This is a genomic window from Natronomonas amylolytica, from assembly GCF_037031205.1.
Lineage (GTDB): Archaea > Halobacteriota > Halobacteria > Halobacteriales > Haloarculaceae > Natronomonas > Natronomonas amylolytica.
Genome location: NZ_JAYEZM010000010.1, coordinates 1 through 54,616, shown reverse-complemented (window position 1 = coordinate 54,616; position 54,616 = coordinate 1). Strand labels below are relative to the sequence as shown.

Below are 54,616 nucleotides of genomic sequence, written 5' to 3'. Positions count from 1 at the left end.
CGACATCTGGAGCGGCGTCTTCCTCAAGCGGGCCTGCGACGTCCTCGGCAAGCAGATCTACAACGGCTTCCCGCTCTGTGAGCACAACAAGGCGCCGCGGTCGACCTTCGACGACCTCCACAACGAGGTCGCCGGCCTCGAACTGAACGAACACGTCTGGGAACTGGTCGACGACGTCGAACCGACGGTTCGACGGGACGGTCGAGCGGCGGAGCCGCGAGACGGTGTCGGCGACGACGCGGATTCCTACGCTGGCGTCTTCGAGGCGATGGGCCAGCGACTCGCCGACGGCGACTTCGAGGAGTACCAGAACGGCGCGTTCTTCAACCACGTCGGCGAGTACATGCTCGACTGGCTGGAGTGCCTCGACCAACTGGAATCGACCCGCGTCCCCACGGCGGCCGACGACTGAAACGACGCTTACAAACACGTTACAATCGACCTACACAACAATGACCCAACGACGATTCATCAATGACGCACAGAGCCGCCGTCGGTTCCTCGTGACCGCCGGCGCAGTCGGCGCGACCGGCCTCGCTGGCTGTTCGAACGTCCTCCCCGGCGGAAACGGCAACGGCAACGGCGATTCGCCCGTCGGCCAGATTGGGTCCGGCCGCGAGGGCCGCTCGCCCGGCGGCGTCTCGATGGAGGAGATGCCCGACCTCGAAGGCGAATTGACCGTCTACTCCGGGCGCGGCGAGTTCCTCGTCGGCGCTCTCGTCGAATACATCGAGGACCTCTACGACGACTTCACGCTCAACGTCCGCTACGGCGGCTCGACGGACCTCGTCAACCAGATAATCAACGAGGGCGAGGGGACACCCGCCGACGTCTTCTACTCGGTCAACGCCGGCTCGCTCGGCGCGCTCGTCGACGAGGGCCGGACCCAGTCGCTTCCCGACGAGGTGCTGGAGTTCGTCCGCGAGGAGTTCCGGACCGACGACTGGGTCGGCACTTCCGGCCGCGCGCGGTCGATTCCCTTCAACACGAACGAACTCTCGGAGGGCGACCTCCCCAGCGACATCATGGAATACCCCGACGTCGACGCCGACCTCGGGTGGGCACCCTCCTACGGCTCCTGTCAGGCCTTCGTGACCGCGATGCGGCTCATCGAAGGCGAGGACGCGACCCGCGAGTGGCTCGAAGGAATCGTCGATTCGGGCATCGCGAGCTATCCCGACGAGTTCGCCGCCTGTCAGGCCATCGCCGACGGCGAGATCGACGCCGCGTTCACGAACCACTACTACATCCAGCGCGTCCTCGATGGCTCGCCCGACGCCCCCATCGCCACCACGTTCACCGAGGGCGATGCCGGCGCGATGTTCAACGTCGCCGGCGCGACCGTCGTCGACGCCGCATCCGACGCCGACCTCGCCGCGAACTTCATCCGCCACCTGCTGTCCGGCGAGGCACAGGACTACTTCGCCCGCACCACCTTCGAGTACCCGCTCATCCCCGATGTCGAGCCCATCGGCGACCTGCCGACCATCGACGAACTCGACGTGCCGGACATCGACCTCACCAAACTATCCGACCTCGAACCGACCATCGACTTGATGCGCGAGGCCGGCGTCGACATCTGACGTGATGGACGCGGTTCGGGACCGATTGCAGGCGTTCGTTCGCGGACAGGGTGCCCGCGAGCGCGTTCTCGCTGTCGCCATCGCCGGAGCCGCCGCTGTCCTCACCTTTCTCATCGCTGCGGTCGTCTTCCCCCATCACTCCGCCAACCACGACGAGGCCGTCTACCTCCAGCAGGCGTCGATGCTTCTCGCCGGCCAACTCGAACTCCACGCCGGCGCCCTCGCCGACGCCTTCCACCCGTGGTTCTTCATCGAGGACGGCGGCCGCCTCTACCCGAAATACCAGCCCTATCCCGCGGTGCTCTACGCCGCCACGATGGGCCTGTTCGGCGAACCGCGCGTCGCGCTGGCTGCCATCGCGGCCGCCAACGCCGCCCTCGTCTATCTGCTCGGTGCCGGGGCCGTGAACCGACGCGTCGGCGTCGTCGCCGCCGCCGTCTTCGCCGCCGCCCCGCTTTCGGTCGTCACCACCTCCGTCTTCCTGCCGTACGCCCCGACGACCACGCTCAACCTGACGTTCGCGGTGCTGTACCTCCGGGGCGTTCGCCGGGGCCACCTCCCGAGCGCCGCCGGTGCCGGCCTCGCCATCGGCCTCGCCTTCTTCGGCCGGCCCCTCACGGCGGTTCTCTTCGCGCTTCCCTTCATCGTCCATGCGCTGGTCGGCGCCGCTCGGTCCCTCGGAACGGCGGGAATCGGCCCGATTCCCGAACCCCTCCGCCGGAACGCGCTCACCGCGGCCGGGGGACTCGTCGGTGTCGGCCTGACGCTCGCCTACAACGCCCGGGTGACGGGGTCGCCGTTGCTCTTTCCGTACGAGGCGTTCGCCCCACAGGACGGCCCCGGGTTCGGCCACCGGGAGATACTCGGCCACTCGCTGGAGTACACGCCCGCGCTGGCCGTCGAGACGAACGCCCACGTCCTCTGGTATTTCGCCACCCGCTGGTTCACGCTGGGACTTCTCGGCACCGCCTGTGCGCTGGCCGGCGTCGGCCTCGTCGCCTACCGCCTGCGGACCGGGGACGAGTCGTTCGTCCCCGAAATCGAATCGCCCGCCGCGTGGACCCTCGGCGGTCTCCTCGTTTCGGTCCCCCTCGGCAACGTCGCCTTCTGGGGCAACTACAACATCCTCGCGACGATGGCCGACCCCACCGACGGCCTCATCTCGCAGTTCGGGCCGTTCTACCACTTCGACCTGCTCGTTCCGCTGTCGCTTTTCGCCGCCGTCGCCCTCGTTTCGGCCACCCGCCTCGCCCGGACCCGCCTTGCCGACGGCTACTCGCCCGAGAAGGCACGCGTCGCGGTCGCTATCGCCCTCGTCGTCACCCTGCCGCTGGTCGGGGTCGCCAACGCCGGCCTCGCCGCCCAACCGCTGGAGCGCAACGCCGCCTACACCGAGAAGTACGAGACGGCCTATGCGCCCTTCGAGAACGAATCGCTCGACGACGCCCTCGTCTTCGTCCCGACGCCCTACGGCGAGTGGAACAACCACCCCTTCCAGTCGCTCCGCAACGACCCCGGCTTCGACGGCCCGGCCGTCTACGCGCTCGACCGGGACCCCGGTGAGGACTTCGCGGTACTGGACGCCTATCCCGACCGCGAGCACTACCGCTACACCTACCGCGGCGAGTGGACGCCGAGCACCGAGCGCCACGTCACGCCGAAACTCGAACCCCTCGAGGTCCGCGAGGGTGAGCGACTGGCCGCGAGTACGACCGTCGGCGTCCCCGACCGCGTCGCCCGTGCCAGCGTCCGGCTTGCGACCGACGCGGGCAGCCACGAGTACTCCGTCGCGGACCCGGCGGACGGCCTGACCGTCGAGTGGGAACTGGCCGGCGACGGCGCGCGACTCGCCGACGGCGACCGCGAGCGACTGGCCATCGACGGCGCCGAGGACGTCGTCCTGACGGTTACGCTCGTGGCCACCGGAGGGTCGACGTTCACCTACCGGCAGGAGGCGACCGTCCGCGCGGACGGCGACCGAATCGAGGTCGTCTGGCCGCCCGACCGGACCGTCTGTCCGCTCGTCACCGACTGCGGCCGCGAGGGGACCTACCTCCCCGACCGCCCCGCCGAACACCGCGAGTGGGTCGTCTTCGAGACCCACCTAGAGACAGAGACGGCCTGATATTCGGCCGATTACGCCGTGCTCCAGCGCAGGTAGACCATCAGCGCGATGATGGCCAACTGGAAGAAGCCCTGCACGCCGCTGAGTTTCGCGTTTCGCATCCCGAGACGGCTGATGCGCTCCTTGTCGGGATTCGACGAGAGCAGTTCCCGATAGACCAGCACCTCGTTCGGGAGCAGGAAGCCGAACCCCTGCACGGTCAGGACGAACATCACCGCGAGGATGAGCAGGATGAGCGTCGACGTGTCGGGCATCGTCATCCCCGCCGCCGCGAGTTCGGTGGCGAAGTACACGCCGTTGCCGAGAACGACGAGTGCGAAGAACGCCTGCCAGCGCCGGTCGCCGAAGGCGTCGAAGACCTTTCCCAACACCAGCGTCGCGAGGCCGAAGGTGACCAGCGTGAACAGGCCGATCCACGGCCCGGCGTTCGGGAAGACGCCGATGCGGACCGCGAGCGTGATGCCGGCGAATATCGTCACGCCGGCCAGCGTCGGCATCAGAAACGCCATCTTCGGCGTGAACTTCTCGAACCAGTCCGCACGCGCCGACAGCCCCAGCGACCCCAACACGGGCCCCATCACCATCGCCATGAACAGGTCGATGCCCGTCCACAACACCCCCGCCATCACGTGGACGTAGATATGCGTCTGAATCGTTCCGACCGTCGACGCCACGGCGAACGCCACGAGCGGGATTCCGACCGCCCCCGCGGCAAACGCCGGATTCGCTCGCTCCGCCATCCCCCGTATCGTGCTTCGAACCGTCATACGAGTCCGTCGTCTGGTGGTTGATACTTATAACATCGTGTGGGCCCGCTTTTTGCGTCGGCCTCGGATGCCTTCTTTATCCGAGTCGCGACCTTCCCAGCCACGAACCAGCAGAGGGACGCCCCGACCCGGGGCTTTACACGCCGCACCTGCGATTCGAACGCCTATGCGCCTGCACTGGCACCGGCGGGACCTTCGCGTGACGGACAACCGCGGCCTCGCCGACCCCTCCGAGCCGGCCGCCGGAGTCTTCGTCTTCGACGGGACCGTCCTCGAACACGCGGGAGTGCCGCGCGTGGCGTTCATGCTGGACGCGCTCGACGCCCTGCGGGCCGCCTATCGCGAACGGGGCTCGGACCTCTTTATCCGGCACGGCGACCCGGCGGACGTGCTGTTGGACCTCGCGGACGAACACGACGCCGAGGCGGTCTCGTGGAATCGGGATTACTCGGGGCTGGCCCAGCGCCGGGACGAACTGGTCGCCGAGGAACTGAGAGAATGGGACGTCCCTCCCCAGCAGTTCCACGACGCCATCTGCCACGAACCGGGCTCTATCACGACCAACGAGGGCGAGCCGTATTCGGTCTACACCTACTTCTGGAAGAAGTGGCGCGACCGCGAGAAGGACGACCCCTACGCGGTGCCCGCGCTGGCCGAGGCCTCCGACGACGAACCGATGCCGACGCTCTCGGACCTCGGCTTCGAGGAACCGGAGGCATCCATCCCCGAGGCAAGCACCGAGGCGGCCCGAGCGTTGCTCGATGCGTTCCTCGCGACCGATGTCTTCCGGTACGAAGACGCCCGCGATTACCCCGCCGAGGAAGCCACCTCGCGGCTCTCACCGCACCTGAAGTTCGGCACCATCGGCATCCGGGAGGTCGACGCCGCGGTTCGAGACGTGCTGGCTGGAGCGGACGACGACGATGCCGAATCCGTCGCGGAGTTCCGCTCGCAGTTGGCGTGGCGGGAATTCTACACCCACGTCCTCCATTTCAACCCGGGCGTGGTCACGGAGAATTACAAGGAGTACGACCACGAAATCGAATGGGAAAACGACGAGGACCTGCTGGCGGCGTGGAAAGCGGGGGAGACGGGCTATCCCATCGTCGACGCGGGGATGCGGCAACTCCGCGAGGAGGCGTACATGCACAACCGAGTGCGGATGATCGTCGCCTCCTTCCTGACGAAGGACCTGCTGGTCGACTGGCGCGAGGGGTACGACCACTTCCGGGAGCGTCTGGTCGACCACGACACGGCCAACGACAACGGCGGCTGGCAGTGGGCGGCCTCGACGGGTACCGACGCCCAGCCGTATTTCCGCATCTTCAACCCGATGACGCAAGGCGAACGCTACGACCCCGAGGCGGCCTATATAACGGAGTACGTTCCCGAACTCCGCGAGGCTGACCCCGAGACGATTCACTCGTGGCACGAACTGTCCGCGGCGGAACGCGACGACGCGGCGCCCGAGTATCCCGCCCCCGTCGTCGACCACGGCGAGCGCCGCGAGGAGGCGCTGGCGATGTTCAAGCGGGCACGTGGCGAGGACCCGACGGAGTGAGTCATGACGGCGGCCCGCCCTTCCGAGGTATCCCTTCGCCATCCGGCGATATCTCCACGGCGTGTGCTATCTTCTCACAACAAAGTTTTAACAGTATTCCCGGAGAGTACTAGAGATGGAGGACGATATAAATGCCTGAACATTCCAACCCCGAACTACCGCCGCTCCCGTACGACTACGACGCCCTCGAACCGTCCATCTCCGAGCAGGTTCTGACGTGGCATCACGACACCCACCATCAGGGCTACGTCAACGGCCTCGAAAGCGCCGAGGAGACCCTCGCGGAGAACCGCGCCGAGGGCGACTTCGGTGGCTCCGCTTCGGCCATCCGCAACGTGACCCACAACGGTAGCGGTCACTATCTCCACACGCTGTTCTGGGAGAACATGGCCCCGAACGGCGGTGGCGAACCCTCCGGTGACCTCGCCGACCGCATCGAGGAGGACTTCGGCTCCTACGAGGGCTGGAAGGGCGAGTTCAAGGCCGCCGCGGGCGCCGCCGGTGGCTGGGCGCTGCTGGTCTACGACCCCGTCGCCGACCAACTGCGCAACCTCGTCGTCGACAAGCACGACCAGGGCGCGCTGTGGGGCAGCCACCCCATCCTGGCGCTCGACGTCTGGGAGCACTCCTACTACTACGACTACGGTCCGGACCGCGGTTCCTTCATCGACAACTTCTTCGACGTCGTCGACTGGGACAACGTCGCAGAGCAGTACGAGAAGGCGACCCAGCAGTAAGGTACCGTAGTCACACCATCGATTTTCTTTCGTGCGCCACGCCGGATAGCCGCAGGTCGCGACAGTCTTACCAGTGCTTGCGGCTGATTTTCTTCGTCGCCTTCGCCCGGAAGCCGTCCTCGTCGATGATGGAGTCGAATACCGTCTGCCGTTTCGTGTCGAGGGCGCCGCCGAAAGAGCCGACACGGACCGTCCGGTAGGTCGTATAGCCCTCGTCGTTCGAGTAGAAGTAGACGTGGCCGTGCAGGAGGCCGTGGATGGTGTCGTTCTGTCGGACCTCGGCGGCCCGGCTGTCGTACTTGACGAAGGCGACGGTGCCCCAGTTGACGACCGCCTCGCGAAGCCCGATAAGGAAGGCGAGTTCGTGGTTCCGGGGCAGGCCGAACTCCGTCGCGCGTTCGAGGTCAGACAGCGAATCGACGACGATGAGGTCGTCGCTCGCCTCGGCGAGGCGGTCGCCGATGTCCTCCAGCAGGTCGCCGAACGTCTCCACGTCGGGGTCGGGGTCGGACGGTTCGTCCTCCCCTTCGGCGGCTTCGAGCGAGGACGCTCCCCCGGGTTCGTCCGGCGGCTTTCGGCGCGCCTCGAACAGCGCCGACGGGACCGGGAGCAGGTCCATGAACCGCTGTGAGTAGTCGGCGACGGTCATGTGGTCGGCCAGCACGTCGAAGCTCTCGTCGTCGAGGACGGCGTCCAGTTCGCTGTAGACGTGTTCGCGGTCGTTACTCAGGGTCAGGTAGGTCACCGATTCGGGGACGTCTTCGGCCCGACTGGCGAGTTCGCTGCGGACCGTCTCGGGGCGGTGTTTCGCGGCCATCAGGCGTGCGAGAATCGTATACGTGAACGCGTCGCCACCGGCGTCGGGTGCGCCGGCCAACAGGACGCAACTGCCCGTCGGGATGCCGCGAACGTCGCCGTCCAGTCCGCGGATTCCGAAGGGGATATAATCGACCGAGTCGCTGAGGTCGTGTGCCGCCGAGGCGGAGCCGGGTGCCATACCTTCGGAACGGCCCGCGAGGAGTATACGTGTTGGGGCGACCGCCCTCGCTACTGCTCGCCGTCGGCGTCTTCCGTGCTGTCCTCGTCGGGCAGCGCCAGCACGTTCTCCCGGCCGAGTCGGAAGCCTTCGAGGTCGCCCTCCTCGCGAAGGCCCTTGGTGACCTGACTGGTCTTGGCGTCGGTCCAGCCCAACTCCTCGGCGACGGCCTGCTGTTTCATGCGGCCGCCGCGTTGCTCGATGAGTTGGAGCACCTGCTCCTCGTTGCTCAGGAGGTCCGAATCGATAGGGGCGGCGGCTCCCGCCTCGGCGTCGGCAGCGTCCGCCTCGGTTGCGGCGTCCGGACCCGCACCGCCGTCCGGTGGGCCGTCGGCGCCGCTCTCGTCGTCCGCCGCTCCCTCCCGCCGCCGGGCGACCAGCACGACACCGATAGCGAGGAGGCCGAGGACCACGACCGCGGCCACCACGAGCGGGACGACCGGCAGTCCGTCGGCGCCCCCAACGGCGCCTTCGGGCGCGAGTTCGATTCGCGGTTCGCCGGACGCGAAGTTCGTCGGGCCGTCGTAACTGACGGCGCCGTCCCTCGTGTCGGTCGCCGAGGGAGATGCGTCGACGAGGGCGTACTCGTCGGGCCACGAAATCAGCAGCGAACTGTTCTCGTCCAGAAAGAGCCCGTCGATGGCGTCACCGACGACCAGTCGGTCGCCGTCGGTGGCCGCGAAGTTCGACCACCGGAACGTGAAGGTGACGACGCCGCGTTCCTGCGGCAACTCCTCGCGAGTGGCGGAGACGAAGACGTCCGTGACCGCCATCTCGCGGCCGGTCGCGTTGGCGGCGCTGTCGGCGGTCGCGTTCATCCGGTTGTGGAACCGGTCGACGTAGGGGTCGGGGTCGGACTCGATATCGCTCTGGAGGTCCTCGAAGGCCTGTTCGTCCTCGGCGGTGTCGAGTTCCATCCGGTACTCGATGCGCCACGCCGCATCGCCGTCCTCCTCGACGGCGACCTCCATCAGGACGTCGTCGGGGTTGATGTCCTCCTGTAGCGCCGGCGCCGAGGACGACTCGACGGTCGACCCGGCCGTAACCCCCGTTCCAGCGACGGTGGCGACGAGTACGACGAACGCGACCAATGCGGCGACGGATCCCCGGTTCACGGGCGTGAGGAGGGAGCGCGGTTATAAAGGCGTTGTTGCCGATGCAACCGATGGTCGGTGGTGACGGCCCGCCGCTATCGGCTCGAATCGCGGGCGACTATCCCCCGGCTATCGACCGTCTCGGTCGGTGGAACGGTCCTCCGTTCCGTTCGTCCGGCTCTCGGTCCCGTTCGGGGAAGCGTCCCGCTCTCCCCCGGACCGGTCGTTGGGGTCGACCGGCGCGCCCACGTTCGGGCCGGCGATGTCCCGAGCGATGTCGGCGACGTCGGGGCCGGTCAGTTCGGCGGCGTCGGCCCGGAGGCCGCGGAGTCGTTCATCGTCGATACGGTGGTCAGAGCGGACGCTTTCGGGCAGTCCAGCGGCCACTCCCGCGGCCGCGTTCGTCGTTCGGTTCGCGGCGCTCGTCTCCGCGACCGCTATCGCGACCTTCGCGCGGTAGGTTCCCTCACTGATGTTGCCGGCATCGCGCTGTTCGCGGAGGGTTTGCTGACGCGCCTCGATTTCGGCGAGTCGGTCGTCGTTTCGGTCGAGTCGGTCGGCGACGAGTTCGGCGCGTTCCGTATCCGAATCGGCGTTCGCGACCGCGATACCGAACGCGCGTGTCTCCAGTTCACCGTCGAGTTCGGCCTCCTGTGTGCCGACGACGCCCGCGAACCGTTCGCCGGGCAGCGTCTCGGTCCCGTTGCGCTGGGCGGTGGCGTCGAGGGGCACCGCCACGAACACGCTCCCGACGAGTAACGCCGCCAACAGTAGCGGGAGTGTTCGTTTCATCGTACACGTCATTGGGTCTCACGCGATATATACGGTCGAGATACTGTGGACGGATTTCGGCGAATCAACTCGGTTTATCGTGTGGCGGGGGTGTCAAGCGTCGATTACCGCCCGGCAAACGGGTCTCCGAGGCGTCGCGGATGGGTTCGGGACGGTCGTCTCGGTCGCGCATCGGAAGCGGGATTCTCGGTGGTAACTGCTCGTCGGCCAACAGGGTTATATACCGAATCCGAACCGGTGTTTCGGCCGCTCGAAACGCGGTTTCAGCCGATTTAATTCGGCTTAATTCGGCTTTAGAAGCGTCCAAACCGGTTAAATCCGGCTTCGGGGTCTCCCCCCGTTAAGTGGCTCTCGCTCCGAGAGGTGATTGCAATGAGAGCGAAACAACTGATGACGGTCGCGGTCGCAACGATGCTGCTGATCGGTGGCGCGGCGGCGCTCGGTGCCGCCAGCCCCAACGCAGCGGCAAACGACAACGCCACGGACGCGCCCGACGATAACATGTCGGACGCTGCCGGGGCTGCTGACGACGCCGCCAACGCGAGCGAGGACCGGAAGGGCAACGCCGACGGTGTCGGCCCGAGCGACGGCCTCCCTGAGCAGGTCCCGGACCACGTGAGCGAGATTCACGACACCATCGATTCGTTCCTGAGCGGTGAGGTCGACAACCTCGGCCAGTCGCTGAACGACCTCCTCTCGGACGGCGAGGCGGCCGACGACGAGGCCGCTGACGGCAACGAAACCGCCGATGAGAACGCTGACGGCGACGACGCTGGCTCCGAGGACGACGCCGACAGCGAGGATTCGGATGACGGCGACGAGACGACCGCCACGGACGCGTAACTAACAGCTGGCAGATAGTATTCGACTACTAACGGATTTTTGTGATATCACAATGAAACTCGACAGACGTACGTATCTGATGACGACGGGCGCAGCGACGGCGAGTATGGTCGGTCTCGCGGGCTGTCTCGGTGGGTCGACCGGGACGCTGGCCACGCGGGTCACCGACCAGCCCGGTGACATCGCCGACTTCGAGGAGTGCATCGTCACCGTCGTCGGCATGTGGCTCGGCCCGGAGGGTGCTGACTCCGGCACCGAAGACGGCGGAACGCCGTCCGACCGGGAGTACTACGAGTACGACGAGCCACAGGAGGCCGACCTCGTCCAGTTGCAGGACGGCGAGACCCAACTGGTCGACGAGCGAGACCTCGAAGCGGGCTCCTACGAGTTCCTGCAACTGGATACCGACGGCGTCGACGCGACGCTGAACGACGGCAGCGAGGCGACCGTCGAGGTGCCGGGCGAGGCGCCGCTGACGTTCAACGAGCCCTTCGAGGTCCGCGAGGACACCCGGACGACCTTTACGGCCGACTTCACGCCGGTCAAGCGCGGCGAAACCGGCAGCTACGTCCTCCAGCCGGTGCCCGACGGCATCACCGTCGACTACGAGGACGGCGGCGGCACCGAAGCCGAGGAGTAGCGCGGCGCTGCTTTTTCGCCGATATCCGCTCCGATGGGCGCGTCGGTAATCAACGCCTAAAAGGCGTGGCCGCCTATCGGCAGCCATGCCACGACCGCGCGAGGAGTTCGACGACCTCCGGGACTTCGAGTTCCGCGAACCCGACGAGGTCCTCGACGACGAGCAGATGTACACCGTCTACGAGATCGCCCGCCTCCTGCAGGGCGTCGACCCCGACCGGGAACTCGACGTCGAAACCGAGAACATCCTGCTGGACTGGGCGATTCCGTGGATGCTCGACCACAGCGAGGCGTTCGTCTTCGCCGAACCGGACGACGAGAACGAACCGGGCTACTACGGTCTCGAATAGCGATGCAACTGCTGGTCGCAGGCGCGAGCGAGGTCGACGCCGGCAAGACGACCTTCACGACCGGCCTCATCGAACGGACTGGCGTTCGCGGCTACAAGCCACGCGCCGGAAACGACTACTGGTACGACCAGGACGACTACCGCGATGCGGTCGACCGCGGCCGCCTCTACGGCAAGGACGCCAAACGGCTCGCCGCGGCCGCGCCGGGCGACGTTCGGCCGGAGGCCATCAACCCGATACACCGGCTGTGGCTGCCGACTCCCGGCAAGGGGAAAGGACTGCTCGGACGCGAAGGCCGGGCCTTCGTCGTCGACCGCGTGACACGCCTTGGCGATGATACAATGGACAACGGTGGGGCGAGCACGCCGCGCGACGAGTACGTCGTCAACGGCACCGTCACGGTGCCGCCGGCCGCCGAACGGGCGTTCCCGCTGGATTCGGCACCGACCGTCGACTCGTTGCCGGCGCTGAACGATTTGATGGCCGAGATACACAAGCCAGCGCTGGCGGCACTCGGCGAGGAAATCGACGCTCGGGAGGACGCCATCGTCGAGTCCTACTCCGATATCGCCCGTCCGTTGGCTGGTTTCGAGCCCGATGCCGTCGCGGTGGTCGAACCGCGGCGCTGTCGAATCTATTCCGGCGACCGCTACGCGAAAGCCTGCGAGGTCGCCAGCGGAAGCGCCCACGAGGGTCGCCTCGAAGAGCGAGTCGACCACGTCATCGAGTTGCTCGACCCGGTGGCGTCGGTGACGCTGCCGGCGCTATCGAGCAAAGAGCGGACCGATGTGCCGGTCGTCGCCGACGCCTATTCAGAGGCCTACGACGCGCTTCTTGCGGCGGTCTAAGTTACTGGCCCATCCGGGCGGTCTGTCCGGCGAGTTCGATGTGGTGGGTCGGGTTCGTCTCGACGGCCGGACCGTGACCGACGTACATCGCCGAAAGGGCGTCGTCGACCGATTCGAGCAGGTAGTCGATGCTCTCGACGAGCGTCGGGCGGTCGCCCTCCGGGAGGTCCGTCCGGCCGAAGCCGCCGTTGGCGAAGACGAGGTCGCCCGCAAAGAGCAGGCCGTCGTCGGCCGAATAGAAGCAGAGGTGGTCGTTCTTATGGCCCGGCGTGTGGAGCGCCCGGTAGTCGCCGTCTCCGATAGCGACCGTCTCGCCGTCGACGATGGCGTGGTCGACGAGTTCGTGGTCGGAATCGAAGCCCCACACCTCGACGTCGAAGGCGTCGACGACGCTGGCGACGTTGCCGACGTGGTCCGGGTGGGTGTGGGTCAACACGAGTGCGTCGAGGCCGGTCTCGGCCGACTCGATGCGGTCGACGGCGTCGAAATCGTTGCCCGCGTCGACGAGGACGGTCCGGTCTCCGTCGACGAGGAAGGCGTTGCTCGTAAAGGAGCGAACGCCCTGTGCGATGTTGCGAACGGTGGTCATCGGGCGTCGGTTGGTTGCCGGCCCGTTTGTGCCTTTCCACGGCGCGGCGTTCCGGCGGGGCGTTGTCGACTCCGAAACGGTCAAACGGTGAGGTGGCGTACCACGAGACGACTAAATGACGCTCACGAAGCGCATCATCCCCTGCATCGACGTCGACGTCGACGAGGAGGGCGAGGCCGCGGTCTACACGGGGGTCAACTTCGAGAACCTCGAATACACCGGCGACCCCGTCGAACTCGCCGAGAAGTACAACGAGTCGGGCGCCGACGAGTTCGTCTTCCTCGACATCACCGCCTCCGCCGAGGGCCGGGAGACGATGCTCGATACCGTCTCGTCGGTCGCGGACGAGGTGTTCATCCCGCTGACCGTCGGCGGCGGCATCCGCACGAAAGCCGATATCAAGGAGACGCTCCGCGCCGGCGCCGACAAGGTCTCCATCACGACCGGCGCGCTCGAACGCCCCGAACTCATCACCGAGGGCGCTGAGGCCTTCGGCAGCCAGTGTATCGTCATCAGCGTCGACGCCCGCCGCCGCTACGACGACGAGGGCGAACACTACTTCGAGGCCGACGGCGAGGACGTCTGGTTCGAGTGCACGAAGAAGGGCGGCCGCGAGGGCACCGGCATGGACGTCATCGAGTGGGCCCGCGACGCCGAGGAACGCGGCGCCGGCGAACTCTTCGTCAACTCCATCGACCGCGACGGCACCAAGGAGGGCTACGACATCCCACTTATAAAGGCCGTCTGCGACAACGTCTCGACGCCGGTCATCGCCTCCTCCGGTTGTGGGGGGCCGGAGGACGTCTACGAGGTCTTCGAGGAAGCCGATGCCGACGCGGCGCTTGCGGCCTCTATCTTCCACTTCGGCGAATACACCATCGAGGAGGTCAAGGAATACCTTGACGAGCGCGACGTTCCGGTTCGGATTTAAATATAGGTTCTTTTGGCTCTGTTGAAATCCTCAGTGGATGACAGGTCATAATCCGACTGTGGTCAGCACAGGTAACCGATGTTTCGACATCTGTTTCAACTTATATCTCGACATATGTTGAAACATCCCATTGTGGGTTTATCCCTCCCGGTCCGAGGTAAGATATGCCATTTGGCATCAGCGTCATCGGCTGGGCGATAGTACTCGCACCGTTCGTAGTCCTCTGGAGGCTACTGAGCAAGAGATAACGGTTGCTCCTTCTCGCGGTTCGCACGTTCGTTTTCTAAGAAACCAACAGCTGTCCGGCAGTAAGCCGACAACCTTTCAGAAAATTCAGGCGGCGGCTTCGAAGGCGTCGCGGAAGGCGTCGGTCTTCGACTTGACGCCGTCGGCGGCCGCTTCGAGGGCGTCGAGGGGTTCGATGCTGCCGTCGGTCTTGATGGTGACGATGGGGTCGGTCTGGCCACCGGACTGCTCGGGGTTCATGTCGTAGGTCGCCGCGGCAACGCCGTCGACCTCCAGCAGGGCGTCCTTGAGGACGTTCATGAAGGTGTGGTCTTCGTCCTGAATCTCGATGGACAGTTCGGTCTCCAGGTTCTCGATGACGCGCAGGTCCATTACGGGTACGTAGACCCAGCGGCCGTATGAGCGTTACGAACCGCCGAGACGCTCGGCCGGTGTGAGCCGCCGAGGGTTTTTGACGGATGCCGACGGGAGTCCGATATGGACATCGACCTCTCCGGCAAGACGGCCGTCGTAACCGGCGGCTCGCGTGGCATCGGGCGGGCAATCTCGCTGGGCTTTGCGGACGCGGGCGCGAACGTCGTCCCGCTGTCCCGGACGGAATCGGCCGTCGAAGCCGTCGTCGAGGACGTCCGCGACCGCGGCGTCGAGAGCCGCGTCGAAACCCTCGACGTGGCTGACACCGACGCCGTCGAGGCGGTCTTCGAGCGCATCGACGACGACCTCGGTATCGACGTGGTCGTGAACAACGCCGGCATCAACCCGGATTCGGCGCTCGGGACGCCCGAGGCGGTCTCCGACGAGGGCTACGAGCAGGTGATGGACGTCAATCTGGGCGGCGCCTTCGCCTGTGCGCGGGCGGCCGAGACGCCGCTGCGGGAATCCGGCGGCGTGCTCGTCAACGTCGCGTCGGTCGGTGGGCTGGTGGGCCTGCCGCGTCAGCACCCCTACGTCGCCTCGAAACACGGCCTCGTCGGCCTGACGAAGAGTCTCGCGCTGGATTGGGCGCCCGACGTGCGGGTCAACTGCCTCGCGCCGGGCTACGTGGCGACCGACCTCACCGAGGACCTGCAGGAAAACGAGGGGCTCCGGCAGTCGATTCGGGACCGAACGCCGCTGGACCGCTTCGCTGAACCGGCGGAAATCGCGGGACCGGCCGTATTCTTGGCCAGCGACCTCGCCGCCTACGCGACCGGGTCCGTCTTCGCGGTCGACGGCGGATGGACGGCGCGATAGCCGCCGCGCGTGCGGTAAGTATTGCCAGCCGACTTCCTTTCGGCTGTCTAACCCTTACAAACCGTACCGCAGATTTAAGGGGTATCTTCTGTAAGAAGGTACCGGACCAATGGTTAACAATGGCAAAAGCAGTCGGACAGCGGACGAAACTGGATACCACGGCGTCGACCGCCGGACCTTCCTGAAGGCGACCGGCGCCGGTGCGGCCGGGACGGCGCTGGCCGGCTGCCTCGGTGACGGGAACGGCGGCGGCGGTGGCTCGAACGGCCTCACGGTCGGCCACCTGGGTCCGATGGCGATTCCGCTGGGCGTTGGGTCGCTTCGCTCCGCCGAGATGGCTGCCGAAAAAATAAACGAGAACGGTGGCGTCAACGGCGGCGATGTCGAAATCATCGAGGGCGACACCCAAGCGACGCCGTCGGAGGCCCAGTCGGTCGCGGAGGAACTTATCCAGCAGGAGGACGTCGACGTTCTCGTCGGTGCCTTCGCGTCCGAGGTCGCGCTCTCGCTTGTCGATTTGACCTCTCAGATGGACGTCCCGTTCATCGTCACCGGGTCGGCATCGGTGCAGGTGACCCGCGACAATGTCGGGGAGGACTACGAGGCCTACAGGAACATCTTCCGCACCGGTCCGGTTAACTCGGCGCTGCAGGCCGAAGCCGTGGCGGGCCACTGTGAGTACCTGTTGAACCGGCAGGACTGGGACAAAGTGGCGTTCCTCCGTGACAACGCCGCGTGGACGAAGTCGTTCGAGGAACTGATACCGGGACTGCTCGACGAGCGCGGAATCGACATCGTCTACGACTCCGCGCTGTCCATCAACAACCCCGACCTCGGGTCCGTCATGGACGAGGTCGCCGAAACGGACGCCGACTACATCCTCCGGTTCTTCGCCCACATCGACGGCAGCCCCATGCTCTCGGCCTGGCACGAGGGCCAGTACGACTTCGGCATCGAGGGCATCCACGTCACGGGGATGTTCCCCGGCTACTACGAGGCCTCTCAGGGCGTCTCCCTCTACGAGACGACCGCCCAGACGGGGGGTGCCGGCGTCACCGACATCACCGAGAAGACCGTCCCCTTCACCGAGGAGTACCGCGAACGGTACAGCGACGCCGAGGAGCCGCCGACTCAGGCGCCGATGTACATGGGCTTTACCACCTACGACTCCATCTTCATCGCCAGCAACGTCGTCAACGACACCGGGGAGGCGCCACGGTCGAACCTCGACGGCTTCGTCGACCGGATGCTCGAGGTCGACTACACCGGCGTCGCCGGACAGATTCAGTTCTACGGGCCGGACTCGGAGTACCCCCATGACCTCAAGGAGACCCGAGACGACGAGGGCGACGTCCTGAACTTCCCGATCACCCAGTGGCAGGACGGCGGCGACCTCGAGTGTGTCTACCCCGAGGCATACCGCACGGCAGAGCACGTCAAGCCGGAGTGGATGCGGTGAGCGATGGTTCTAGGTCAACTCCCAGAACTCCTCATCCAGGGTGCGATGGTCAGTGCGGTCTACGCGCTGATCGCCATCGGCTTTACGATGATCTTCGGCGTCGGCGGCGTACTGAACCTCGCTCACGGGGCGCTCATCATGGCTGGGGCCTACGTCTTCGGCCTGCTCGTCCGGGATACGTTCGTCGGATGGCTCACGCTTCCGCCGCTCGTCGCGTTCCCGGTCGCGGTAGCCATCGTCGCGCTCATGTCGCTGGCGCTCTACGAGGTGCTGGTCCGCTGGATCGAAGAGAACGTGGTCATCACGTTCCTCGCGACGGTCATCGTCGCCGTCATCGGGACCGAACTCGCTCTCTTCTACTTCGGGTCGCCGAACCTCGGGATGTCGCTCGTCCCGGGGTCGCTGAACCTCGCCGAGTACGGTATCGGCATGCGCATCCGCTACGTCCAACTGATCGGCTTCGTCGTCTCGTGGGTCGTCATCGGCCTGCTGTGGTATTACATCACGCAAACGGACGACGGCCGGTCCATCCTCGCGGCGTCGATGAGCGAACGCGGCGCCGTTCTCACGGCGGTCAACCTCCATGCCGTGCGGGCGAAGACGTGGCTCATCGCCGGCGGTCTCGCCGGTATCGCCGGCGTCTTCCTCGGTTCGGCCGACGGCGCCACGCCGATGATGTGGCTCAATCCGCTGGCGCTGGCGTTCATCATCGTCGTCATCGGCGGCATCGGCTCCGTCAAGGGGTCGGTCGTCGCCGCCTACCTGATCGGCTACCTCGAACAGTTCACCGTGACCTTCATCGGCCACCAGTTCAGGGGAATCCTCTCGTTAGTCCTCCTGTTGCTTTTCATCCTCTATCTGCCGCAGGGCCTCTATGGGAGGGAGTTCACCCATGAGTAGCCTGCTCGTGCTCGGAACGGTTCTTGCCGCAGTCGGCGATGCCGCCGACGGACTCGCCGAGACGCTCCGGACGTCCGTCGTCGACCCACTCGACCGCGCCCTCGACCGCCTCCTCGCGCCGGTCGACCGCGCGCTGAGTCCCGCGGCCGACGCCTTCAACCGAGCCCTCGGTGCGTACTTCGGCGAGATGACCGGCATCCAGTTCGGCCTGCTGGCAGCGACGGTCGTCGGGTTGCTCACCGCTGGCGTGTGGGCACCGATGGTCAGCGGCACCATGCTCCGGACGCTGGCGCTGGCCAGCATCTGGGCCGTCCTCGCGATGAGTTGGGACATCCAGAGCGGCTACACCGGCTACATCAGCTTCGGTCACTCGGCGCTGTCGGGTATCGCCGGATACACGACCGCGCTGTTGATCGTCTACGTCAGTCCCGAACTGCCGTTCGTCGTGACGGCGATTCTGTCGGTGCTGGCGACGCTCGTATTGGGCCTGCTCATCGCGCTGCCGACGCTGCGACTCAAGGGGCCGTACTTCTCGCTGATCACGTTCGTGTCAGTCCTGCTGTTCTACCGGCTGACGACCGCCTACGACGCGCTGGGCGGTATCCCCGGGTTCAACGAACCTAGCGTGTTCACGTGGGACCCCGTGATGCGGTACTACTACATGGTCGTCCCGATGCTGCTCGTCGCGCTGGCGTTGACCTATCTAGCGCGGTCGAATCTCGGGATGATTCTCGTGGCCATCCGCGAAAACGAACCCGCCGTGTCGGCGGCCGGACTCAACCCGACGAAGTTCAAGATCTGGTCGTTCGTCCTCAGTTCCATCCCGATGGGGCTTGGGGGCGTGCTATTGGTCGGCTTCTACGGGAACGTCGACCCGAACACGTTCGTGTTAGTCAACAACAGCATCGAGATAATCGCGATGGCCGTCCTCGGCGGGATGAGCTCCATCCTCGGACCGATGGGTGGGGCGTTCCTGTTCGAGTTCCTGAACCACGAAGTACTGGGCAGCCTCCCGCGGGCCCTTCGGTACGTCATCCTCTGGGTGCTGGTGTTGCTCGTCCTCGTGTTCGCCCGGAACGGGCTGTTCCGCAAGATCTGGCACCGACTCGGTGCCGTCGGAGGTGACGACCGATGAGCATGCTGGAAATCGACGGACTGACCAAGCGGTTCGGCGGTCTCGTCGCGGTCGACGACCTCTCCTTCGACGTCGAAGAAGGCGAGATACTCGGCCTCATCGGCCCGAACGGCTCCGGCAAGTCGACGGTGTTCAACTGCACGATGGGCATCTACGACGTGACCGAGGGCCACGTTCGGTTCGACGGAACGGATATCACCGAACTCGGCACCCACGAAATCGTCAATCAGGGCCTCTCGCGGGTCTCACAGGAGTCGAACCCCATCGACGCGTTCCCGGTTGCCGGCAATATCAAGCTGTTCACGCTGCCGAACAGCATCACGTCGCTGCATGGCGGCGCCCCCGACGAGGAGATCGCCAAGTACGCGGCACGCGTCGATATCGACGACGTCCTTCACGAGACGCCCGACGAGTTGCCGCACGCGGACGTGCGACGGCTCGAAATCGCCAAGGCGCTGGCGACGGAGCCGTCGATGCTGCTGCTCGACGAGCCCTTCGCCGGCATGAATCAGGCCGAAATCCGGAAGCTCTCCGAGCAGATCGAGCGACTCCGCGAGGAGGGCATGACGATGGTCGTCGTCGACCACAACATGAGCAGCCTCATGGAACTGGTCGACCGCGTCGTCGTCCTTCACAACGGCGCCAAGCTCGCGGAGGGCACGCCCGAAGCGATCGCGAACAACGAGGACGTACAGGAAGCCTACCTCTCGACGGAGGGCGACATATGAGCGAGACACTACTCGAAATCGAGAACCTCGACGTATTCTACGGCAAGACACAGGCGCTGGACGACGTTTCCGTGTCGGTCGACCGCGGCGAAATCGTCGGCGTCATCGGCCCGAACGGGGCCGGCAAGACGACGATGATGGATTCGGTCGCCGGCTTGCTGGACTACGAGGGGTCGATAACCTACGACGGCATGGACGTCGCGTCGGTCTCCAGCCGAGAACTCATCGAGGAGGGGCTCGTCTACTGTACGGAAGACCGGGACCTCTTCCCGTTCTTCAGCGTCGAGCAGAACCTGCTGATGGGCGCGCAGTTCCGCGACGACCGCGAGGCGGTACAGGAGGACCTCGATATGGTCTACGACCTGTTCCCTCGTCTCGACGAGCGCCGCGAGCAGGAAGCCGAGACGATGTCCGGCGGCGAACAGCAGATGCTCGCCGTCGGCCGCGCGCTGATGAGCGGCCCCGAGTTGCTGATGCTCGACGAGCCGACCCTCGGGTTGGCGCCGGTCATCATCGACGACATCAGCGACGCCATCGAACGGCTGCTCGACGAGGGCCTGACCATCCTGCTGGTCGAACAGAACTCGACGTTCGCGCTACGACACGCCGAACGGCTCTACCTCATCGAGAACGGCAAGATCGAACTCTCCGGGACCGCCGAGGAGTTCAAGGAAAGCGAGTACGTCCGCGACGCCTACATCGGCGTCACGTAGCGCTCGTCGACCGCCGCTTTTGAGCAATCGAAACGACTCGTCGATTCATTCTTTCAACCGTTAGCTATTCGCCACGGAGCCTGAACGCTGGTCAGCGTATTGGGAAGGCTTTAGAGGGAGGGGTCGTATGTGGTGGTGTATCATGAGTGACGCAGCGACCCTCGATATCGAGGACGGCATCGCGACGATTACGCTCAACCGCCCGGACAGCCGCAACGCGCTGTCCAGCGAGATGTCCGGATCCATCGTCGACGCGGTCGACGAGGCCGAGGCGAGCGACGACGTGCGCTGTCTCGTCGTCACGGGCAAGGAGGGCACCTTCTGTGCCGGCGGCGACGTCAACTCCATGGTCGAGTTGATGAGCGACGAGGCCGAACTCCACGAGGCCGTCGAGAACATCCAACACGATACGAGCCGTGCCATCCAGCGCATCGCCGAGTTCCACCTGCCGACGGTCGCCAAGGTCGACGGCGTCGCCTACGGCGCGGGTGCGAACCTCGCCATCGCCACGGACATCACGCTCGCCTCCGTCGATGCGAGCATCTCCTTCGGCTTCCGGCAGGTCGGCCTCGCCGTCGACACCGGAACGTCCTATCTGCTGCCCCGCGAGGTCGGCCTCAGCAAGGCCAAGGAACTCGTCTTCACCGGCGAACTGTTGGACGCCGAGGACGCCGAGGACCTCGGCCTCTTCAACCACGTCTTCGAGGAGGACTTCGAGGAACAGGCCGCGGAGTTCATCGAACCCATCGCCACGGGGCCGACCATCGCGCTTCGGAACTCCAAGCAGGCGCTCAATCAGGGCTTCAACGCCTCCCTGAAGGAAGCCCTCGACAACGAGGCATCGGCGCAGGCGGCCGTGTTCGCCACCGACGACCACGAAGAGGGGGCGACCGCGTTCATGGAGGGCCGCGAACCCGAATTCAAAGGCGAATAGTTCATCCCGCGCCACCCTGAATTAACGCTGTTCGAAAAGAGGGGCAATCTATTTTGCAACGGAAGCCCAGGGTCCGTACATGTCCTTTCAGCTCAACGCTGAGCACGAGGCGATTCGCGAGGCCGTTCGCGAATTCGGGCAGGAAGAGATAGCTCCCGTCGCGCGCGAACACGACGAGGAAGGCAAGTATCCCGAGGACCTCCGTCGGCAGGCCGCCGAACTGGATTTCGTCTCCCCGCACATCCCCGTCGAGTACGACGGCGCGGGCATGGGCGCCATCGGCCGCACCATCGTCACCGAGGAACTGTGGCGTGCGGACCCCGGCATCGGCTCGGCCATCGGCTCGGCCGGCTTCGGCTCCTCGATGATTCTGGAGTACGGCGACGAGTGGATGAAGGAGGAGTGGCTGCCGAAAATCGCCAACGGCGAAGCGGCCTCCTGTTCCTGCATCTCCGAGCCCGCCCACGGCTCGAACGTCGCCGGCATCGAGACCCACGCCGAACAGGACGGCGACGAGTACGTCCTCAACGGCAACAAGATGTGGATTACCAACGGCACCGTCGCCGACGTCGCCGTTGTCATGACCAAGACCGACCCCGAGGCCGAACCGGCCCACCGCGGCATCACCGCGTTCCTCGTCCCCACCGAGAAGGACGGCTTCAAGCCGACGAAAATCGACAACAAGCTCGGTATCCGCGCCTCGGACCTCGCGGAGGTCGTCATCGACGACGTGCGCGTCCCCGAGGAGAACATCATCGGCGAGAAGAACGAGGGCTTCTACCAGCTCATGGACTTCTTCGCGTCCGGCCGCACCAGCGTCGCCGCACAGGCGGTCGGTGCCGCACAGGGCGCGCTCGACGCCGCCATCGACTACGCCAACGACCGCGAGCAGTTCGGCCAGAAGATCAAGGAGTTCCAGGCCATCGAGCACAAGGTCGCCGAGATGGCGACTAACCTCGAAGCCGCCCGTTCGCTGACTTACCGTGCCGCGAGCCACGTCGCCGACGACAAGGACGACACCGCCGTCAGGCTGGCCTCGATGGCGAAACTGTTCGCCTCCGAGAACGCCGTCGACATCGCCGACGAGGCGATTCAGGTACACGGCGGCGCGGGCTACGTCTCGGACCATCCCGTCGAGCGCATCTACCGTGACGCCCGCATCACGAAGATCTACGAGGGGACCAGCGAGATTCAGAAGAACATCATCTCCGACCGCCTCCTATGAACCACGAGGAATGGACCGACGCGCAGTCGGAGACGGGCGTCACCGTCGACGGCCACGAGCTGTCGGTCGCTTATTATGAGGACGGCCCCGACGAGCCCGAGGACACGCTCGTCTTCGTCCACGGCGTCCCGACGTGGTCGTTCCTCTGGCGTGACGTCGCGCCCGCGTTCGCCGACGACTACCGGGTCGTCGTCCCCGACATGCTCGGCTACGGCAACTCCGCGAGCCACGACGGCTTCGACCGCTCGATTCGCGCCCAGGAGGCGATGCTGTCCGAACTCCTCGATACGCTCGGCGAGGAATCGGTGACGCTCGTCGCCCACGACATCGGCGGCGGTGCCGCGCTCCGACTCGCGGCTCACTCGCCCGAGCGCGTCCACCGACTCGTCGCCTCGAACATCGTCTGCTACGACTCCTGGCCCGTCGAGTTCGTCGCGAACCTCGGCCTGCCGTCGACCACCGAGATGGACGACGAGGAGTTTGAGGCCAAACTCGATTTCGCCTTCGCCGAGGGCGCCTACGGCGAGGCCGACCCCGAGTTCGTCGAGGGGATGAAGGCGCCGTGGCTCCGCGAGAACGGCAAACGCGCCATCTCGCGGGCCGCCGTCGCCACGAACACCAACCACACGACCGAGATTCCCTACGACGCCATCGACGCCGAGGTGCTGTGTCTGTGGGCTACCGACGACGTCATGCAGCCCATCGAGTACGGCCACCGACTCGCCGATGACCTCGGCGGCGAGGTCGTCGAACTCGACGAGGCGTACCACTGGGTCGTCGAGGACCGCTCGGAGACCTACCGGGAGGAACTCCGCGAGTTCCTCACCGAAACTGACACGTTGGAGGGGAGTGAGTAGCCGCGCATGGCTTCGAGTGACGCCCCGAGCTGGGAGTTCAAAGAGCGGGACGTGCTGGTGCTTCGGGAACTCTCCCGGGACCCACAACTGTCCTCGCGGGACCTCGCCCGCATTCTGGACGAGAAATACGACATCGACGTCTCTCATGTCACCGTCTCCGAATCCATCCGCGGCATGCGCGAGGAGGGTGTCTTCCGGGAGGCGATCATCCCCAACGAGGAGTACTTCCACTTCGCCCTCTTCGAGTTCAAGTTCAATCCCGAGAACTTCGACGAGCAGTGGCGTCCGGCGATGGAGTTCATCCGCGATTCGCCGAACACGCTGTTTTACTTCCTCTCGGATGGGGAATACCAGTGGAAGTCGGTCATGATGTTCTCGACCCGGGAGGCCCAATCCCAGTGGATTCACGACTTCTACAAGGAACACGGCGACGTCGTCCACAACCTCCGCAACTCCGTCGTGACGAACGTACTGAAGTTCCGCACCGACCCTGAAATCCTCGAGAGCCTCCACGACGCCGACGACTGACGTGATGGGCGAGGACGGCGACCCGCTTTCCGTGGTCGCGCTCGTGGTCGGCTCGCTCGCCTTCGTCTTCGCCGCCGTACTGGTCGCGGTCCAGTTCGCCGGCCGCCCGGAGAGCGTGTTGACCCTCCCGCTCGTCATCGCGGCACCGGCCGCCCTCGCGGTGCTGTACTGGTATCTTCGCTACGGGTAGGGGTGGCCTTTTGAGTCGACCCGCCGTAGGGGCGGCCATGTCGGATGCAGACTCCTCGCTCGGCGACCGGCTTCCCGCCCCCGTGGTCGCGGTGGCCGTCGTCGTCGGGCTCGTGGCACTGGCCTTCGTCGGCGGCAACGCGCTGGCGGCCCTCCTCGGCCTCGCGCTCTCCGTGGCGGGCGTCGAACTCACGCCGCGACGGGCGGTCGTCCTCTCGGTGCTGACGCTGCAACTGGTCGCCTTCACCGCCGTCTCGGTCGGCTACCTCCGCTATCGAGGCCAGACGCTGGCCGATATCGGCGTTCGAGTCCCCTCGCTGGAAGGCTGGATCGCGCTCGGGGCCGGCTACGTCGGCATGGTCGTCCTGTGGCTTTCGGGCGCCATCGCGACCTTCGTCATCGCCTCCCGACTCGGCATCGAGCGCCAACAGCAGGGCATCATCGAGGTGGCACAGCAGGACCCGCTCATCTTCGTCCTCATCGGCGTGTTGTCGATGCTCATCGTCGGGCCGGCCGAGGAGTTGCTGTTCCGCGGCATCGTCCAGTCACGCCTGCGGGAGACGTTCGGCCCCGTCGTGGGCGTCGGTACCGCGACGCTGTTTTTCGCCTTCGCCCACATCACCGGTTTCCTACCGGGCAACATCGAGGGCGCGCTGCTCGGCGTCGTGGTCCTGTTTCTGGTCGGCCTCGTCCTGGGCGTCGTCTACGAGTTCACGGAGAACCTCGTCGTCGTCGCGGTCATCCACGGCCTGTTCAACATGACGCAGGCGGCCTTCGGCTACATCGGCGTCCGCTTCGGCGACGCGGAAACGGCCGCCGTCGCCGTTCGCGGCATCGCGGCACTCGTCGGGGTATAAAAGGAACTGTCCGTGTCATACGGTTTCTTGTAGTCATTTATCGGTCATCACCGGTGCACATTGGCGATGATCGGTAAATCGTTACAACAACCCGTATCAGGCCAGCGCGGAGCCGGCGCGGATGATGATCTCCTCGCCGAAGGCGGGCCCGACCAACTGGAGGCCGACCGGCCCCTCGTCGGTCTCGCCTGCGGGGACCGAAATCGCGGGCAGGTTCGCGAGGTTGACCGGCACCGTGTTGGCGTCGGCGAGGTACATCTGGAGGGGATCATCGAGGCTCTCGCCCATCTCGAACGGCGGAACGGGCATCGTCGGCGAGGCGAGCACGTCGACGTCCTCGAAGGCCGCGTCGAAGTCCTGTTTGACCCACGCGCGGGCGTCCTGAGCCTGCTTGTAGTACTTGTCGTGGTAGCCGGCCGAGAGGGCGTATGTGCCCAGCAGGACCCGGCGTTTGACCTCCTCACCGAAGCCCTCCTCGCGGGCCGCGGCGAACGAGTCGTTCCAGTTGCCCTCGTGGCCGCCCGACTTGCCGTAGCGGACGCCGTCGAAGCGCGCGAGGTTCGAGGAGGCTTCGGACATCGCGATGACGTAGTAGGCCTGCACGGCCGTCTCGACGGAGGGAAGCGACACCTCTTCGGTGGTCGCACCCTGCGACCGGAGGTCCTCGAGTGCGGCCTCGAAGGTCTCGCGGACGCCCTCGTCGGCGCCCTCTACCAGTTCGGTCGGCACGCCGACCGTGAGGCCGTCGACGTCGCCGTCCGCGGCGGCGGCGTAGTTCGAGTCGGCACCCTCCTCGCGCGTCGTCGCGTCGTTCTCGTCTGGGCCGGCGATGGCGTCGAGGACCTCGGCGGCTTCCTCCACGGTCGGCGCCAGCGGGCCGATTTGCTCTAAGGAGTTGGCGTAGGCGACCAGCCCGTAGCGGGAGACGAGGCCGTAAGTGGGCTTGATACCGACGACGCCGCAGAAGGCGGCGGGACAGCGGACCGAACCGCCGGTGTCGGAGCCCAGAGCCACGTCGGCCTCGCCGGCGGCGACGGCCGCGGCCGAACCTCCGGAGGAGCCACCGGGCACCCGGCCCTCGGCGGCGGGGTTCTCCGTCGGGCCGAAGGCGGAGGTTTCGGTGGTCGTCCCCATGCCGAACTCGTCCATGTTGGCCTTGCCGACGATAGTCGCGCCCGCGTCCTTGAGGCGCTGGACGACGGTAGCGTCGTAGGGCGGGACGTAGTCGTCGAGCATGTTCGACCCGCAGGTGGTGCGGACGCCCTCGGTCGAGATGTTGTCCTTGACGGCGACGGTGACGCCCGAGAGGGGGCCGTCGTCGGCGCCCTCGACGGTCTTCTCGGTGATGAAGGCGTTGTGGCTCATTACGATACCTTCGGCCCCTTGAAGTAGCCGTCCTCGGTCTCCGGTGCGTTCTGGAGGGCCTCCTCTTGGGAGAGGCCGTCGCGGACCTCGTCGGGTCGCATCACGTTGGCCAGTTCGGGTTCGCCCTCGGTTTCGGGCACCTCGTCGAGCGCCTCGAAGTACTCGAGGATGTCGGCGAACTGCTCGGTGAACCGGTCGACCTCCTCCTCGTCGAGGTCGACGCGGGCCAGCGAGGCGATATGGCGGACTTCCTCCTCGTCGACGGTCATGGTCGACTGTGGGCGTGGGGTGTCACTAAGGGTTTCGAATACCCCCTCTCGTGTCGCCCGCCGCCGCACGACAGTTGTTCGTCGTGACTTATTTAAGCAGACGCCCTCACCCGACGTCACTTCCGGATACCAGCACCAAACGGTTCGAACGGGCGATAGAGTGCTGGAAATTTCCGTTTCGGAATATTCCTCGGCCCCAATATTTAAGTCGGTGACGCGACAACAGATTAGTAGCGCAGTTCCTCCATTGACTGCCGTTTGTTCAAAATGACTGACAGCACCGTCAGACGTTCCCAGCGCGAGGAAGAGGAGGAAACAACCGAGGAGAGCGACGAGTCCGAACTGGTCTGTCCGGAGTGTGGCGGGTCGCTCCGGGCGGACACCGAACACGGCGAGACCGTCTGCAGCGAGTGCGGCCTCGTCGTCGACGAGGACGAGATCGACCGCGGGCCCGAGTGGCGCGCCTTCGACAGCGCCGAGAAGGACGAGAAGTCCCGCGTCGGAGCCCCGACCTCGAACATGATGCACGACAAGGGGCTGTCGACCAACATCGGCTGGCAGGACAAGGACGCCTACGGCAACTCCCTGTCGAGCAAGCAACGCCAGAAGATGCAGCGGCTCCGCACGTGGAACGAGCGGTTCCGCACCCGCGACTCCAAGGAGCGCAACCTCAAGCAAGCGCTGGGCGAAATCGACCGGATGGCCAGCGCACTCGGCCTCCCCGACAACGTCCGAGAGACTGCCTCCGTCATCTACCGGCGCGCGCTCGACGAGAACCTGCTTCCCGGCCGGTCCATCGAGGGCGTCGCCACCGCGTCGCTGTACGCCGCCGCCCGGCAGGCCAAGACCCCGCGCAGCCTCGACGAGGTCACCAACGTCTCCCGCGTCGACAAGAGCGAAATCGCCCGTACCTACCGCTACGTGGTCCGCGAACTCGGCCTCGAAATCCAGCCCGCCGACCCCAAGAGCTACGTCCCGCGGTTCGCAAGCGACCTCGACCTCTCCGACGAGGCCGAACGCCGCGCCCGGCAGTTGCTCGACAGCGCCGCCGAGGCCGGTATCACCTCCGGCAAATCGCCCGTCGGTCTCGCCGCCGCTGCGGTCTATGCGGCCTCCCTCCTGGTCAACGAGAAGGTGACCCAAAGCGAGGTCAGTGAGGTCGCGGACATCTCCGAGGTCACCATCCGGAACCGCTATCACGAACTGCTGGAAGCCGAGGAAGGCCTCGACGTCTGACGACGCTTTTTCGATAACGAAACGTCGAAACCGCCTCGCTGTGCGGTGCCTGTATGGAGACGACACGGCATTTCGTGGCGACCATGTACGTCGTCAACGACGGCGCGACGCTGCTGCACGAACACGAGAAGTTGGGCATGTGGCTGCCGCCCGGCGGCCACATCGACCGCGACGAACAGCCCCACGAGGCTGCCCTCCGGGAAACCTACGAAGAGACGGGCCTCGACCCGGAACTCGTCGCCGAACGCGGCCCCTACGACACCGGGCAGGCCGAATCGATGCCGCGGCCCGCCGCCTTCCTGCTGGAAGACATCGACGTCCACGAGGGCGGGCGAGTGGCCCACCAGCACATGGATTTCGTCTACTTCGGCCGCGTCGAGAGCCGTGCGGTCGAGCCGGCCGGCCACGACGAGACTGGGGCCGACGCGTGGGAGTGGTTTACCGCCGAGGAACTGGACGCCCACGACGAACTGGCGACCGACGTTCGCGACCTCGGCATGCGGGCCATCGAGTCGCTTTCGTGAGTGGGATTCGGGCCCGTCTTATATATGGGGGACCTGCGTAGACGAGTACGAGTATGACACACATCGTCATCGCGATCGACGACGACGAGGAGCGAGCGAAACTGCAGGCCGAGCGCGTCGCAGAGATCGACTGGGACGAGGAGGAGGTCTCCGCGACCATCCTGCACGTCTTCACCGACAACATCGAGGGTGCGGGCATCACGCAGTTCCGACCGGCCCGGAAGGCCGTCGACATCCTCGAAGACGCCGGTATCGAGGTATCGGCCGACGAATCCAGCGGCGACCCGGCCGAACGCGTCGTCGCCTACGCCCGAGAGGAGGGTGCCGACGTCATCTGCGTGGCCGGCCGCAAGCGCTCGCCGGCCGGCAAAGCGGTCTTCGGAAGCGTCTCCCAGTCGGTGATGCTGGACAGCGAGGTGCCGGTCCTGTTCTGTCCCTCCGAAGAATAACCCACCCTCAGATCAGCAGTTTGTAGAACAGCGGCACCGACACGACGAGGAAGAGGACGAAGAGCCACCACGGCATCAGCAGGCCGAACACGACGACGAAAAGCAGGCCGATGCCGGCGACGACGAGTCGCCCTTTCAACGTGAGGCGAGCCATGTCGGCCGCTGTACGACCGACCTATTAAAACCTCACTCGCACAGCGAGTCGATGTACTGCCCGACGTGGTCGTCCATCCGGCGTTTGAAGCCGGCCTGTCGGGCCAGTCGGTCGAGTTCCCGCGAGACGAGGGTGCCGTACTGGACGGCCTTCTTGTCGCGCTCGCGGACCTCGTCGGGCAGAAAGTCGGCGGCCTCCCGGAGGGCGACCTTCCGGGTCTCGCCCGAAACGAGCAGGCCGCCGGGAAGCCGCAGCGCCGTCTCGACAACCCGGTCGTCCAGTAGCGGCGCGACGGGTTCGACGCCCGCCGCCCGGAGGGCCAGCACGTCCCGTTCCAGTTGGTCGGGCAGCGAGGCGATTACCTCGCGGGTCGCCCCGCGGACCGTCTCGGCGTCGACCCGCGGGTCATCCGGCGCCTTGGCCACCTTGGCGTAGCCGCCGAACAGTTCGTCGGCGCCCTGTCCGACCGCGAGCCGGTCGTAGCCGTCCGCCGCGACCCGCTCGGCGACCAGATACAGCGGGAGCGCGATGTTGATGTCCATCGCGTTGGTCCGTCCCGTCGCGCGAACCAGTTCCGGCACCGCGCGCACGAGGTCGTCGTGGGCAAACTCGACGACGTGTACCTCCCGGTCCAGCGCCTCGGCGGCCGACCGGGCGGCTTCGACGTCGTGGCTGTCCTCGAAGCCGCCGACGTAGAGCGGGCCGTCGAGTCGCGCGGCGAGAATCGCGGAGTCGATGCCGCCCGAAAAGGCGACCGGGACCTCGCTGTCGACCTCGTCGCCCGCGTCGTCGACCGACTCCGTGACGGCCGCCCGGACCTCCCGAACCGCCCGCTCGCGGTCGGCGTAAGGGTCGGGATTCGGCAGCGTCCAGACGCGGGTATCGCCGTTCTCGTCGCGGCGGTGGCCCGCGGGGACGGGGTTCGGGTCGCGGAGGTCGGTCGGGTCGGGGCTGGAGACGGCCGGCGCGTCCGCTTCCGAAAAGAGGGGATAGCGACCGAGCACGTCCCGGACGAGGGCGCCGTCGAGTTCGCCGGCGAACCCGCGGGTGCCGACGAGCGGATTTCGGGTATCAAGGGCATGTCTAACGGTAGCGCAGTCGGCGCCTTGCATCGCGTCGTCGCTCGGCGCCGAGTCCTCGCCCGCCATCACCACGGGAGCATGGAGGCGACGCGACGTTTCACCCCGCCGCCGAACTGCTCGATGCTGATGAACCACGGGGTGCGCTTGCCGACGACGCTGGTGCGGCCCTCCTGAATCGCGTCGAGGATGCCCTCGGCGCTCCGGTGGTAGGCGTCGACCTCGGTGACGGCTTGGCCCACCATCTCGGCGATGTGGGCGTCGCTGCCGGCGGTCATCGGCAGGCCGTGGTCCGCGGCGAACCGCTCGGCCTGCCGGTTCGAGCGGCCGGTAAAGAGCCGTGAGTTGTACACCTCGATGGCGTCGGCGCTCGCCAGCGTCTCTTCGGAGACGTGCGGGGCGACGCCGTGGCGGGACTTCTGGAAGGGGTGGGGAACGACGGCGATGCCACCCAACTCGTGAATGCGGTCGAGCGTCTCCACGAACGAGAGGCCGGCGGGAATCAACTCCTCGACGCCCAGCGCCAGCACGTGGCCGGCCGAACTGGAGACCTCCATCCCGGGAATGCCGACGAGGTCGTACTCCTGGGCCTTCGCGGCGGCCTCCAGTGAGGCGTCGATTTCGTCGTGGTCCGTCACGGCGAGCGCATCGAGTCCCACGGCTTCCGCCTGTTCGAGGAGTAACTCGACGGGGTCGCGCCCGTCGTAGGACAGTGCCGAATGCGTGTGGAGCTCGACCGACAGCACGGGCGAGGATATGTTACCCCCCGAGAAAAGCGCCCCGGTTGGGCGCGAGCATCCGACATATGGCCATAAACGTGCACATGAAAAGCGATTTATCCCGGCAAAGGTAGCATACAGGTGAATGCCTCTTTCGCCGTCGGACCGCGACCTCGTCGTCGAGGAGTTGGATCGGGACCCGACTCCAGCCGAAGAAACGCTGTTCGAGAACCTCTGGAGCGAGCATTGTGCGTATCGCTCCTCGCGGCCCCTGCTGTCGGCCTTCGACAGCGAGGGTTCGCAGGTCGTCGTCGGCCCCGGTGACGACGCCGCCGTCGTCGCCCTTCCGGACCCCGAGACCGGCGACAACAGCGAGACGTACATCACGATGGGTATCGAGAGCCACAACCACCCCTCCTATGTCGACCCCTTCGACGGCGCCGCGACGGGCGTCGGCGGCATCGTCCGCGACACGATGTCGATGGGCGCTTACCCCATCGCGCTCGCGGACAGCCTCTATTTCGGCGACTTCGAAGCCGAACACTCCAAATACCTCTTCGAAGGCGTCGTCGAGGGTATCTCCCACTACGGCAACTGCATCGGCGTGCCCACCGTCACCGGCAGCGTCGCCTTCCACGACGACTACGAGGGCAACCCGCTGGTCAACGTCGCCTGTATCGGCCTGACCAACGACGAGCGCCTCGTGACTGCCGAAGCCAAGACGCCGGGCAACAAACTCGTGCTGGTCGGCAACGGCACCGGCCGCGACGGGCTCGGTGGCGCCTCCTTCGCCAGCGAGGACCTCGGCGAGGACGCCGAAACCGAGGACCGACCGGCCGTGCAGGTCGGCGACCCCTACGCCGAGAAGCGACTCATCGAGGCCAACGAGGAACTGGTCGACGGAGACCTGATTCGCGCCGCCCGCGACCTCGGCGCGGCCGGTCTCGGCGGCGCCTCCTCCGAACTCGTCGCCAAGGGCGGACTCGGCGCCCACATCGAACTCGACCGCGTCCACCAGCGCGAACCGAACATGAACGCGCTGGAGATCCTGCTCGCCGAATCCCAGGAGCGGATGTGCTACGAGGTCCGCCCCGAGGACGTCGAGGCCGTCGAGGACATCGCCGAGAAGTACGACCTCGGCTGTTCGGTCATCGGCGAGGTGACCGATGGCAACTACGTCTGTACCTTCGAGGGCGAGACGGTCGTCGACGTCGACGCCTACTACCTCGCAGAGGGCGCGCCGATGAACGACCTCGGCCACGAGGAACCCGAACAACCCGAACGCGACCTGCCCGAGGTCGACCTCGCCGAGGCCTTCGAGGCCGTGGTCGCCTCGCCCAATACCGCCTCGAAGTCGTGGGTCTATCGGCAGTACGACCACGAGGTCGGAACGCGGACGGCGATGAAACCCGGCGACGACGCGGCGCTGATGGCGATCCGTGAAGTCGGTGCGGACGACTCCAAGGGTGTTGGCCTCGGCTTCTCGTCGGGTGCGGACCCGAACTGGACCGACGCTGCGCCCTACGACGGCGCCCGCGCTATCGCGCTGGAAAACGCCACGAACCTCGCCGCGAAGGGAACGACGCCGCTGGCGGCCGTCGACTGCCTCAACGGGGGCAACCCCGAGAAGGACGACGTCTACGGCGGCTTCCGCGGCATCGTCGATGGCCTCGCTGACATGTGCAGCGAACTCGACGTGCCCGTCGTCGGCGGCAACGTCTCGCTGTACAACGACTCGCCGTCCGGGCCCATCCCGCCGACGCCGACGCTGGCGATGGCCGGGACGAAGCCGGGCTACGAGGCCCCAACCGCGGAACTCGATGGCGACGGCGAACTCCTCGTCGTCGGCCCCGAACGTCACGAACTCGGCGGCTCCGAACTCCTCACGCAGTTCGACGGAACGGACGCATTCCCCGAACCGCCGGCAAACGCGAAGGAACTGGTCGCGGCCATCGCCGACGTGGCGAACGCCGAATCGACGCTGTCGACCCACGACGTGAGTCACGGCGGCCTCGCGGTCGCTCTCGCTGAGATGGTCGGCGAGGCCGGCGCAACGGTCGAACTCGACGGCGACGCTTCGCCCGCGGAACTGCTCTTCTCGGAGGGCGTCGGTCGGGTGGTCGTCGAGACGACCGACCCCGAGGCCGTCCGCGAACGCTTCGACGGCGTCGCGCCGGTCGAGAAGGTGGGGCAGGCGACCGATTCCGGACGTCTCGAACTGACCGTCGGTGGGAAGACACTGGATTACGCCGCCGCTGACATCGCAGAACTGCGAGACGTCATCGAGAGCGGCTTGGAATAACGCGCCAGAGACCGTTCGCACGGTCGCGGATGTTCTCTATGTTCGGCGGGGTATCCTCGAATCGGGCACCGATACGGACGCTGAGGTAGCCGAGCATGATGCCGAATATCACGTCGGTCGCCCAGTGGATGCCGAGATACATCGTCGCGATGAGGACGCTGACCGCCAGCACGGCGGAGACGGGCACCCACATGGGGTATTCATCGCGACTCAGCCACGCGAGGTGGGCCGCCGTGACGGCCATCGAGGTATGCAGCGACGGGAAGACGTTCGTCCGGTCGTTGACCTCGGCGGTGAGGAACTGGTACTGTGAGTAGTGGGTAAACAGCAGGCCTTCGACCTGCTCGGGAATCATGAGCCTAGGGCCGTAGGCGATTAAGGCGATATAACAGACCACGCCGATGATGTAGTTGGCGCCGTAGGCGACGATGGCCCGCCGAAGCGGTTCGGGCTTCGGCAGCGCGAAATACGCCACCAGCGGGAATATCAAAAGGAAGACGTAGCCGTAGATGTAGATGAAGGAGAAATACGCGGTCAACTCCGGGGTCGCCTGCGCCTGAAGCCACGTCACGAACTGCGGAGTGCCCTCACCGAAGAGCGGCCACAGGATTCGTCCGTCGACGGTCTGGAGGGTCGGCGTGATACCGACCCCGACCAGCCACGACAGGTCGGGGCCCACGTCGCGGGCGACCTTGTTGGCGACCAGTACGATGCCCAACAGGCCGATGTAGGGTGCGACATCGGAGAACCGCTCGCGGTACTCGTAGCGGGTCCGGACGAGGCGGTCACGACCGATGAAGAACAGCGCCGACGCTGCCAGCATGAACAGGATGATGCCGAGCAACTGCGACAGTACCAACAGCAACATCAGTTATCACCTCGGCTGACGAGTTGGTCGTCCTCGTACTGGTAGCCGGCGTCCATGAACGCGCTTTTGGCGGCGCTGACGTCGAGTTCGCCGTCCGTTCCGAGGAACGACAACTCCGCGGTGCCGTCCCACTCGAGGCCCTCGGGCGTCCACCGGCCGGTGAAGGGCACTTCGGTCGCCTCGGCGTAGCTGTTGAAGACCGACGAGATCAGATACTCGCGGTCGATGAGGCGAGCGACGGTGCGGCGAAAGCGGGGGTCGGACATCGGTGCCTGTCTGCAATTATACCCGATATGATAAAAGGACTGTCGCCTGGTGATGGTGAGCGAGATATCGTCGCTCCGGCCGATACGCGGGATGACGGAGGCCTGCAAGCCGTCGGCGGAGGCGTCGGCGTCGTCGTTTTCGAGCATCTCGACGGCGGCGTCGTTCGACGGAGTCACCTCGAAGTCGATTCGCTGGAAATCGACGCCGGACGCGTATGGCTCCGGAACCCCACCGTCGTCGCCCCGATGCAGGAAGTGGTCGTCGAACCGCACGAGCCTGAGATTCTCGTCGGGCTCGGCGGATTCGAACCGGAACGGCCCGCTGCCGACCGGGTTCTCGTTGGCCCACACGAGGGCTTCGGTCGTCTGCCCGGCGACTTCGACGCCCGCCACGTCGGCGGAGTCGGTCCGCTCCGACCAGACGTGTTTCGGCAGTATCAACACGCCCAGCGCGCTGCTCGCGGTCTCGGTGTTTTCCGTCGTGAACGTCATCCGGAGGGTCCGGTCGTCACGAGCCTCGACGGAATCGACGAGGTCGACCCGCCCCCGGCGCCACGGCGTCGGGACGGGCGTCTCGAAGGACCCGAGCGAGGTGTCGTTCAGGAACTCGTAGGTGAAGGCCACGTCGTCGGCGGTGAGCGGTTCGCCGTCGTGCCACGACGCCTCGCGCAGTTCGACGGTCGCCGCGAGTCCGGCGCCGTCGTCGTCCCAGTCGACGCTGCTGGCGAGCCACGGCGTCCGCGTCCCGTCGAGCCGTCTGACCAGCGGGTCGTAGAACAGCCCGGTGACGACGCCGCGGTTCCGGTGTTCGACGGCGATGGGGTTGCGGTTCATCGTCGCGCGGGGGTCCTGCAACAGCAGCCGCAGCGTGTCCGTCTCGCCGGTCGATTCCAGCCGGAAGTAGGACGCGGTATCGGGGAGGCCGCCGGCGCTCCAGCCGGTGAACCGGTCGGTTCTGATACCGGCGATGTGGTCAGGAAAGGCGACGACGGTGAATGGCTGTTCGCGGACGACCTGTCGCTGTGTCTCGCGGACGGCCTCGATTCGGCTCTCGGCGTCGGCGGCCCGCTGGGCGTCGAGGCGGTCGTCCATCTCGAGGTTGCTGAACCCGAAGGGGTTCTGCCAGCCGGCCTCCTCGCCGTACGTCGAGTACAGCATCGAGCGGAGTTCGCCGGGGTGGCCCTCGCTCGGATACTGGAGGACGTAGAGGTCGAAATCCTGATTGATGAGGATATCCCGGAGCAGGACGTCCGGTTCCATCGGTTCGGGCGGCCCGGCGTCGATGCCGGCCAACTCGAGGTTGTCGGTGAGGTGGTTTGCGATGCGGACGGCGTAGGGGTCCGACGAGGCCGGAAGCGTCGCGATATCCAGCGAGAGCTGCTGGGCGCGTTCGCGCCCGACGAGGTTCCGAAGGTTGCCGATGCAGCCGCTCGTCGCCGCGACCGTTCCGGCCGACCCGGCGAGGAAGGCCCTTCGCTGGATGGAGGGATCGGATGGCACTGGCCATTACCTCGCGTACGGACGCTTATAAACTTCCTCGTCCGGCGTATCGCGACTGAACGGCCCGCTATCTCAGAGATAGCCGAAAAGCGGGGCGAGAAGCGCTAGCAGCCACCCGGCGAGGCCGACGAGAAGCGCCGGGGGATATTCGTCCCGGTCGGCCGCCAACGCCCCGCCGAGCGCGATGAGGCCGAGCGCGGTGAGGACCGCCGCCCGGTGAAGGACGACCCGAAGGGGAACGAGCGAAACCCCCATCGCGGCGAAATCGACGACGAACGCCGTGCCGAGGCCGGCCGCGGCGAAGACGAACGCCCACGTCCGGTTCGACCCCCGACCGAGCAGATACGCCGCGGTCGGCGTCCCGAGCGCCAAGCAGAGATACAGCGGCGCAGCGACGAGCTTCGGCGAGAGGTCGGTGGCGACCGCCTCACCGGCGATGCCGAGGAACCGGACCGCCAGATACAGCCCGAAGACGACGGCGCCGAGTGCCAGTTCCCGACGCTGTCGCCGGACGAACCGGCGCGTCGCCCGCTCGATGCGGCCGGCGTTCCCCGCAAAGCCGAACAGGAGCGCCGAGAGGGCGGCGAGACGGATGACCGTCGCCCAGCCGTCGCCGTCGGCGGTTCGGTTGCCGAACGGCAGTCGGACTACCTCCTCGACGTAGGGTTCGCCCATGAAGTCCGCCTCCAGTCGTCGCTGGGCGTCGTCGATGCCGGTGACGGTGTGTCGGAGTCGGAACCAGTCCCAGTGTTCCTCGTGGACCTGTACGGCCGTCCACTTGCCGTTGGGGTCGTCGTAGGCGCGGATGTGCAGCCTCGCACCGAGGTACGTCCCCGAGTGCAACTGGTAGGATTCGTCGAGCCACACACCCCCGCCATCGGTTTCGACGTAGGTGTACCGCTTCGCACCCTCGGCGTCCTGGAACGTGATGGCGTCCTCGATGCGCTCGGCCTCGGGGTCAATTCTGACGCGCTCGCTGGTGTTAGTCCCGTTGGCGACGGGCTCGATGGATTCTTCTTCCTCCCACTGCAGGGCCGACCGCTCGCGGAGCGCGGTTTCGACGTCCGCCGAATCCTCGTCGAAGACGACGTTGATGCCCAGCGTGCGCGCCTCGAACCGCTGTACGCGGGCGGTGTAGGGCCACAGCTCCGCCTCCGCGTCACCGACCGTAATCAGGTCGGGGTCCTCCGGCTGTTCGGGTTGGACGCCCCAGAAGGGCCACTCGGCGAGGACGACCGCGCCGCTGAGGCTCGCCACCAACACGAGAGCGGCCGCGACCCACGCGGCGTCGCTCCCGAGGTCGAGCTCCCCGTCGGTCTGGCCCATCGCCTCCACGGTTAGGTGCCACGACCAATATACTGTTGGCTGGACACCCCCCGCCTCCCGCCCCGAACTCAATCGACCGAATCTGATGCGCTCGTTGTAACGATGTACCGGTCCTCGCCGACCCGTACTGGCGATGAGCGGTAAAAGACGACAACAGTCCGTATAAGTCCCCGCATCCCAACGGGTCGGATATGTCCTTCGAGATTCGTCGTCGGGCCGTCCACGCCTCCGGGGCCATCGTCCCGGGCGCGTATCTGCTGGACGCCCACTACGAGGTCGGACTCGTCACGTGGCGAGTCGTGCAGGCCCTCGCGGTCGTCGGCCTCGTCGTGACGGCCCTCCTCGAAGCCGCCCGCCTCTACGGCGGCCTCGAACACGCCATCTACGAGCAACTCACCCGCGAGTACGAACAGGACTCGGTCGCCGGGTACGCCCTCTACGTCCTCAGCAGTACCGTTGTCGTGTTGGCCTTTCGGCCGCAAATCGCGGTTCCTGCCTTGTTCATGCTGATGCTCGCCGACCCCGTCGGCGGTCTGCTCTCCAGTGGCGAACTCCGAACCGTCGCCCGTCCGCGCGTGCTGGTCGGGATGTTCCTCGTGAGTTTCGCCCTCGCGTACCCGTTCGTCCCGCCGCTTGCGGCCGCGGCAGGCGCCGGCGGCGCGATGGTCGCCGACGGCGTCAAACCGCGCATCCGGGGCCACGTCATCGACGACAACCTCACGATTCCGATTCTCGCCGCCGTCCTGATGTGGGCCGTGCTGAGCCTGTAAGACGATTGGCAACTCCTCTCGTGGAAATAGATGGGTTTTTGCCGGGTGAGTTCACCTCTCGTGATATGGCAGTTCATGACAGTCCGAACGGGGCGGCCGGTCCCGCCGTCGCCGAGCTGCCGGACGTCGTTCCCTTCGAGCTGTCCCATCTGACCCGCATGAGCTGGGCGCTGGGCTCTCGTACCGTCGGGGACGACGCGGCGACGGTCATTGGACGGTGGGAAAAGCGAGACGGCGGCTGGGCGCTGGCGGCGTTCGCGGTCACGACCGAGACCGCCGTTATCCGCCTTCGAACGCCGGTCGGCCGCGAGCGGTTCTACGGTGCGATTCGCTCGGAAGTCCGGACGGCCACCCGGGAACTCGAGGCGGACGACGCCTGGCGGGCAATCGAGCAGCGAGGCGGCGACGCGCCGTCGAGTGCTCGCAGCTGAACGACCTCCGAAGCGCAGTTTCTCCCCCGCGAGTGCCGCTTCGTGGCGGCGTCTCCGATTACTCCAGCAGTCGCTTCGTCTGCCGGTGTCGCCCGCGGAACATGGGTTCGAAGCCGACCCACCCCAGCGGCGAGACGGCCCGTCCGAGCGGGCCGCCCGGCAGTTCGTATTCGACGCGGTCCGAGACGACCGTGCCCCCCTCGTCGGCGAAGAAGCGATGGGTGTGTTCCCACGTCGGGAAGGGCCCCTCTTCCATCACGTCGTGGAACATGGCGGCGCCCTCCCACTCCGCGCGCTCGGTGATGATGGAGGTCCACTCCTGTCGCGGGCCGACGTCGAACGGCCGGATGGACATCTCGATGCGCGAACCCGCTTCGAGCAGTTCGGGGTCGGGTTGGCCGTCCGGGCCGACGACGCCGCGGACGTCGAGGTGCATGTACTCGGGGGTGAGCTTCTCCAGTCCCTCGATGGTGGAGTGGAACTCCCAGACCGCTTCGAGCGGGGCGTCGACCCACGTCTCGCGCTGGTAGGTGGCCATACTCGACGTTGGGCGGCGACGGGCAAAACACCACGGGCGTCGGAACCCGGATACGGAAAACGGCGGGGCGGAGACGGACGGACGGCGTTATTTGAGTCGTTCCTGCAGGAAGGAGGGGTGGGCGGCCTCGACGCCCTCGATTTCGAGGATCTGCTCGGCGATGACGTCACCGACGGCGTCGCCGTCGGGCGCTCGGACCTCGGCCATCAGCATGTGGTCGCCGCTGGAGGAGTACAGCGACTCGACGGCATCGAGGTCCTTCAGTTCCTTCGTGGCCTCGACGTAGCGTTCGCTGGCTACGTCGATGCCGACGAGGGCGATGGATTTGCCCGTGAGTTTCTTCGGGTCGATGTCGGCCGAGTAGCCGACGATGACGCCCTCCGATTCGAGTTTCTCGATGTATTTCCGGACGGTCGGTTTCGATACGTCGGCGCGCTTGGCGATCTCGGCGTAGGATGCCTGCGCATCGTCTTCGAGGACTTCCAATATCCTGTCCTCCGTCTCCGCGCTCATGGGGGATTCTTTTCCGTCGGTGAAAAAATATCTTCCGAACCGGAAAACGCCTGATTTCGGAACCACGATGGATACGTTTCGGGAGTGTTCAGTTTACAACTATTGTAACTATCGTCCGGATATCTAACAAAGATAATAGCATGGGGTATCCTTAAGGGGATGCCGCCGACAGAAGCAGTCGTATGACGCTTGATGCCATCGACCGCGTCGCTGTACTCGGCGCGGGGAACATGGGACACGGTATTACGGAAGTCGTCGCGCTCGCGGGCTATTCGGTTACGATGCGCGACATCAAAGACGAGTTCGTCGAGGACGGCTACGAGGACATCGAGTGGTCCGTCGAGAAACTCGCCGAGAAGGGCCGCATCGACGAGGCCCCCGCCGACGTGCTCGACCGCATCGACACGACGACGGACCTCGAAGCCGCCGTCGCCGAGGCCGACCTCGTCATCGAGGCCGCCCCCGAGGAGATGGACATCAAACACGACATCTTCTCGGACCTCGACGAATTCACCCACGACGAGGCCATTCTCGCCTCTAACACCTCCTCGCTACCCATCACGGAGATCGCGGAAGCGACCGACCGACCCGAACAGGTCGTCGGGATGCACTTCTTCAACCCGCCGGTGAAGATGGACCTCGTCGAGGTCATCTACGGCCAGGAGACCTCCGACGAGACGGCCGAGACGACCTACGAGTTCGTCGAGTCCATCGACAAGACGCCCATCTACGTCCGGAAGGACGTTCGCGGGTTCGTCGTCAACAGCGTGCTGGGACCGTTCGGCGACGAAGCCGGCTGGATGGTCAGCAACGGCGAGGCCGAAATCCGGGAGGCCGACGCCACGATGGTCCACGAGCGCGGTTACCCGATGGGGCCGTTCGAACTCGGCGACCTGACCGGTATCGACATCGGCTACCACGTCCGCAAGGAGGCCGGCCAGCCCGTCCCGCCCATCGTCGAGGAGAAGGTCGAAGCCGAGGAACTCGGCCAGAAGACCGGCAAGGGCTACTACGACTACGAGGACGGCGACGGCGCCGACTACGGTCCCGACGACGTCTCCGAGGACTTCGATTGGCTCCGCATCGAGGCCCGCATCATCAACGAGGCCGCGAAACTCATCGGCAACGACGTCGCGACGCCCGACGCCATCGACACGGGTCTCCGCCTCGGCGCCGGCTTCCCCGAAGGCCCCTGCCGCCGCGCGGACAAGATCGGTCTCGACGAGGTACTCGACAAACTCGAAACCCTCTACGAGGAGACGGGCGCCGACCGCTACGAACCCGCCGACTACCTCGAAGAACTCGTCGCGGAGGGCAACACCGGCGAGGATGCCGGCGCCGGCTTCTACGAGTACGGCGAGGACAGCGAACGGGACTACACGACCATCAACGTCGACCTGAACGACGACGGCCTGCTGGAGGTCGAACTCGACCGGCCGGCCCGCATGAACGCGCTGAACGACGACATGATGGACGAAATCGTCCACGTCCTCGAGAACGCCGACCTCGACGAGGTCCGGGCGGTCACCTTCGAGGGCGCGGGCGACCGCGCCTTCTCCGCTGGCGCCGACATCACCGGATTCTCCGGTATCGACCCCCACGAGGTCGAGGTCACGCCCGTCTTCCAGACGGTCAACGACTTCCCGCGGCCGACGCTGGCCAAAATCGACGGCTTCTGTCTCGGCGGCGGCCACGAACTCGCGCTGGCCTGCGACCTCCGTATCGCCACCGAGGATTCGTCGTTCGGCTTCCCCGAAATCAACCTCGGCCTGCTGCCGGGCGGCGGCGGCACCCAGCGCGCGATTCGGATGCTGAGCGAGGCCCGCGCAAAGGAACTCGTCTTCCGCGGCGAGCGCATCGACGCCGAAACCGCCGAGGACTGGGGCCTCATCAACCGCGCCGTCCCCGCCGAGGAGTTCGACGACACCGTCGAGGAGTTCCTCGACGACCTCGTCAACGGCGCGCCCATCGCCCTGCGGAAGGCGAAGAAAGTGATGAACAAGGGTCGCGACCAGGATATCGCCGCCGGCCTCGAACTCGAATCGCAGGCCTTCGGCCTTCTGCTGACGACCGACGACATGATGGAGGGCGCCTCGGCGTTCATGGAGGACCGCGACCCCGATTTCGAAGGGGAGTGAGCGACGATGAGTGAGGGTGCCGCCGACGGCGGAAACGACGTGCTGGACCGGGAGCTCCGCGAGCACGGCCTGTTCGAATGGCTGAACCTCGACGTCGAGGTCGTCGACCCCGGCCACGTGATCTTCGAGTTGCCCTTCGACGACAAGTTCGCCAACATCGCCTCCGGGACGGTCCACGGCGGCATCACCGCGACGGTCATCGATACCGCCTCCGGCTTCGCGCTCCGGTCGACCTTCGAGGACCCGGACGAGGCGATGCTGACGACGACGGACCTCAACGTCCGCTACGTCCGGCCCGCGCGCAACGACCTGCGTGTCGAGGCCGAAGTCATCCGCGCCGGCGGTTCGATGGGCTATACCGAAAGCGAGGTCACGACGGTCCACGACGGCGAGGAGAAAGTCGTCGCGACCGGCGGCACCAGCTACCGACTGTTCAGAGACCAATGAGCGATACAGACTCCGACACCAACACCGACGAACCCAGCGTCTTCCACGAAATCGAGGAAGGCGACACCGACCGCACGCAGGGCCGAACCATCTCCGAGGCGGACGTGATGAACTTCGCGGGCGTCTCCGGGGACTTCAACCACCTCCACACCGACGAGGAGCGGATGAGCGACTCGCCGTTCGGCGAGCGCATCGCCCACGGCATGCTCGTCCTCTCGGCGGCGACCGGCCTGCTGTGGCAGAACCGCACGCCCGAGGAGCGGGAGGCCGTCGTCGCCTTCTACGGCATGGACAACCTCCGGTTCCGACAGCCGGTCCTCATCGGCGACACCATCCACGTCGAGACGGAGGTCGTCGAGACCCGCGAGAAGGACGACGGCCCCGGCAACGGCACCGTCAAGAACGCCGTCGAAATCAGAAACCAGCGCGACGAGACGGTCATCTCCTGTGAGATGATCTCGCTGCTGAAGTAGCGCCTCTCCCTTTTCAGTCGTCGAGATACGAGTCGATAGTCGAACGTGAGGGAAGCGACGGGACGGCGCCGCGTTCGGTGCAGGCGGCCGCGCCCGCGGCGACCCCTCGCTCGGCCGCCGCGACGAGGTCGGCTCCCTCGCCGCGAGCGACCGCGAAGGCGCCGTTGAAGGCATCACCCGCGCCGGTCGTATCGACCACGTCGACCGCAATGGGCGGGACTGCGACCGTCTGGTCGTCGGTAACCACGAGCGCGCCGTCGGCGCCGAGTGTCACGACGACGGCCTCGGGGCCGCGGTCAAGCACGGTTCTGGCGGTCTCTGCCTCCTCGACATCGGCGTCCGGGTCGTGGCCGGCCAGCACCCGCACCTCGCTTTCGTTCGGCGTCGCCACGTCGACGGCGGCTACGAGTTCGTCGGGCAGTTCCTGCGCGGGCGCGGGGTCGAGGATGAACTCCGTGCCGGCTGCCTCGCCGACCGTGGCGGCGGCTTGCACGGACTCGATGGGTGTTTCGAGTTGGGTGACCAGCACGTCCGCGTCCTCGATTACTGCCTGCTTTTCACGGACGGAGGCGCCGCTGAGTTCGTGGTTCGAACCCGGTGCGACGGCGATGGCGTTCTCGCCGCTCTCCTCGACGTGGATGAGCGCCGCACCGGTCGGAGCGTCGCCGGTCAGCACGCCCGCGGCGTCGATGTCCTCCTCGGCCCACAACTCCCGTGCGGCCTCGCCGAAGCGGTCGTCGCCGACCGACCCTATAAAAGAGACGTCGCCGCCACCTCGTGCGGCTGCGATGGCCTGATTCGAGCCCTTCCCACCGGCGTTTTGCTCGAACTTTTCTCCCATCACTGTCTCGCCCGGAACCGGAAGGTCGGGTACCGTCACCGACATGTCGTGGTTGTACGACCCGACGACGGCGATAGCGGCGTCCGGTTCGTCATCGGTCATACGTGAAATCGACCCGGCGCGACGAAAAGCGTGGGGGCAAGCGGAGCGTCGGTTGGTCAGAAGCCAGGCAACGTAACTCGATTTGAAAATCAACAGAAGTAGCATCCGCGAGGGCGGGTTCGAAGAACCCGCTCGAAGCGGTTCCCCGCGCGACCGAAGGGAGCGCGGGACCAAGGCCCGACCGTAGGGAGGGCCGCCGTGTCTTTTTCATGAAAGTTTTTGCCGGCGCCCGCAGGGCGCCATGCAAAAAGTTTCAGGCGTAGCGCTCCTCTTCCCACGGATTCGCGGTATTCGAATACCCTCGTTTCTCCCAGTAGCCGCGTTCGGGTTCGGTGAGGAACTCGACGCCGGAGACCCATTTGGCGCCCTTATAAGCGTACTTGTGGGGGACGACGACCCGAAGGGGGCCGCCGTGTTCGGCGGGCAGCGGGTCGCCGTCGAGGGCCCACGTGAAGAGGACCTCCTCGCGCATGCAGTCTGCGAGGGGGAGATTGGTGGTGTAGCCGTCGTGGGCGTGGAACATGATGTGGACGGCGTCGTCGGTCACGCCGGCGCGTTCCGCGAGGGTGGGAAAGGAGACGCCGCGGAACCGGCAGTCGAAGCGGGACCAGCCGGTCACACAGTGGAAGTCCTGATTCTGGCTCTCCGTCGGGAGGTCTTTGAACTGCTCGAAGGAGAGGGTGAGTTCCTCGTCGACGGCGCCCCAGACGTCGAAGGTCCAGTCGTTCGGTATCGAGGGCGTCTCGCCCTTCGAGAGGACGGGAAAGCGGCTGGTCTCCCGCTGGCCGGGCGGGAGGCGCTTGCCGTCGAACTCCCGGTGGAGGTCCGTAACGTCCTTCATGGTCGCGATTCGCGTCGAAAACAGGTAGGCCTATCGTTCGGTGACAAACGTATCCGCTCGGATAACGTCGGTGAACTGTTCACAAAAGATAGTTTTCGTCACCGCGGGTTGAATTTGTCCGGCGCAAAAAAAGCCCGTCAATCTTAAATACCCCATCCCCGAAGCTTGCAACGTTCCGATGCCGAAGGTACACCTGACCATCCCGGAGCACTTGGAGATGCAGATCGCCCAGCTCGTAGAGAAGGGCGAATTCGTAAACCGGGAGGAAGCAATCGAAGAGTTACTCTCGACCGGCCTTCGCGCCTACAAGACGAGCGGTCCGATGGAGGACGAAGACCCCGGTCTCGAAGAAGACGGTATGATGGGCCACGACGACGAGTACGTCTTCTGACCCGTTTTTCCGGCTTGTCGGTCCCATAGCGACTGTGCTGTCGCCCGTCCTGACGAGGTCGGTTCGTGTGGCGGTGTGTGCCGCGTTCCCGCGAAAGCGTTAAACGCCGTCTTCCAGTACCCACGAATATGCACAAAGACGAGCTTTTGGAACTGCACGCCAAGATGGTGTCGATCATGGAGCACTTCGATGACATGGACAGCGTCGATAACTCGATATTCGACGCCTACCAGGGCCTCGACGTGACGCCTGACGACGTCCACAAGTCCAAAAGCGAGCACAAACACGCCGTCTTCGTCCTCGGGAACGCCCTGGCGAACGTGATGAGCGAAGACGAGTTCTCGGACGCCGGCCGCATCGGCAAGCGGATGCAGGAACTGGCCGACGACGCCGAGTCGAAGCTGTAAGCTGTCCTTTCTGGCGGGTCCGTCGCTGAACGGGTAACCTAAAACGGTGGGGTCCCAAGAGGGTGGTAATGGAACCGTTGCGGAGCGAGGAGGCCGCCCCGTCCTCGGCGGGGCTCGTCAGTCGGTCGATGCGACTTCCCGCGGCGCCACAGCCGAAGGCGGCGCTTTCGGCGGCCGAGGCCCCCCGAACCTTCTGGGCGGCCCCCGACGAGGCGACGGTCGTCGGCAGCGGAACCGCGGCGACGATAACCGCCGACGGCCCCGACCGCTTTCGGGCGGTCCGGGAGTCGGCGTCGGAGCTGTTCGCCGTCGGCGACGTTCACGCCGGGGCGCTGGCGGCCCGCCCTCGCTTTTTCGGCGGCTTCGCGTTTCACGACGAACACGGCGGCGACGACCCGTGGGCGGGCTACCCCGGTGCGGAGTTCGTCCTGCCGCGTGTCCAGCTCACCTACACCGACGACGGACCGTGGCTCACGGTCAACGCGGTCGACGCCGGCCCCGAAGCCGTCGAGGACCGACTCGAAACCGCCGCGGACGAACTGACTTCGCTTCCGACGAGCGACGAGCGCACCGGCCCGCCGGGCGTTCGTTCCCGGGTGCGGACCACGTCGATGTCGGAGTGGCGCGAAAGCGTCACCGCCGCGACCGACCGCATCGAGGCCGGTGAACTCCGGAAGGTCGTCCTCGCACAGGCGCTGGAGACGACGCTCGAACGGCCGCTCTCGCTGCCGGACGTGGTGGCCCGACTCGGCGAGACGTACCCGGACTGTTTCCGATTCCTTTTCGAACCTGCGGACGGGGGTTCGGGCTTCTTCGGGGCGACGCCCGAGCAGTTGGTTGGCCTTCGGGGCCGGACGGTCGAAACCGGCGCGCTCGCGGGGACGACTGGCCGCGGTGACACCCCCGAGGAAGACGAGTGGCTCGCCGAGGAACTGCTGGCCGACGACAAGAACGTCCACGAACACGAACTGGTCGCCGACGCCATCCGCGACCAGTTGGCGCCCTACGCTTCGTCGATTCAGGCCGGCCAGCGCCGGATTCGCCGGCTGGCGACCGTCCAGCACATCGAGACGCCGATTACGGCCGAACTCGCGGACGACGAACACGTCCTGACGCTCGTGGAGGCGCTGCATCCGACGCCTGCCGTCGGCGGTTTGCCGCCGAACGAGGCCCTCCGAACCATCCGGGATACCGAACCCTTCGAGCGCGGCTGGTATGCCGCGCCCGTCGGCTGGTTCGACGCTGCCGGCTACGGCTCGTTTTCGGTGGCCATCCGCTCGGCGGTCGCCCGCGGCGACACCGCGACGCTGTTTGCGGGCGTCGGCATCGTCGCCGACTCGGACCCCGACCGCGAGTGGGACGAGGTGCAACTCAAATACCGCCCGATACTGGACGAACTGGAATAATGGCCCGGAACGTCAACGGTCTCTGGGCCGGAGTCATCGCCGACGAACTGGCGAAGGCAGGCGTCGAGACCGCGGTACTGGCACCCGGAAGCCGGTCGACGCCGCTGACGGTCGCGTTCGCCGGACACCCCGACATCGAGACGCTGTCGCTGCTCGACGAGCGGTCGGCGGCCTTCTTCGCGCTCGGGCGGGCCAAACGGACCGGCGACCCGGTGCCCCTGATTTGTACCTCCGGCACCGCGCTGGCGAACTTCCATCCCGCGGTCGTCGAGGCCAATCAGGCCCGCGTGCCGATGCTGCTGGTGACAGCCGACCGACCGCCGGAACTGCACGACAGCGGCGCCAACCAGACCATCGACCAGCAGGATATCTACGGCGATGCCGTCCGCGACTATCGGACGCTCCCGGAACCGGAGGCCGCCGACCGGAAACTCCGCTCGCTGCGGACGACGCTCTGTCGGGCCGTCGGGACGGCGACCGGCACCGACCCCGGACCTGTTCATCTGAACGTCCCGCTCCGGAAGCCGTTAGAGCCGGGTGCCCGCGCGGCGGACCTCTCGGAAGCGGTTCCAGATGCGACCGTTCCCGATGGGTTCGCCGACGAGCATCCGCTCGCCGTCGAGGGGCGCGATGGACCGTTCGTCGACGTCACGCAGGGGCGTACTGGACTCTCCAAGAGCGATAGACGAGCGATGGCCGACGCCATCGAGGACGCCGCCTCGGGACTCATCGTCTGTGGGCCGGCGAACCGGTCGACGCCGGCCCGTGACGCACTGTTGGGCCTCGCACGCGAGACGGGCTTTCCGGTGCTCGCCGACCCGCTTTCGGGGCAGCGATTCGGCGCACATCTGGGGATGACCGAGACGCCGATTTGCGGCGGCTACGATTCATATATCGACGCCATCGAGAAGACGCCCGATGTCGTCATTCGGTTCGGTGCCTCGCCGACATCGAAACCGCTGCGACACTATCTCCGAGATTCGGGCGCCCGGCAGTTCGTCGTCGACCCGGCCGGTGGCTGGCGGGAGGCGACCTTTACCGCGACGGACCTCGTGGTCGCCGACGAAACGAGGCTGACGACGGAGTTGGCAAGTGCCGTGAGCCGTGAGGCGGGCGGCTACGCCGACCGATTCCAAGAGGCCGAAGCCGACTACTGGGAACTGGTCGAGGGCAACGAACCCGAGGAGGGCGCTGTCTTATCGGACATCACCAGACTGGCGCCGGACCCGGCGACCGTCTTCGTCTCGAACTCGATGCCCGTGCGTGACCTCGACCGATTCGGCCGGCCGCGCGAGGCGAACCTGACGGTGCTCGGGAACCGCGGCGCGTCGGGTATCGACGGCATCATCTCCTCGGCGCTCGGTGCCGGGTCCGGGACCGACGACCCGCTCGTGGCCGTGTTAGGTGACCTCGCGTACTACCACGACATGAACGGCCTGCTGGCGGTCGCACGCTGTGACGTCGATGCGACCATCGTCTGTATCAACAACGATGGCGGTGGCATCTTCCGTCTGCTGCCCATCGAGGGCCACGACACCTTCGAGGAGTGGTTCCGGACGCCGCACGGGTTGGATTTCGAGGGGTCGGCAGAGGTCTACGATATCGAGTTCGCGCGCACGCAGGACCGCGAGGGCTTTCGGGACCTGTATACGGAGTCGGTCGGCAGCGACGGCACGCAGGTCATCGAGGTCGTCACCGACAGCGAGCGGAGCCACGAGGAACGCGCGGCGCTTCAGGAGCGCGTCCTCGCGGCGTTGTCGTAACGACTGGCCGCAGTCGGGTGGGTTTTTGCTATCGGCGCTCCCGGTTTCGGTATGGTCTCAGACCTCTTCGACCCCGACCGCTGGGAGCCGATTACGGACGATTTCGAGGACATAACCTACCACCGCGGGACGGACGTGAACGCGGTCCGAATCGCCTTCGACCGCCCGGAGGTGCGCAACGCCTTCCGGCCGGAGACGGTCGACGAACTCTACACCGCACTGGACCACGCCAAGCGACAGACCGACATCGGCTGTGTCCTCCTGACGGGCAACGGGCCCTCGCCGAAGGACGACGGCTGGGCGTTCTGCTCGGGCGGCGACCAACGGATTCGCGGCGACGCGGGCTACGAGTACGAGGACGACGAAGACGGGAATGATGCGGAACGGCAGGACGCGCCGCGCCTGCACATCCTTGAGGTCCAGCGGCTGATTCGCCACATCCCGAAGCCGGTCATCGCCGTCGTGCCGGGGTGGGCCGTCGGCGGCGGCCACTCGCTGCACGTCGTCTGTGACATGACGCTGGCCTCCGAGGAGCACGCCAAGTTCCTTCAGACAGACCCCGACGTGGCCTCCTTCGACGCCGGCTTCGGGTCGGCGTATCTCGCCCAGCAGGTCGGCCACAAGAAGGCCCGCGAGGTGTTCTTCCTCGGCAAGACCTACTCCGCGGAGGAGGCCGTCGATATGGGGATGGCCAACGAGGCGGTTCCCCACGAGGAACTGGAGGAAGTCGCCCTTGAGTGGGCCGACCAAATCCTCTCGAAGTCACCGATGGCGATTCGGATGCTCAAATACGCCTTCAACATGGACACTGACGGCCTCATCGGCCAGCAGGTCTTCGCGGGCGAGGCGACGCGACTCGGCTACATGACCGACGAGGCCCGTGAGGGCCGGCAGGCGTTCAACGAGAACCGCGAACCGAACTTCGAGAAGTACGATTGGTATTACTGAGGGTGCTATGGAGTGCATGCTGCTGTTTTCACCCCTGCTGCGGTGAACGTTCCTATGGAATGACTGACACACCATGTATAGATTGAAACGGCCTGTCTAAACTGTGGCAACTAGCATCCGCCTCCGGGGCGTCCAGAGGTCGCCCCCGAGGCGGTTCCCGCTGGCGAGGCCGAAGGCCGAGCCAGCGTAGCGCCGACTGACTAACGCGAGCCTTCGGCTCGCGGCTGGAAAGAGGCGCGCATATTTTCCCCACGTTTTTGCCGCGGAGGCGAGTTCGGTGCCTCGCGCGCCGAACCGCCGGAGCGTGCAAAAAGTGGCTTAAACCCGACGGCAATTGCTGGCCGCAGTCCTTCGGAGGTGGACCTCGTAGCAACATCTGTCAGCGCCGACGCCGCGTCGCGCTGTCCCCGGGTGGGGTGTCCTCCACCCGCCACCATTGGTCCACTTTCTTGAGACGCTCAATGTAACTCAATGGTTTTGAATGGTTTTCAGAGACAAATTTATATGTTCTGGGGGGTTAGTTGGTATTACGATGAGCGAGAACACCAACCCCGTCGAAACCGTATTCGAGCTGCAGCGCAGCACCATCGAGCAGACCCACAGCGCCGTCGAGCGCGGCGTCGACATCCAGAAACAGGTCAACGCCACGCTCCTCGACACCATCGAGCCCGCCCGCGACGTCTCCGACCGCGGCAACGACCTCCTGCGGACGACCGTCGACAGCTACCTCGACGCCGTCGAGTCGGCCGTCCCCGCCGAGCAGGACGTCTTCGGTGACCTCCGCGACAGCATCGACGAACAGCTCGACACGCTCGAGGAGAGCCAGGCCGACGCCCTCGACACGCTCGAGGAGAACCTCCGTGACGGCAACGATTCCGTCGAGGAGTTCCTCGAGGACTTCCTCGACCAGCTCGACGAGCAGGTCGACGCGATTCTCGACGCCAACGAGGACCTCGAAGACCAGACCATCGACGCCCTCGAACAGCTCGAAGAACAGATTCAGGACCTCCAGGACCAGCTCGACGAGCAGGGCGAGGACTTCCAAGAGCAGGTCGAAGACCAACTCGACACCATCTCCGAGCAGTTCGAGGAGCAGGCCGAAAGCGTCTCCGAGCAGGTCGAAGACGTGACCGAACAGGTCGAGGACGTCTCCGAGCAGGTCCAGGACGCCGCTGACGACGTCGCCAGCCAGGTCGAGGACGCCGCCGACGAGGCGACCTCCGCCTAAGCCGACATCTCTCCGTCGTATCCCATATCCTTCTTTCGACGCAACGCCCGAGAGCGGCGGCTCTTTCGGCCCTCGTCGTCCACCGGGCGTTCAGTCCTCGAGATATGCCATCGCCTCCTCGTCGGTGACCTGTGAGAAATCTCGGTAGTGCCGTCCGACCGCGCCGAAGTGGGTGGGCTCTTCGACGGCGACGACCTCGTCGGCCTCGCGTGCGGCCTCGTCGAGGGACTCCGGCGCTCCGACGGGTACCGCGAGGACGACGCGTTCGGCGCCGGCGGCCTTCGCCTTCCGGATGCAGGCGATGGCGGTCGCGCCGGTCGCCAGCCCATCGTCGACGATGACGACCCGCTTGCCGACGAGGGCCGGCGCATCGCCCGTCCGGTAGGTCGCCTCCTTCTCGCGGGCGGTTTCGGCGGCGCGGTCGGCTTCCGCCTCGACGTAGGCCTCGTCGACGCCGAGTTCGGCGATGATGGACTCGTTGCGATAGAGGCTCCCATCGCTGGCGGCGGCGCCGATAGCGAGTTCGGGGTTGTTCGGTGCGCCGAGTTTCTTCGCGGCGACGATATCCAGCGGCGCGTTGAGGCTGTCGGCGACGACGCGGCCCAGCGGGAGGCCGCCCCGGGGGACCGCGAGGACGATGTCGGCCCCGATACCCCGGTCGACGAGTTCGTCCGCGAGTTGCTCGGCGGCGGCTGTCCGGTCGTGGAACATGGTGACGAATGACGGTCGCAGAACGAATAAAACGGCAGGGAGACCACCGGCATTATACTGCGCCCGCCCCGAGTACGACCAATGACAGAGACGGTCTCACCGACGAAGGCGTGGCTGATGGCGGCCCGCCCGCAGACCCTCCCTGCCGGCGCCGCCCCCGTCATCGTGGGTACCGGACTGGCCGTACACGAGGGGGTCTTCGCGCCGCTGCCGGCCGTCTTCGCGCTGGTCGGTGCACTCCTGTTACAGGTCGGTACCAACTTCGCCAACGACTACTACGACGCCGTTCGCGGCGCCGACACCGAGGACCGCGAGGGCTTCACCCGCGTGACGGCCGGCGGTATCATCGACCCACAGCGGGTCAAGACGGCCATGTACGCGACCTTTGGCCTCGCCATCGTCATCGGGGTCTACCTCGTCTACATCGGTGGCCTCCCGATCGTCGTCGTCGGCCTCGCCAGCGTCGTCGCCGGCATCACCTACACGGGCGGGCCGCTCCCCTACGGCTATCGTGGCCTCGGGGACGTCTTCGTCTTCGTCTTCTTCGGCCTCGTCGCCGTCGCGGGCACCTACTACGTGCAGGCGGTCACCTACGCCTCCGACCCGCTGCCGCTCGGCGTCCCGCCGGAGACCGTGCCGGTCGCGGCCGTCGTCGCTGCCCTGCCGGCGGCCGGCCTCTCGACGGCCATCCTCGTCGTGAACAACATTCGGGACAAGGAGACCGACGCGGCCGCGGGGAAACGGACGCTCGCGGTCATCCTCGGCTATCGGCTCAGCCGCATCGAGTGGACCGCGCTGGTCGGCATGGCCTACGTCGTACCCGTCGTCTTCTGGGCGGACGGCTACATCCCCGCCGTCCTGCTGCCGCTTTTGACCGCCCCGCTTGCGGCCCGCATCGGTCGCACCGTCTGGACGAGGACGGAGGGCGAGGCCCTGAATCCCGCTCTGGAGCAGACCGGGAAACTCCTCTTTGCCCACTCGCTTCTGTTCGCCATCGGACTGGCCGCCCCCGCGTTCGTATGAGAACCGAACCGTTCTCCCTGTCGCTGTCGACGCCGCTCGATACCGCCGCCGGCACCATCGACGAGCGGCGCGGCTTCCTCGTCCGACTCGACCTCGACGGTACGCCCGGCCTCGGCGAGGCGACGCCGCTCCCGGGATGGACCGAATCCCTCGACGACTGCGAGGCCGCGCTCCGCGAGGTCGACGACCCCGAGACTGCACTCGACGGCGACTCCTTCGCGGACGCCCCTGCTGCCCGCCACGGCGTCTCGCTGGCGGTCCTCGATGCGCGCGCTCGGGCGGCCGGCGAACCCCTCTATCGCCACCTCGGGGCGAATACCCGCATCGAGGAAGTTCCCGTCAACGCGACGGTCGGGGATGGGGAGCCGAAGGAGACGGCCGAGGCGGCCGCCGACGCGGTCAACAAGGGCTTCCCGGCGGTGAAAGTCAAGGTCGGCGCGCGCCCGCTCGCCGAGGATGTCGAACGGTTCGAAGCCGTCCGAACGCGCTGTCCCGACGTCGAACTCCGGGCTGACGCCAACGGGGCGTGGGACCGCGAGACCGCCGAGCGCGCGCTGTCGGCCTTCGCCGACCACGATGTGGCCTTCGTCGAACAACCGCTGTCGGCCGACGAGTTGTCGGGCCACACGGACCTCCGGGGTGGCCCCGTCGGTATCGCGCTCGACGAAGGACTCCACGAACACGGCATCGACGCGGTGCTGGATGCGGCGGCCGCCGACGTCATCGTTATAAAACCGATGGCGCTGGGCGGCGTCGACCGGGCGGCCGACGCGGGCCGGCGGGCTATCGATGCCGGTCTCGATGTCGTCGTCACCACGACCATCGACGGTGCGGTCGCCCGCGCCGCCGCGGTCCACCTCGCGGCCGCCTTGCCGGGGGTCAGAGCCAGCGGATTGGCAACGAGACGGTTTCTCGACGAAGATATCCGGGAGAACGTCGCTCCCATCCGGTCGGGAGCGGCCGTCGTTCCACAAGGAAAAGGCAATATTCCCCCCTCGTGAAACGGGCTACGCTACGATGCGTGACTGGCTGGCGACCCGGGCGAGCGCGACGCCGAACGCGACGGCGATAGCCGCCGCTGGCGACGCCGCGGAAGCTGACACGTACGCCGACCTCAACGAACGGGTCGAGATACTCGCCGGACGGCTCGCCGCCCGCGGCGTCGGCGTCGACGACGCGCTCGTCGTCTGTGCCGAAACCCGGACGGAGTTCGTCGAACTCGCCCACGCGGCACAGCGTCTCGGTGCCGTGCTGGTGCCGGTCAACGCACGCCTTTCGGCCAAGGAACTATCGGTACGTTTCGACCGCGTGAATCCGGCAGTCGTCGTCTGCGAGGCAGACACGGAGGCGGCGGTCACCGACGCGACCGATGCGACGGTCCTCTCGGTCGATAAACCGGAAGGATGCGCCGAGTCGGTGGCGAGCGTCCGACCCGAACCCTTCGACCTGCCCGAGTGGGAACTGGACAACCCGCTTGTCGTCATGTTCACCTCGGGGACGACCGGCGACCCGAAGGGCGTCGTCCTGACGATGGGTAACGTCCTCGCGAGCGCGACGGCCTCGGCGTTCCGCCTCGGCCTGCGGGATACCGACTTCTGGCACGTCTGCCTGCCGATGTACCACATGGGTGGGCTGGCGCCCGTCTATCGGTCGACCCTCTACGGGACGACGATAGCCGTCCAGCGGGACTTCGAGCCCCGAGAGACGCTGGCGGCGATGGAGGCGGCCGACGCCACCGCCGTCTCGCTGGTGCCGACGATGCTGGAGCGACTGCTCGATGCCGGTGCCGACGGCGAGGCGGCGCTTGCCCCGCTCGTCGACCTCCGGTTCGTCCTGCTCGGCGGTGCGGCCTGTCCGCCCGACCTGCTGGAACGCGCACAGGAGCAGAACGTGCCGGTCGCGCCCACCTACGGGATGACCGAAGCCGCCTCCCAGATAGCGACCGCGACGCCCGAGCAGGCCCGACGGAACCCCGACACCGTCGGCAACCCCGTGATGTTCGCCGAGGTGACCGTCGTCGACGAGGCGGGCGCGGTCTGCGATTCGGGCGAGACCGGCGAACTCGTCGTTACGGGGCCGATGGTGACGCCCGGCTATCTTGACGAGACGGCGACGTTCGGGGCCTTCACGAACGGCGGCCTCCGAACGGGTGACCTCGGCCACCGCGACGAGGACGGCCAACTCTACGTCCACGCCCGCGTCGACGACACCATCATCACCGGCGGCGAGAACGTCGACCCGAACGAGGTGGCCGACGCCGTCCGCTCCCATCCCGCAGTCGAGGACTGTGCGGTCGTCGGCCTGCCCGACGAGGAGTGGGGCGAACGCGTCGCCGCCCTCGTCGTCACGGACGGCGCCGCCGTCTCGGCCGACGAGATTCGCGAGTTCTGTCGTGACCGCCTCGCCGGCTACAAACTCCCCCGGACGGTCGCCTTCGCCAACGAGCTACCTCGGACGGCGTCGGGTACCGTCGACCGCGAGGCCGTCGAAGCGCGGCTCCGTTCGGGTGCCGACGACGGTGACGGTAGTGTTCAGATAAGCTGATTCCATGCGAAGGCGAATGCTCGAAGCCAATCGTCGGCGGTGTCTGCTTCGGCGTTGCTGAAACAGTTCGAAAAGCTGGTAGTTCGTCGTTTTATCTCACGAAAGACACGTTCGGCGCTGTTCCGATTTCCGTGTTTTTCGTATC

The 54,616-nt window shown here is 66.3% G+C and carries 59 protein-coding genes and 1 pseudogene (1 of these 60 cut by a window edge); 40 read left to right on the top strand and 20 right to left on the bottom strand.

Annotated features, from left to right (window positions below; genetic code table 11):
- The 3 genes in view from U5914_RS14115 to U5914_RS14105 are tightly spaced (at most 40 nt apart) and all read left to right on the top strand, a layout consistent with a single transcriptional unit that may run on beyond the window.
- On the top strand, positions 1-412 hold the end of the coding sequence (locus U5914_RS14115; protein ID WP_336136392.1) for an alpha-1 4-glucan-protein synthase. 797 nt of this gene lie to the left of the window's left edge; 412 of the gene's 1,209 nt are visible here — the last part of the coding sequence; its start codon lies off the left edge, out of view; its stop codon occupies positions 410-412.
- 40 nt (positions 413-452) lie between these two features.
- Positions 453-1,583 (top strand): extracellular solute-binding protein, encoded by a 1,131-nt coding sequence (locus U5914_RS14110; protein WP_336136391.1) that lies wholly within the window; start codon positions 453-455, stop codon positions 1,581-1,583.
- A gap of 4 nt (positions 1,584-1,587) precedes the next feature.
- The gene (locus U5914_RS14105; RefSeq protein ID WP_336136390.1) at positions 1,588-3,708 is read left to right on the top strand and encodes a DUF7846 domain-containing protein; all 2,121 of its coding nucleotides are present in this window, start codon (positions 1,588-1,590) and stop codon (positions 3,706-3,708) included.
- Positions 3,709-3,719: 11 nt separating this feature from the next.
- Here the strand turns inward: U5914_RS14105 and U5914_RS14100 are convergent, their stop codons facing one another.
- The gene (locus U5914_RS14100) at positions 3,720-4,448 is read right to left on the bottom strand and encodes a hypothetical protein (RefSeq protein ID WP_418766773.1); all 729 of its coding nucleotides are present in this window, start codon (positions 4,446-4,448) and stop codon (positions 3,720-3,722) included.
- Between the two features lie 193 nt (positions 4,449-4,641).
- Between U5914_RS14100 and U5914_RS14095 the strand changes: the two genes are divergently transcribed.
- Together U5914_RS14095 and sod are read left to right on the top strand one after the other, a co-directional pair.
- Positions 4,642-6,036: a cryptochrome/photolyase family protein gene (locus U5914_RS14095; protein ID WP_336136388.1), complete on the top strand. Its 1,395-nt coding sequence runs from the start codon at positions 4,642-4,644 to the stop codon at positions 6,034-6,036.
- 131 nt (positions 6,037-6,167) lie between these two features.
- The gene (sod, locus tag U5914_RS14090; RefSeq protein ID WP_336136387.1) at positions 6,168-6,773 is read left to right on the top strand and encodes a superoxide dismutase; all 606 of its coding nucleotides are present in this window, start codon (positions 6,168-6,170) and stop codon (positions 6,771-6,773) included.
- Positions 6,774-6,840: 67 nt separating this feature from the next.
- Here the strand turns inward: sod and U5914_RS14085 are convergent, their stop codons facing one another.
- The 3 genes from U5914_RS14085 to U5914_RS14075 all read right to left on the bottom strand — a co-directional run bounded on the left by U5914_RS14085 (position 6,841) and on the right by U5914_RS14075 (position 9,695).
- Entirely contained in the window at positions 6,841-7,770 is a 930-nt protein-coding gene (locus tag U5914_RS14085; protein WP_336136386.1) for an RAD55 family ATPase, read from the bottom strand.
- Positions 7,771-7,820: 50 nt separating this feature from the next.
- The gene (locus U5914_RS14080; protein ID WP_336136385.1) at positions 7,821-8,924 is read right to left on the bottom strand and encodes a helix-turn-helix transcriptional regulator; all 1,104 of its coding nucleotides are present in this window, start codon (positions 8,922-8,924) and stop codon (positions 7,821-7,823) included.
- 108 nt (positions 8,925-9,032) lie between these two features.
- Positions 9,033-9,695, bottom strand: coding sequence for a DUF7096 domain-containing protein (locus tag U5914_RS14075; protein WP_336136384.1), 663 nt, complete (start codon positions 9,693-9,695; stop codon positions 9,033-9,035).
- A 372-nt stretch (positions 9,696-10,067) separates the two neighbouring features.
- Here U5914_RS14075 and U5914_RS14070 point away from each other — a divergent pair, with 372 nt between their 5' ends.
- The 4 genes from U5914_RS14070 (at position 10,068) to U5914_RS14055 (ending at position 12,375) form a co-directional block, all read left to right on the top strand.
- Complete coding sequence (locus U5914_RS14070) at positions 10,068-10,538, top strand: hypothetical protein (RefSeq protein WP_336136383.1); 471 nt, start codon at positions 10,068-10,070, stop codon at positions 10,536-10,538.
- Positions 10,539-10,590: 52 nt separating this feature from the next.
- Complete coding sequence (locus U5914_RS14065; protein ID WP_336136382.1) at positions 10,591-11,178, top strand: DUF4382 domain-containing protein; 588 nt, start codon at positions 10,591-10,593, stop codon at positions 11,176-11,178.
- 85 nt (positions 11,179-11,263) lie between these two features.
- Positions 11,264-11,527 carry a DUF5827 family protein gene (locus tag U5914_RS14060; RefSeq protein WP_336136381.1) on the top strand — a complete coding sequence of 88 codons (264 nt, stop codon included), beginning with the start codon at positions 11,264-11,266 and terminating at the stop codon, positions 11,525-11,527.
- 2 nt (positions 11,528-11,529) lie between these two features.
- Positions 11,530-12,375, top strand: coding sequence for an ATPase (locus U5914_RS14055; RefSeq protein ID WP_336136380.1), 846 nt, complete (start codon positions 11,530-11,532; stop codon positions 12,373-12,375).
- A 1-nt stretch (position 12,376) separates the two neighbouring features.
- On the opposite strand, the gene U5914_RS14050 is transcribed toward U5914_RS14055, so the two are convergent.
- Positions 12,377-12,964 carry an MBL fold metallo-hydrolase gene (locus tag U5914_RS14050; protein WP_336136379.1) on the bottom strand — a complete coding sequence of 196 codons (588 nt, stop codon included), beginning with the start codon at positions 12,962-12,964 and terminating at the stop codon, positions 12,377-12,379.
- A 115-nt stretch (positions 12,965-13,079) separates the two neighbouring features.
- On the opposite strand from U5914_RS14050, the gene hisF reads away from it, so the two are divergent.
- Positions 13,080-13,895: an imidazole glycerol phosphate synthase subunit HisF gene (gene hisF, locus U5914_RS14045; protein WP_336136378.1), complete on the top strand. Its 816-nt coding sequence runs from the start codon at positions 13,080-13,082 to the stop codon at positions 13,893-13,895.
- Between the two features lie 333 nt (positions 13,896-14,228).
- On the opposite strand, the gene U5914_RS14040 is transcribed toward hisF, so the two are convergent.
- Positions 14,229-14,513, bottom strand: coding sequence for a DNA-directed RNA polymerase subunit L (locus U5914_RS14040; protein WP_336136377.1), 285 nt, complete (start codon positions 14,511-14,513; stop codon positions 14,229-14,231).
- 105 nt (positions 14,514-14,618) lie between these two features.
- Between U5914_RS14040 and U5914_RS14035 the strand changes: the two genes are divergently transcribed.
- The 12 genes from U5914_RS14035 to U5914_RS13980 all read left to right on the top strand — a co-directional run bounded on the left by U5914_RS14035 (position 14,619) and on the right by U5914_RS13980 (position 24,899).
- Positions 14,619-15,374, top strand: coding sequence for an SDR family NAD(P)-dependent oxidoreductase (locus tag U5914_RS14035; RefSeq protein WP_336136376.1), 756 nt, complete (start codon positions 14,619-14,621; stop codon positions 15,372-15,374).
- Between the two features lie 109 nt (positions 15,375-15,483).
- A complete protein-coding gene (locus U5914_RS14030; protein ID WP_336136375.1) occupies positions 15,484-16,833 on the top strand; it encodes an ABC transporter substrate-binding protein in 1,350 nt (449 codons plus the stop codon).
- Between the two features lie 3 nt (positions 16,834-16,836).
- On the top strand, positions 16,837-17,733 hold the full coding sequence (locus U5914_RS14025) for a branched-chain amino acid ABC transporter permease (RefSeq protein ID WP_336136374.1): 897 nt from the start codon (positions 16,837-16,839) through the stop codon (positions 17,731-17,733).
- Complete coding sequence (locus U5914_RS14020; protein WP_336136373.1) at positions 17,726-18,868, top strand: branched-chain amino acid ABC transporter permease; 1,143 nt, start codon at positions 17,726-17,728, stop codon at positions 18,866-18,868. The genes U5914_RS14025 and U5914_RS14020 overlap by 8 nt, the downstream gene beginning before the upstream one ends.
- Complete coding sequence (locus tag U5914_RS14015; protein WP_336136372.1) at positions 18,865-19,596, top strand: ABC transporter ATP-binding protein; 732 nt, start codon at positions 18,865-18,867, stop codon at positions 19,594-19,596. Before U5914_RS14020 ends, U5914_RS14015 begins: the two co-directional genes overlap by 4 nt.
- Positions 19,593-20,309, top strand: a complete 717-nt coding sequence (locus U5914_RS14010) for an ABC transporter ATP-binding protein (RefSeq protein ID WP_336136371.1) — start codon at positions 19,593-19,595, stop codon at positions 20,307-20,309. The genes U5914_RS14015 and U5914_RS14010 overlap by 4 nt, the downstream gene beginning before the upstream one ends.
- 142 nt (positions 20,310-20,451) lie before the next feature.
- A complete protein-coding gene (locus tag U5914_RS14005) occupies positions 20,452-21,243 on the top strand; it encodes an enoyl-CoA hydratase/isomerase family protein (protein WP_336136370.1) in 792 nt (263 codons plus the stop codon).
- A gap of 79 nt (positions 21,244-21,322) precedes the next feature.
- Complete coding sequence (locus U5914_RS14000; protein WP_336136369.1) at positions 21,323-22,468, top strand: acyl-CoA dehydrogenase family protein; 1,146 nt, start codon at positions 21,323-21,325, stop codon at positions 22,466-22,468.
- Positions 22,465-23,325, top strand: a complete 861-nt coding sequence (locus U5914_RS13995) for an alpha/beta fold hydrolase (protein ID WP_336136368.1) — start codon at positions 22,465-22,467, stop codon at positions 23,323-23,325. Before U5914_RS14000 ends, U5914_RS13995 begins: the two co-directional genes overlap by 4 nt.
- Positions 23,326-23,331: 6 nt before the next feature.
- The gene (locus U5914_RS13990; protein WP_336136367.1) at positions 23,332-23,853 is read left to right on the top strand and encodes an Lrp/AsnC family transcriptional regulator; all 522 of its coding nucleotides are present in this window, start codon (positions 23,332-23,334) and stop codon (positions 23,851-23,853) included.
- A 4-nt stretch (positions 23,854-23,857) separates the two neighbouring features.
- Positions 23,858-24,043: a hypothetical protein gene (locus tag U5914_RS13985; RefSeq protein ID WP_336136366.1), complete on the top strand. Its 186-nt coding sequence runs from the start codon at positions 23,858-23,860 to the stop codon at positions 24,041-24,043.
- 37 nt (positions 24,044-24,080) lie between these two features.
- Positions 24,081-24,899, top strand: a complete 819-nt coding sequence (locus U5914_RS13980; protein WP_336136365.1) for a CPBP family intramembrane glutamic endopeptidase — start codon at positions 24,081-24,083, stop codon at positions 24,897-24,899.
- Between the two features lie 96 nt (positions 24,900-24,995).
- Here the strand turns inward: U5914_RS13980 and gatA are convergent, their stop codons facing one another.
- Together gatA and gatC are read right to left on the bottom strand one after the other, a co-directional pair.
- Entirely contained in the window at positions 24,996-26,264 is a 1,269-nt protein-coding gene (gene gatA, locus U5914_RS13975; protein ID WP_336136364.1) for an Asp-tRNA(Asn)/Glu-tRNA(Gln) amidotransferase subunit GatA, read from the bottom strand.
- Complete coding sequence (gene gatC / locus U5914_RS13970) at positions 26,264-26,533, bottom strand: Asp-tRNA(Asn)/Glu-tRNA(Gln) amidotransferase subunit GatC (RefSeq protein ID WP_336136363.1); 270 nt, start codon at positions 26,531-26,533, stop codon at positions 26,264-26,266. The genes gatA and gatC overlap by 1 nt, the downstream gene beginning before the upstream one ends.
- A gap of 267 nt (positions 26,534-26,800) precedes the next feature.
- Here gatC and U5914_RS13965 point away from each other — a divergent pair, with 267 nt between their 5' ends.
- From U5914_RS13965 to U5914_RS13955, 3 genes are read left to right on the top strand one after another with little or no spacing between them, the layout of a single operon-like run.
- The gene (locus U5914_RS13965; RefSeq protein ID WP_336136362.1) at positions 26,801-27,769 is read left to right on the top strand and encodes a transcription initiation factor IIB; all 969 of its coding nucleotides are present in this window, start codon (positions 26,801-26,803) and stop codon (positions 27,767-27,769) included.
- A gap of 53 nt (positions 27,770-27,822) precedes the next feature.
- Positions 27,823-28,293: an NUDIX hydrolase gene (locus tag U5914_RS13960; RefSeq protein WP_336136361.1), complete on the top strand. Its 471-nt coding sequence runs from the start codon at positions 27,823-27,825 to the stop codon at positions 28,291-28,293.
- 53 nt (positions 28,294-28,346) lie between these two features.
- Positions 28,347-28,742: a universal stress protein gene (locus tag U5914_RS13955; RefSeq protein ID WP_336136360.1), complete on the top strand. Its 396-nt coding sequence runs from the start codon at positions 28,347-28,349 to the stop codon at positions 28,740-28,742.
- Between the two features lie 7 nt (positions 28,743-28,749).
- Here the strand turns inward: U5914_RS13955 and U5914_RS13950 are convergent, their stop codons facing one another.
- From U5914_RS13950 to U5914_RS13940, 3 genes are read right to left on the bottom strand one after another with little or no spacing between them, the layout of a single operon-like run.
- Positions 28,750-28,896, bottom strand: a complete 147-nt coding sequence (locus U5914_RS13950; protein WP_336136359.1) for a hypothetical protein — start codon at positions 28,894-28,896, stop codon at positions 28,750-28,752.
- 32 nt (positions 28,897-28,928) lie between these two features.
- Positions 28,929-30,008 (bottom strand): asparagine synthase C-terminal domain-containing protein, encoded by a 1,080-nt coding sequence (locus U5914_RS13945; RefSeq protein ID WP_336136474.1) that lies wholly within the window; start codon positions 30,006-30,008, stop codon positions 28,929-28,931.
- A 35-nt stretch (positions 30,009-30,043) separates the two neighbouring features.
- Positions 30,044-30,721, bottom strand: a complete 678-nt coding sequence (locus tag U5914_RS13940) for a PHP domain-containing protein (protein ID WP_336136358.1) — start codon at positions 30,719-30,721, stop codon at positions 30,044-30,046.
- A gap of 118 nt (positions 30,722-30,839) precedes the next feature.
- Here U5914_RS13940 and purL point away from each other — a divergent pair, with 118 nt between their 5' ends.
- The gene (purL, locus tag U5914_RS13935; protein ID WP_336136357.1) at positions 30,840-32,996 is read left to right on the top strand and encodes a phosphoribosylformylglycinamidine synthase subunit PurL; all 2,157 of its coding nucleotides are present in this window, start codon (positions 30,840-30,842) and stop codon (positions 32,994-32,996) included.
- Here purL and U5914_RS13930 read toward each other — a convergent pair.
- The 3 genes from U5914_RS13930 to U5914_RS13920 form a co-directional block, all read right to left on the bottom strand.
- Complete coding sequence (locus U5914_RS13930) at positions 32,974-33,864, bottom strand: phosphatase PAP2 family protein (protein ID WP_336136356.1); 891 nt, start codon at positions 33,862-33,864, stop codon at positions 32,974-32,976. The genes purL and U5914_RS13930 overlap by 23 nt on opposite strands.
- The gene (locus U5914_RS13925; RefSeq protein ID WP_336136355.1) at positions 33,864-35,630 is read right to left on the bottom strand and encodes an ABC transporter substrate-binding protein; all 1,767 of its coding nucleotides are present in this window, start codon (positions 35,628-35,630) and stop codon (positions 33,864-33,866) included. Before U5914_RS13925 ends, U5914_RS13930 begins: the two co-directional genes overlap by 1 nt.
- Before the next feature lie 72 nt (positions 35,631-35,702).
- Positions 35,703-36,956, bottom strand: a complete 1,254-nt coding sequence (locus tag U5914_RS13920) for a hypothetical protein (protein WP_336136354.1) — start codon at positions 36,954-36,956, stop codon at positions 35,703-35,705.
- Between the two features lie 191 nt (positions 36,957-37,147).
- Here U5914_RS13920 and U5914_RS13915 point away from each other — a divergent pair, with 191 nt between their 5' ends.
- Both U5914_RS13915 and U5914_RS13910 read left to right on the top strand, forming a co-directional pair.
- A complete protein-coding gene (locus tag U5914_RS13915; RefSeq protein WP_336136353.1) occupies positions 37,148-37,726 on the top strand; it encodes a dolichol kinase in 579 nt (192 codons plus the stop codon).
- A 65-nt stretch (positions 37,727-37,791) separates the two neighbouring features.
- Complete coding sequence (locus tag U5914_RS13910; RefSeq protein WP_336136352.1) at positions 37,792-38,157, top strand: hypothetical protein; 366 nt, start codon at positions 37,792-37,794, stop codon at positions 38,155-38,157.
- 58 nt (positions 38,158-38,215) lie between these two features.
- On the opposite strand, the gene U5914_RS13905 is transcribed toward U5914_RS13910, so the two are convergent.
- Entirely contained in the window at positions 38,216-38,695 is a 480-nt protein-coding gene (locus U5914_RS13905) for an SRPBCC family protein (protein ID WP_336136351.1), read from the bottom strand.
- An 87-nt stretch (positions 38,696-38,782) separates the two neighbouring features.
- A complete protein-coding gene (gene lrpA1, locus U5914_RS13900; protein ID WP_336136350.1) occupies positions 38,783-39,208 on the bottom strand; it encodes an HTH-type transcriptional regulator LrpA1 in 426 nt (141 codons plus the stop codon).
- A 182-nt stretch (positions 39,209-39,390) separates the two neighbouring features.
- On the opposite strand from lrpA1, the gene U5914_RS13895 reads away from it, so the two are divergent.
- Genes U5914_RS13895 through U5914_RS13885 form a run of 3 tightly spaced genes read left to right on the top strand, consistent with a single transcriptional unit; the run spans position 39,391 to position 42,266 of the window.
- On the top strand, positions 39,391-41,346 hold the full coding sequence (locus tag U5914_RS13895) for a 3-hydroxyacyl-CoA dehydrogenase/enoyl-CoA hydratase family protein (protein WP_336136349.1): 1,956 nt from the start codon (positions 39,391-39,393) through the stop codon (positions 41,344-41,346).
- Between the two features lie 6 nt (positions 41,347-41,352).
- The gene (locus tag U5914_RS13890; protein ID WP_336136348.1) at positions 41,353-41,793 is read left to right on the top strand and encodes a PaaI family thioesterase; all 441 of its coding nucleotides are present in this window, start codon (positions 41,353-41,355) and stop codon (positions 41,791-41,793) included.
- Positions 41,790-42,266, top strand: a complete 477-nt coding sequence (locus U5914_RS13885; protein WP_336136347.1) for a MaoC family dehydratase — start codon at positions 41,790-41,792, stop codon at positions 42,264-42,266. The genes U5914_RS13890 and U5914_RS13885 overlap by 4 nt, the downstream gene beginning before the upstream one ends.
- Before the next feature lie 13 nt (positions 42,267-42,279).
- On the opposite strand, the gene rbsK is transcribed toward U5914_RS13885, so the two are convergent.
- On the bottom strand, positions 42,280-43,209 hold the full coding sequence (rbsK, locus tag U5914_RS13880) for a ribokinase (RefSeq protein ID WP_336136346.1): 930 nt from the start codon (positions 43,207-43,209) through the stop codon (positions 42,280-42,282).
- A 253-nt stretch (positions 43,210-43,462) separates the two neighbouring features.
- A complete protein-coding gene (locus U5914_RS13875; RefSeq protein ID WP_336136345.1) occupies positions 43,463-44,050 on the bottom strand; it encodes a sulfite oxidase-like oxidoreductase in 588 nt (195 codons plus the stop codon).
- A 178-nt stretch (positions 44,051-44,228) separates the two neighbouring features.
- On the opposite strand from U5914_RS13875, the gene U5914_RS13870 reads away from it, so the two are divergent.
- From U5914_RS13870 to U5914_RS13845, 6 genes are all read left to right on the top strand, one after another.
- Positions 44,229-44,441 (top strand): ribbon-helix-helix domain-containing protein, encoded by a 213-nt coding sequence (locus U5914_RS13870; protein ID WP_178289226.1) that lies wholly within the window; start codon positions 44,229-44,231, stop codon positions 44,439-44,441.
- Positions 44,442-44,569: 128 nt separating this feature from the next.
- Positions 44,570-44,848, top strand: a complete 279-nt coding sequence (locus tag U5914_RS13865; protein WP_336136344.1) for a UPF0058 family protein — start codon at positions 44,570-44,572, stop codon at positions 44,846-44,848.
- A 68-nt stretch (positions 44,849-44,916) separates the two neighbouring features.
- Complete coding sequence (locus tag U5914_RS13860) at positions 44,917-46,254, top strand: isochorismate synthase (protein WP_336136343.1); 1,338 nt, start codon at positions 44,917-44,919, stop codon at positions 46,252-46,254.
- Positions 46,251-48,017, top strand: coding sequence for a 2-succinyl-5-enolpyruvyl-6-hydroxy-3-cyclohexene-1-carboxylic-acid synthase (gene menD, locus U5914_RS13855; protein WP_336136473.1), 1,767 nt, complete (start codon positions 46,251-46,253; stop codon positions 48,015-48,017). Before U5914_RS13860 ends, menD begins: the two co-directional genes overlap by 4 nt.
- A 51-nt stretch (positions 48,018-48,068) precedes the next feature.
- Positions 48,069-48,965: a 1,4-dihydroxy-2-naphthoyl-CoA synthase gene (locus tag U5914_RS13850; protein ID WP_336136342.1), complete on the top strand. Its 897-nt coding sequence runs from the start codon at positions 48,069-48,071 to the stop codon at positions 48,963-48,965.
- Positions 48,966-49,497: 532 nt separating this feature from the next.
- Positions 49,498-50,193, top strand: coding sequence for a hypothetical protein (locus U5914_RS13845; RefSeq protein WP_336136341.1), 696 nt, complete (start codon positions 49,498-49,500; stop codon positions 50,191-50,193).
- Positions 50,194-50,283: 90 nt separating this feature from the next.
- Here the strand turns inward: U5914_RS13845 and U5914_RS13840 are convergent, their stop codons facing one another.
- Positions 50,284-50,904, bottom strand: coding sequence for a phosphoribosyltransferase (locus U5914_RS13840; protein WP_336136340.1), 621 nt, complete (start codon positions 50,902-50,904; stop codon positions 50,284-50,286).
- 81 nt (positions 50,905-50,985) lie between these two features.
- Between U5914_RS13840 and U5914_RS13835 the strand changes: the two genes are divergently transcribed.
- Genes U5914_RS13835 through menE form a run of 3 tightly spaced genes read left to right on the top strand, consistent with a single transcriptional unit; the run spans position 50,986 to position 54,471 of the window.
- A complete protein-coding gene (locus U5914_RS13835; protein ID WP_336136339.1) occupies positions 50,986-51,927 on the top strand; it encodes a 1,4-dihydroxy-2-naphthoate polyprenyltransferase in 942 nt (313 codons plus the stop codon).
- Positions 51,924-52,928, top strand: a complete 1,005-nt coding sequence (locus U5914_RS13830; RefSeq protein WP_336136338.1) for a mandelate racemase/muconate lactonizing enzyme family protein — start codon at positions 51,924-51,926, stop codon at positions 52,926-52,928. Before U5914_RS13835 ends, U5914_RS13830 begins: the two co-directional genes overlap by 4 nt.
- A gap of 16 nt (positions 52,929-52,944) precedes the next feature.
- Positions 52,945-54,471 carry an o-succinylbenzoate--CoA ligase gene (menE, locus tag U5914_RS13825; RefSeq protein ID WP_336136337.1) on the top strand — a complete coding sequence of 509 codons (1,527 nt, stop codon included), beginning with the start codon at positions 52,945-52,947 and terminating at the stop codon, positions 54,469-54,471.
- Here the strand turns inward: menE and U5914_RS13820 are convergent.
- Positions 54,459-54,616: pseudogene (locus U5914_RS13820) on the bottom strand (IS6 family transposase); the annotation flags it as partial. The gene menE and the pseudogene U5914_RS13820 sit on opposite strands and share 13 nt — an antisense overlap.

What these genes read in the sequence shown, in the direction of transcription:
- U5914_RS14110 (WP_336136391.1), top strand. Translation starts at nt 453, where the DNA reads ATGACCCAACGACGATTCATCAATGACGCACAGAGCCGCCGTCGGTTC.
- U5914_RS14105 (WP_336136390.1), top strand. Translation starts at nt 1,588, where the DNA reads ATGGACGCGGTTCGGGACCGATTGCAGGCGTTCGTTCGCGGACAGGGT.
- U5914_RS14100 (WP_418766773.1), bottom strand. Translation starts at nt 4,448, where the DNA reads ATGGCGGAGCGAGCGAATCCGGCGTTTGCCGCGGGGGCGGTCGGAATC.
- U5914_RS14095 (WP_336136388.1), top strand. Translation starts at nt 4,642, where the DNA reads ATGCGCCTGCACTGGCACCGGCGGGACCTTCGCGTGACGGACAACCGC.
- sod (WP_336136387.1), top strand. Translation starts at nt 6,168, where the DNA reads ATGCCTGAACATTCCAACCCCGAACTACCGCCGCTCCCGTACGACTAC.
- U5914_RS14085 (WP_336136386.1), bottom strand. Translation starts at nt 7,770, where the DNA reads ATGGCACCCGGCTCCGCCTCGGCGGCACACGACCTCAGCGACTCGGTC.
- U5914_RS14075 (WP_336136384.1), bottom strand. Translation starts at nt 9,695, where the DNA reads ATGAAACGAACACTCCCGCTACTGTTGGCGGCGTTACTCGTCGGGAGC.
- U5914_RS14070 (WP_336136383.1), top strand. Translation starts at nt 10,068, where the DNA reads ATGAGAGCGAAACAACTGATGACGGTCGCGGTCGCAACGATGCTGCTG.
- U5914_RS14065 (WP_336136382.1), top strand. Translation starts at nt 10,591, where the DNA reads ATGAAACTCGACAGACGTACGTATCTGATGACGACGGGCGCAGCGACG.
- U5914_RS14060 (WP_336136381.1), top strand. Translation starts at nt 11,264, where the DNA reads ATGCCACGACCGCGCGAGGAGTTCGACGACCTCCGGGACTTCGAGTTC.
- U5914_RS14055 (WP_336136380.1), top strand. Translation starts at nt 11,530, where the DNA reads ATGCAACTGCTGGTCGCAGGCGCGAGCGAGGTCGACGCCGGCAAGACG.
- U5914_RS14050 (WP_336136379.1), bottom strand. Translation starts at nt 12,964, where the DNA reads ATGACCACCGTTCGCAACATCGCACAGGGCGTTCGCTCCTTTACGAGC.
- hisF (WP_336136378.1), top strand. Translation starts at nt 13,080, where the DNA reads ATGACGCTCACGAAGCGCATCATCCCCTGCATCGACGTCGACGTCGAC.
- U5914_RS14040 (WP_336136377.1), bottom strand. Translation starts at nt 14,513, where the DNA reads ATGGACCTGCGCGTCATCGAGAACCTGGAGACCGAACTGTCCATCGAG.
- U5914_RS14035 (WP_336136376.1), top strand. Translation starts at nt 14,619, where the DNA reads ATGGACATCGACCTCTCCGGCAAGACGGCCGTCGTAACCGGCGGCTCG.
- U5914_RS14030 (WP_336136375.1), top strand. Translation starts at nt 15,484, where the DNA reads ATGGTTAACAATGGCAAAAGCAGTCGGACAGCGGACGAAACTGGATAC.
- U5914_RS14025 (WP_336136374.1), top strand. Translation starts at nt 16,837, where the DNA reads ATGGTTCTAGGTCAACTCCCAGAACTCCTCATCCAGGGTGCGATGGTC.
- U5914_RS14020 (WP_336136373.1), top strand. Translation starts at nt 17,726, where the DNA reads ATGAGTAGCCTGCTCGTGCTCGGAACGGTTCTTGCCGCAGTCGGCGAT.
- U5914_RS14015 (WP_336136372.1), top strand. Translation starts at nt 18,865, where the DNA reads ATGAGCATGCTGGAAATCGACGGACTGACCAAGCGGTTCGGCGGTCTC.
- U5914_RS14010 (WP_336136371.1), top strand. Translation starts at nt 19,593, where the DNA reads ATGAGCGAGACACTACTCGAAATCGAGAACCTCGACGTATTCTACGGC.
- U5914_RS14005 (WP_336136370.1), top strand. Translation starts at nt 20,452, where the DNA reads ATGAGTGACGCAGCGACCCTCGATATCGAGGACGGCATCGCGACGATT.
- U5914_RS14000 (WP_336136369.1), top strand. Translation starts at nt 21,323, where the DNA reads ATGTCCTTTCAGCTCAACGCTGAGCACGAGGCGATTCGCGAGGCCGTT.
- U5914_RS13995 (WP_336136368.1), top strand. Translation starts at nt 22,465, where the DNA reads ATGAACCACGAGGAATGGACCGACGCGCAGTCGGAGACGGGCGTCACC.
- U5914_RS13990 (WP_336136367.1), top strand. Translation starts at nt 23,332, where the DNA reads ATGGCTTCGAGTGACGCCCCGAGCTGGGAGTTCAAAGAGCGGGACGTG.
- U5914_RS13985 (WP_336136366.1), top strand. Translation starts at nt 23,858, where the DNA reads ATGGGCGAGGACGGCGACCCGCTTTCCGTGGTCGCGCTCGTGGTCGGC.
- U5914_RS13980 (WP_336136365.1), top strand. Translation starts at nt 24,081, where the DNA reads ATGTCGGATGCAGACTCCTCGCTCGGCGACCGGCTTCCCGCCCCCGTG.
- gatA (WP_336136364.1), bottom strand. Translation starts at nt 26,264, where the DNA reads ATGAGCCACAACGCCTTCATCACCGAGAAGACCGTCGAGGGCGCCGAC.
- gatC (WP_336136363.1), bottom strand. Translation starts at nt 26,533, where the DNA reads ATGACCGTCGACGAGGAGGAAGTCCGCCATATCGCCTCGCTGGCCCGC.
- U5914_RS13965 (WP_336136362.1), top strand. Translation starts at nt 26,801, where the DNA reads ATGACTGACAGCACCGTCAGACGTTCCCAGCGCGAGGAAGAGGAGGAA.
- U5914_RS13960 (WP_336136361.1), top strand. Translation starts at nt 27,823, where the DNA reads ATGGAGACGACACGGCATTTCGTGGCGACCATGTACGTCGTCAACGAC.
- U5914_RS13955 (WP_336136360.1), top strand. Translation starts at nt 28,347, where the DNA reads ATGACACACATCGTCATCGCGATCGACGACGACGAGGAGCGAGCGAAA.
- U5914_RS13950 (WP_336136359.1), bottom strand. Translation starts at nt 28,896, where the DNA reads ATGGCTCGCCTCACGTTGAAAGGGCGACTCGTCGTCGCCGGCATCGGC.
- U5914_RS13945 (WP_336136474.1), bottom strand. Translation starts at nt 30,008, where the DNA reads ATGCAAGGCGCCGACTGCGCTACCGTTAGACATGCCCTTGATACCCGA.
- purL (WP_336136357.1), top strand. Translation starts at nt 30,840, where the DNA reads ATGCCTCTTTCGCCGTCGGACCGCGACCTCGTCGTCGAGGAGTTGGAT.
- U5914_RS13930 (WP_336136356.1), bottom strand. Translation starts at nt 33,864, where the DNA reads ATGTTGCTGTTGGTACTGTCGCAGTTGCTCGGCATCATCCTGTTCATG.
- U5914_RS13920 (WP_336136354.1), bottom strand. Translation starts at nt 36,956, where the DNA reads ATGGGCCAGACCGACGGGGAGCTCGACCTCGGGAGCGACGCCGCGTGG.
- U5914_RS13915 (WP_336136353.1), top strand. Translation starts at nt 37,148, where the DNA reads ATGTCCTTCGAGATTCGTCGTCGGGCCGTCCACGCCTCCGGGGCCATC.
- U5914_RS13910 (WP_336136352.1), top strand. Translation starts at nt 37,792, where the DNA reads ATGGCAGTTCATGACAGTCCGAACGGGGCGGCCGGTCCCGCCGTCGCC.
- U5914_RS13905 (WP_336136351.1), bottom strand. Translation starts at nt 38,695, where the DNA reads ATGGCCACCTACCAGCGCGAGACGTGGGTCGACGCCCCGCTCGAAGCG.
- lrpA1 (WP_336136350.1), bottom strand. Translation starts at nt 39,208, where the DNA reads ATGAGCGCGGAGACGGAGGACAGGATATTGGAAGTCCTCGAAGACGAT.
- U5914_RS13895 (WP_336136349.1), top strand. Translation starts at nt 39,391, where the DNA reads ATGACGCTTGATGCCATCGACCGCGTCGCTGTACTCGGCGCGGGGAAC.
- U5914_RS13890 (WP_336136348.1), top strand. Translation starts at nt 41,353, where the DNA reads ATGAGTGAGGGTGCCGCCGACGGCGGAAACGACGTGCTGGACCGGGAG.
- U5914_RS13885 (WP_336136347.1), top strand. Translation starts at nt 41,790, where the DNA reads ATGAGCGATACAGACTCCGACACCAACACCGACGAACCCAGCGTCTTC.
- rbsK (WP_336136346.1), bottom strand. Translation starts at nt 43,209, where the DNA reads ATGACCGATGACGAACCGGACGCCGCTATCGCCGTCGTCGGGTCGTAC.
- U5914_RS13875 (WP_336136345.1), bottom strand. Translation starts at nt 44,050, where the DNA reads ATGAAGGACGTTACGGACCTCCACCGGGAGTTCGACGGCAAGCGCCTC.
- U5914_RS13870 (WP_178289226.1), top strand. Translation starts at nt 44,229, where the DNA reads ATGCCGAAGGTACACCTGACCATCCCGGAGCACTTGGAGATGCAGATC.
- U5914_RS13865 (WP_336136344.1), top strand. Translation starts at nt 44,570, where the DNA reads ATGCACAAAGACGAGCTTTTGGAACTGCACGCCAAGATGGTGTCGATC.
- U5914_RS13860 (WP_336136343.1), top strand. Translation starts at nt 44,917, where the DNA reads ATGGAACCGTTGCGGAGCGAGGAGGCCGCCCCGTCCTCGGCGGGGCTC.
- U5914_RS13850 (WP_336136342.1), top strand. Translation starts at nt 48,069, where the DNA reads ATGGTCTCAGACCTCTTCGACCCCGACCGCTGGGAGCCGATTACGGAC.
- U5914_RS13845 (WP_336136341.1), top strand. Translation starts at nt 49,498, where the DNA reads ATGAGCGAGAACACCAACCCCGTCGAAACCGTATTCGAGCTGCAGCGC.
- U5914_RS13840 (WP_336136340.1), bottom strand. Translation starts at nt 50,904, where the DNA reads ATGTTCCACGACCGGACAGCCGCCGCCGAGCAACTCGCGGACGAACTC.
- U5914_RS13835 (WP_336136339.1), top strand. Translation starts at nt 50,986, where the DNA reads ATGACAGAGACGGTCTCACCGACGAAGGCGTGGCTGATGGCGGCCCGC.
- U5914_RS13830 (WP_336136338.1), top strand. Translation starts at nt 51,924, where the DNA reads ATGAGAACCGAACCGTTCTCCCTGTCGCTGTCGACGCCGCTCGATACC.
- menE (WP_336136337.1), top strand. Translation starts at nt 52,945, where the DNA reads ATGCGTGACTGGCTGGCGACCCGGGCGAGCGCGACGCCGAACGCGACG.